Here is a 57,671-nt window from a genome sequence, read left to right as displayed (position 1 = left end):
TTTTACGTAACTTAGGAATGGATTACGACGAGAACGAGGTGAGAGCATGAGCAACAGATTGGAACATTTACGCATTCTCCCGACAGGCCCCCTAAATTATTATCTGCAAAAGCGATACAACGATCTGCCATGGGTGCACAAGTTTGGCTTGGATCACATCAAGGTAAAGGGGGATTTTATACTCATTCATACATGGAAGCCTGGGTATGTGAAGCTAACACGGGAACAGGCAAATCTTCTCAAAGCAGCCATTGAAAAAGGCGAAAATCCTGAGGACAAGCTTCCTCGGCTGCCAGAAGCATGGCTACTGGACGGAGAAGATGAACCTGATGTGGAAGGACTCTTGGCTAAGGTCATCGTGCCCGAGTTATTCGAACTGCTTTCCCCGGAAAATCTTCAAGAAGACGTGACCAGTCCGCAATCTATCCGGTTAAGAGCTATTTTGGAGCGTGTCGCCGAGCATGTACCTGTTTTTCCAGCCATTCAGAATCCCTATGAGCTGCGTCGTTTTCTGGAGGTCGTGAAAGGCCAAAAGCCTAAAACAGTCGTTGAGATCGGGACAGCCAGCGGCGGTGTGTTTTATTGCCTGAGTCAACTGGCCGATCCAGACGCGTTGCTCGTCAGTATTGATTATCCGGGTGGACCGTATGGAGGGGGTCAGGATGACAGTGAGGTACAGCTCTACTCCAGCTTTGGCAGCACGGGACAGCAGTTTTCTTTTATTCGAGACCGTTCATTTCACTGCTCCACCAAACAGGACTTGAAAAAGGTTTTAGGAGACCGGCAGATTGACCTTCTATTTATCGATGGTGATCATTCCTACGGTGGTGTGAGTTCGGATTTTCGTATGTATCAAGAGCTGGTAGCACCGGGCGGCATGATTGCTTTTCATGATATCAGCATGCGGCCTGAAACGTGGGGAAGAGGTTATGATGTTGGCGTTTTCTGGGATGAAGTGAAACAAAGTTATCCCTCCTTTGAGGAATTTGTAGACCCAACGGGCTGTCGAGAGCCGTTTATTCGTCACCCGCAAGAGGGACTGTTCGCATATGGGATTGGCACCATCATTCAATTGTAAGGGGGAGACAACCATGAGCCACCGTCCATTGAACAAAACACGTGTGGAGGATGTCATTGGTTTGACTCCCATGCAGGAAGGAATGCTCTACCACTATTTACGGGACAAGGATACAGGAGCTTACTTTGAGCAATACAGCTATACGCTGCAGGGTCAGCTTGATCTATCTGTCTGCTGTGAGGCGTGGAAATGGACGATTCAACAGCATGAAGTGCTGAGAAGCGTATTCCGCTGGGAAAAGATCCAGAACCCGGTTCAGATTGTCCTGAAAGGACGCGTCCTGTCTTTCACTTTCCATGACCTCACAGAAATGGAAGAGGTGGAGCGAGAGACGGTACTACAGGAGCTGCGCGAGGCAGACCGTGCTGTAGGATTTGACCTGTCCGAGGGCCCCCTACTGCGGATTACGGTGTTTAGGCTGGCACATGATCGTCATATCATGATGGTCAGCAACCACCATATTGTGATGGATGGCTGGAGTAATGGCATTGTGCTGGGTGAGTTTATCCGGGCATATGATGCGCTGCGTGCAGGCCGGGAGCCAGAACGATTAGCCAAGCCGCGTTTTGGAGAGTACGTGAAATGGCTTGGTACGCAGGATAGAAGCGGAAGCAAGGCATTTTGGCAAGCTTACCTGACTGGATATGAGGTTCAGCCCCTGTGTTTACCCGATACAATTTCTAGCTCAGAAATAAGCGATACGGCTTGCGAATCGTATGTTTTGCAATCGGAGCTGGTGAGGGGGCTTGAAGCTGTTGCGAAGGAAGAATCCGTGACAGTAGGTACCCTTTTTACAGCGGCCTGGGGTATTCTGCTGCAAAAGGTCAGCAGACGTCAGGATGTGCTTTTCGGCACGACGGTATCTGGCCGCTCCAGCAGCCTGCCTGGAATTGAACGGGTAGTGGGGCTTTTGATGAACACGGTTCCTGTACGGTTACAGTCAGGCAATGGAGATACGCTGCAACAAGCCTTGCTCGATATTCAGCAAGCCAGCGTAGCGAGACAGCCCTACGAAACAACACCGCTTGTGGATATACAGTCTTACGGCAATTTCAGAAGCACAGAGCGTCTTTTTGATACGTTGCTTGTGATTGAAAATTATCCGCTGGAGATCAATCAACAGAGTGAATTGAACTTGGAATCCTTTTCTGGCCATAGCGTAACGGATTATTCACTTCTGGTGAGCATTCATCAAATGGAGCAAACAGCCATCCAAATCATGTATCAGCCCTCAAAATATGAGCCGTCCGCGATTGAACTGTTATGTGAACGTTATGTTGCTTTGCTCAGGCTGATCGTTACAGAAAGAGATTGTGCCATTCAGAATATTCACTCCTTGACGGAGATGGAAAAGAGACTGGAAGAGGTTTGGGCGATTGAATTTGACTATAGCCCGGATACTTTGAAAAGGAGTGTATGAAGATGAAGAAGCCAAAAGCTTGGGAACAAATGGATTCCTATCAATGGATGACCACGAAAGAAACCGCCCACTATTACCGACTCATCGCCAATCTAATGAAGGAGATTCACGCTAAAATTCCAGATGAACAGTATCATTTGGACAAAGTAGCTACAGAAACGGATATTCGTGAGGAAAACTTTCAGGGAAAAAACTATCAACGCGCAGTCATGTATTTAATGTCTAACGGATGTGAGTGGGCCCTGAAAAACGGAAATGGCTGCACCATGTGCGGTCATTTGGCCAAGCAAACACGTAAAGACGGCCCTCTCTCTGCCCATTATTATTTGGAGCAATTTAGTGAGGAATTTAAGCGGATTGATTTTAGCAAATATCCTTTACTCAATCTATATAATAACGGCTCCATTCTCAACGACAATGAAGTTCCGGCTGAAGCGCTGTGGGAAATCATACGCATGGTTGGAGAAAAGCCTGAGATCAAAATGCTGGTCATCGAAACCAGACCCGAATTTGTAACGAAAGAAAATATGGCGGAAATTAAGCGCCTTTTACCGGATAAGCATGTGGAAGTTGCCATGGGGCTCGAAATGATTGACGACTTTTTGCGGTATGTATGCATAAACAAAGGCTTTTCCTTAAAGCAATTTGATAAGGCCGCCCGCTTGGTGACCCAGGAGCTGAATTTACGCAGCTATGTGTTGCTGAAGCCGCCCTTTATTACGGAACAAGAGGCTATCGAACATGCCGTACAAACGATTGAGCATGCTTTTGAGCTCGGTACGACGACCGTTTCACTGGAAAGCTGTACCGTACAGGATTATACACTGGTGCAATATTTAAGTGACCAGGGCGCCTATAAACCGGCATGGCTCTGGAGCATCGTTGAGGTGGTAAAACGGACGGCGCATTTGGGCAAGATCATCGTCGGTTTGTTCCAATTCTATCCTTCTCCTGTCGGGGTGCCTTACAATTGTCCGCATTGCAGTGATCGAGTAATGGAGGCGTTGAAGGAGTATAATCACACTCTTGATCCGAGCGTTCTGGACCATCTGGATTGCAGCTGCAAGGCTGAATGGAAGAAGGAACTGAATCACGTGCATCCTCCTTTTGAGGAAAGACTGAGCATTTTGAATAGTGAATTAATTAAGTGATTCATTGAGATTATCAACTGGAAGATATGGTAGATTCGTCAGCTCATGAAGGCCTGGAACGGTTGACAGAGAGGGGAGTGTGTATGGACAAAAGTACACATTTGAAAGGCCGGATCATTGAAGAATATTGGATGGAAAAATGGTCTCAAGACCTGCCGAGGGAGTTACTGCCTGCAAGCAGAAGCAAGTCTAACCATCAGCTGGAGGCTCGCAAGGAAACGCTCGAAATGGTTATTCCCAGGGAAACGATTCGTCAATTGGATCAAATGTCGAAGGGCTCGGAATTGGGACGTTTTATTTTGTTCCTGACGGCGCTGTCAGGGCTGGTCTATCGCTATTCGCAGTCAGAGGATATTTGTATCGGCACGACGACGCTTATACAGTCCGAACCCAAGCGGGGAAATGTACTTTTTCTCAAGCCGCGGGTTCAGGGAAGCCGAACCTGGCGTGAGCTTAACGAAGACATGAAGGCCGAGTTTTCTCGAACGCTGAATCATCAGGATGTTTCTGTGCCCCTTCTCTATAACAAATGGACATCTCTTCACGGGAAAGAACTGCAAGAACTGTGGCAACTGGCATGTGTGGATGAGGGATTACAAACGGTGACTGAGGGCCTGGATCGGTTCGATCTGATGATCAGGCTTGTACCAAACGAAGAAGGTCGAATGCTGCAACTGGTTTATCGGCCTGAGGTGTATTCGTTGTCCCTAGTCCAATCCTTTGCTGCAAATTTGCTGTATGTTCTGGCTCAATGGCCTGAGAAATCGGCGGTCTCTCTGGAGGATGATGCGGCAAATATGCTGGCTCCACAGCAACGAGAGCTTCTGGTACATGGATTAAATCAGACGGCTGTAGAGCTGCCGGGTGTGACCTTGCTGCATCAATTGTTCGAAGAACAGGTGATGACAACGCCTGAACAAGCTGCTGTGGTCGAGGCAGGGTATCGCATTAGCTATAGAGAGCTAAATGCGAAGGCAAATCAGTTGGCCCGTACTTTACAACGTCACGGAGTGGGATCGGATGATATCGTGGGCATCATGGCTGAGCCGACGACGGAGGTCATCATTGCCATCTTAGCGGTATTAAAGGCTGGAGCGGCGTATTGTCCGATAGATCCGACGTTTCCAGTAGAGCGGGTACAGCAGCTTTTAACGGATAGTCGGATGGAGTTGTTGATCTCGCCTCCACAGCATGTGGATACCCATGCTTTTCAAGGAACAGTGCTCGATCTATCCAATCCTGCATTATATGCGGGGGAGCCGTCCAATCTACCGTTTGAGGGTAGACCTGATCATACAGCGTATGTCATATACACATCAGGCTCGACGGGAGCGCCTAAAGGGGTGGTGATAGAGCATCGTCATATTGTCAATCAATTGGCTGGACTGAAACGCAGCTATGACTTCCATGAACAGTTGAGACATGTTTTGATGGCTCCGTTCACATTCGATCCCTCTGTGCAGCAGATTTTTTTACCGTTAGCTACAGGCGGGACACTGTATCTGATTCCGAAAGAAGCCAAAACCGATCCAAGCGCCTTTTGGGGACTGGTACGGAAGGAACGGATTAACGTGTTGAATACCGTACCTTCACTGATGGAAGTGCTGTTGGAACAGGTGACAGATATCGAACATCACTTTGCTTTTATCATGGTGGCAGGTGAGGTTTGCAGCGGCGAGCTGGTACAGCAATTACGCGATAAGCTGAACATAGACAAGCTGCTCAACATTTACGGCCCGACGGAAGCGGCTATTAATACAACTCTGTATGAATGTCTGCCTGTAGAGCAGCGAGCAACATTACCCATAGGTAAGCCTCTGCTGAATTATCAGGTATACGTTCTGGATCCACAGCAACGCTTGCTGCCCTTCGGAGCTACTGGAGAGCTGTTCATCGCTGGCGCTGGACTGGCGCGCGGATACTTATACAATCCACGCTTGACGGCAGAACGCTTTGTGCCGAATCCGTTTGGGACCGAAACAGAACGGATGTATAAAACAGGCGATCTGGTGAGATGGCTGTCTGACGGCAATCTGGAGTTTGTCGGCAGGTCCGATGATCAGGTTAAGATCCGGGGGATGCGTGTGGAGCTGGGGGAGATTGAGTCTGTTCTCAGAAGTCATCCGTCCATCAAAGAAGCCGTGGTCATTCCGCATGGATCAGAGGAACGAACCGAGGATCTTGCTGCCTTTTATACCTTGAAAAAATCGGGAGCCAGGCAAGAATCTCCGGTCGGAACGAGCGATGTCCAGTCGTACTTGAAGCAGCATGTACCGGGCTATATGGTCCCGGCTCATATCGTCTGCTTGGAGTCCATGCCCGTCACAGTGAACGGCAAGGTGGATAAAAAAGCGTTGCCTCTGCACCAGATTGTAATTACCGAAACCCGTGCATATGTGGCACCACGTAATGAGCTGGAAGAACAGCTGGCGGAGATCTGGAAGAAGCTGCTGGTCGTACCTGTCGTTAGTGTGGAGGAAAGTTTTTTTGAAGCAGGTGGAAATTCGTTGTCTATCGTGCGACTGCAAAGCAGAATCCACCATCTGCTGAAAGTTCAGCTGACGATTCCGCAGCTCTTTACACATCATACGATCGCCATGCAGGCTAAAATCATTCAGTTCGGCGGTGTAGAGCAACCTACCGAAGCCCTTCGCAAAACGGAAACAAAACGACTACATACCCACAGACCTGAGCTTGGAAGCAAGGGGCGAAACGGTGATGTTGCTGTGATTGGCATGGCTTGCCGTTTCCCTATGGCGGACAATTGCGATGACTTCTGGGACAATCTGTGTCGCGAGGTGGATGCCGTCCGCAACATTCCGGCCCATCGGTTACAGGATATTGCTCAGAGTTCAGATGATGTAGTCGGGCAGTCAAGATCGTTGCCGCAAGGGGCATATCTGGATCGAATTGATGGCTTTGATGCATCGTTTTTTCAAATATCCCCTAATGAAGCACGGATGATGGACCCGCAGCAGCGTCTACTGTTGCAGGTTGTATGGGAAGCGATGGTGAATGCGGGATACTCGGAAAAAGAGGTGTATGGCTCGAAGACAGGAGTGTTCGTAGGGACAGGCACACCGCAATATGTGGACCTTATGCCACAGGTAGAGCCTTCCGCAATTCCGGGGAATTTGCAGGCTGTGATTGCCGGACGGATTGCTTATGCCTTCAATTGGACAGGCCCGGCGGAGGTTGTTGATACAGCCTGTTCCTCTTCACTCATCGCCGTGCATCATGCGGTACAGGAGATAACGTCCGGCGGTTGTGAAATGGCTGTAGCTGGTGGTGTCAATCTGTATCTGTCGATGGTGGATGAAAATCTCTTCAATATGGGAATCGCCTCACCTGATGGAAAGACGAAGGCGTACGACGCATCGGCAGATGGTACAGGCGGTGGCGAAGGGGTTGGCGCTGTTGTACTGAAGTCACTGGAGCAGGCGGTGGCTGATGGTGATTATATTTACGCAGTAATCAAAGGAAGCGCAGCTAACTCGGATGGTCGCTCCAACGGGATCACAGCTCCCAATGCGGCAGCGCAGGCTGAAGTGATTGAAGAGGCCTGGAAGCGTGCGGAGATTGATCCGCAGACGGTTTCTTATATCGAAACGCACGGAACAGGCACCAAGCTAGGTGATCCTATTGAAATGGAGGGCATTACACGGGCTTTTGGACGGTATACAGATCGTAAGCAGTTCTGTGCGGTAGGCTCCGTCAAAAGCAATATCGGGCATCTGGATTCAGCGGCAGGGATTGCCGGGTTTATAAAAGCAGTGCTGGCCATCACCAAGCGTGAGATTCCGGCATCCCTTCATTTTAAAGTGCCTAACCCACATATTGATTTTGCAAATTCTCCGGTTTATTTTGCTCGGTCACTTCAGGAATGGACGCCAGACTGCGGAATTCGTCGTGCGGGGGTAAGCTCCTTTGGCTTGAGCGGAACGAACTGCCATGTTGTGCTGGAGGAATATGCGATCCAAAGAGAAGTTCCTTCTCTGGGCGAGGAATATGTATTCACCTTGTCAGCTCGGACTGAACAAGCGCTCTACGCTTATGCCGACAGGTTTGCAGCTTATCTGGGAAATACCAACGAAGCTTTGGCAGACATTTGTTACTGTACCAATATCAGCCGTGGAAACGACACCTGCCGTTTGGCTACCGTCGTCAACTCGCAGGAAGAATTACGGCGTAAGCTCATGCTGTTCGTGGAGCAGAGCGATCATGATGCAGCTTCGGCATTACCGGATCGCGAACGAATATACGTAAATACGACAGCAAAAACAGGGAACAGCCCTGAGCCGTATAGGGTACAGCCTGCGGAATCGCTGGAGCATATGGCAAAGGCGTATATGCAAGGAAGGGAGCTGGAGTGGGAGGACTATTATCACGGACAAAACCGGGTGCGAGTCCCTCTTCCAGGCTACCCGTTTGAAGAGAAGCGCTACTGGGTTGAACCCAAAGTTCAGCAACCACCGCATGTACGAAACAGTGCGGAATTGACCCCTGACACGCAGGAGGAAGCTCCTGACTTCTGGCAGGCTACCGAGGCGGTTTTCCAATTTGGTGAACGGTTATTGGAAGAGAGCGGCTTTGCGGTAGTACAGGGCTATAAAAAGGCGGTTGATGAATTTGCGGCCCAGCTTATTATCGGATTATTCAGACAATGGGGGACGCTCACGGAACCCGGAAAAGTATATAAAGAGTCAGAAATGTTGCATACGATAGGGATTACTTCCACATATCAGCGTCTATTTCGGTTCATGCTGCGTTTCGTAGAAGAACAGGGCTACATCTGCATTGACGGTGATAATATCACGCTAACCCTTGAAGGGTTAGCTCCCGATCTGTCGGCCTTATGTAACCAATACGTGGAACAATATCCGGCATTTACGGGAACATTCAAGGTGTTGAAGTATTGTCTGGACGCCTATCCGGCTGTGCTGACCGGGAAAAGGTCACCCCTGAGTGTGCTGTTTCCCGATGGTACATCGCAATTCCTGGCGGGCTTTGCCAATCAGGGACGTACGCTGGGCGATCTGTGTGAGACGATGGCGCTGGACGCATTAAAGCAGCATATTTTAGCGCAAGCGGGAAAACGGCTCCGCATTCTGGAAGTCGGGGCTGGCTCGGGAACGGTGGGCAAGGTTCTTTTCCCAGCCATAGCAAATCGTCAAGTCGAGTATTGCTACACCGATTTGGGCCGGGGCATCATTTTGGAAGCGCAAAAGCAGTTTGCAGCCTACCCGTTTGTTCGATATCAGACTTTTAATATTGAAGAAGATCCTTTGGCACAAGGCTTTGCGCCAGAACAGTTTGATATCATTATTGGCCTGAATGTAGTTCATGCCACGAGCCATTTGCGAACGTCCTTGTCCCAGTTGAAAAAGGTGCTTGCTCCCGGTGGAGCCCTGTTTATGATCGAAAAAGTGCAGAACGAGCCTGCGGAAAATCTCGTCTGGGGCATGACGGAGGGATGGTGGCTGTTCGAGGATCAGGACATACGGAAGGATTCTCCGCTGGTTCCGACGGAAACATGGGGGCAGTTGTTGAAGGAGGAGCGATTCACGGAGGTACGAACCTTTCCTATGCATTTGCCAAACCGTGCCGAGGCTGAAACCGCGCTGATTATCGGTCGAATGAGCGAGCAAGAACAAGTGAGCAGGGTTGAAGATTTAATGTACCGTGTTCGGTGGATTAAAAAAGAACTGAAGAAGACAAGAGAAGGCGTGCTAGCTCAAGGAAACTGGTTAATCTTCCAAGACAAGCTGGGGATTGGTGAGGAACTGGTGCAACGCTTGACGCGCTCCGGTCATCATGTGGTGACTGTAGAGGCTGGGCAAAGGTTTGAAAAACGGAACGATCATCAGTACACCATCCAGCCGGGTGTAGAAGCAGATTATATTCAACTCATGAATGAACTGGGACAACGTAATCAGCGCTTGAACGGTATCGTTCATCTCTGGACCTGCACAGCCACCCCGTCAACCCAAGTGAACATTGAAACAGTGGATGCAGGTTTGGAGTCAGGTGTCTATAGTCTTTATTTTCTGACTAAAGCATTACTTCATCAGGGTCTGCATGAAACGCTGGACTTGCGGGTGGTTTCGAACTTTACCCAGCGGATATCGGACGAGCAACAAGTATCACCTGAAAAAGCGGCGATTCACGGTTTGGTCAAAGTTATTTCTCAGGAGCATCCACAATTGCAATGCTTCGGACTGGATGTCGAAACGCTCCACCACACCAACGAGCAAGTGGCGGATCTGATCATGACCGAGCTGCAAGAAAACAAAACGGATTCATTCGTTGTCATCCGTCAGGAGCGTTACATCCAAGGTATGTCTCGTCTCGAATCGGATACGGTAAGCACTCCAGATAATCGGAATCATCCGGGTATTCCACCCCGGCGTTCCATCACCGTTCGTCCGGGTGCCGTATATATCGTGACTGGAGGCGCAGGGGGATTAGGACTGGAGGTTAGCCGGTATTTATCCGAGCAAGCTCCGATCCATCTAGTCATCCTGAACCGAACGGAGCTGCCGGAAAAATCGCAATGGTCACACATCATAAATGATCCGGTGCAAAGGAAGGCTGATACCGTAATTTACCGTAAGCTTTCGGCCTTTGCAGACATGGAAAAACACGGCTCAAAGGTGCATTATTACGCGGGAGATGTGGCTGATTATAGGCAGATGCAACACATTTTTGACGATGTACAAGCTCGTTATGGCCCCGTTAAGGGAGTTGTTCATTGTGCGGCAGCTAGCGGCGACACCAGTCGTCCGCTGGAGATTCAGAATTTGGTTGATTTTCGCAAGGTGCTTCGCCCCAAAATTCACGGAACGCTGGTATTGGATAAGCTTCTGGCGGAGCAAGAGACAGATTTCTTTGTTCTGTACTCCTCGGTAGCCTCGCTATGGGGCGGAGCTGGCGGTGGAGATTATGCGGCTGCCAATGTGTTTATGGATGCCTTCAGCGCACAGCGTAACATGCAGGGGCAAACGACGCTTGCGATCAACTGGTATGCGTGGGAGGGACTCACTGGACCAGGGTGCATGGACTATATGCCTGTATCAGATGCGCTGGCTGCTTTCCGCATGAGCTTGTCTTATCCGCTGGATCAGGTGGCCATCGGCAAGTTTGATACACAGAAGCTCCGTGAATGGGCGCCGATGATGAAAATTCAGCTTGCGCCGGATATGTTGACGAGTCGACGCCGAGCTGTAGCTAAATCCACCAAGGAAGCAGGAGCACTGTCATCTGTAGAGCCTAACCGTTCGGTGACAGATGTGAAGGTCAGTCTGAAAGGGAAAACAACAGAGCCTTACACAGAACTGGAACAGCAGATCGCTCAAATATGGGCAGAGGTGCTGGGATACGAGGAAATTGATGTAGGTCAACATTTTTTTGAAATCGGCGGGGATTCCTTGCTTATTTTGAAAGTGCTGAGTCTTCTGAATGAACGGGTTGATCCCGAAGTGGAGGCCGGGGATTTGTTCTCGTACGGTACAGTTGCGCAGCTGGCGCAGTTTATGGAAAACAGGCATGCTGCCAGCACAAGAGAAGTGACGGACGTAGCACCGCACTTACAGGTCGAAGTTTCCGGCGCGGACGAAGCGGACGAGGATTTACGAAGCCTGATCAAGCGTGTAAAGGAGGACGCTATTTCAGTGGATGAAGCTATGAAAGGATATGAAAGCATATGAGGGATACGTTTGTTGAAGCCATTTTGCAGCTTGTAGCCAAACAGGAATTATCCGAAGAGCATGCGTATTCTCTGATCAAGCAATATCAGGTTCGGCTCAAAACTGCTTCATCGTCCGCAGCCCACGATGGAATAAACCGCAACAGGGATATAGCCATTATCGGCGTAGCCGGACGGTTCCCGCAAGCAGATAACAAGGAACAATATTGGAGTAATCTGGTCAACGGTTTGAATGGGATACGAACGTTTCCAAGCTCACGTTTGGAGCAGATTCGTCCCTTTTTGGATGAACAGAATCAAGGGCCATATATGCCGGCAGGCTATTTGGAGGAAGCTGATACGTTTGACGCGGCATTTTTTAATATTCTTCCGGGTGAAGCCAAATATATGGACCCGCAGCAGCGTATGTTCATGGAAACCGGTTATGAGGCCATTGAGGACGCAGGATATGGTGGTGAACGCATTCGTGGCTCACGAGTGGGGGTATATGTCGGCTATAGTGAAGCGCGATACAAGGAGCTGATCGAAAGCGAGTCGTCCACCGCCTTTGTCGGGAATTTCCCGCCAGTTATCGCAAGCCGTCTCGCTTATGCGCTGAATCTGTCCGGTCCTGCATTGAGTGTAGCCACCGCCTGCTCGTCTTCCCTGGTTGCCTTGCATCTTGCATGTGAGGGATTACGCGCTGGAGATTGCAGCATGGCTTTGGTGGGTGGGGTAGCCATTGGTGCGTTACCCACCAGGATGGAGCCGGGCGGGCTGGGGATTACTTCTCCGCAAGGACAATCACGCAGCTTCGACGCGGATGCCGACGGTACGGGATGGGGCGAAGGTTGTGGTGTTGTTCTGATCAAGCCACTGGAGCAAGCCGAGAGGGATCACGATTATATTTACTCCGTGATTAAAGCAAGTGCCATCAATCAGGATGGTGCCTCCAACGGATTGGCCTCCCCGAATGCCCGAGCTCAGGAAGAAGTGATTGTAGAGGCGTGGAAGCGTGCGGGCATTGACCCTTCCACGATCTCTTACATCGAGGCCCATGGAACGGGGACCAAAATTGGAGATCCGATTGAAATTAAGGGGATTACGAATGCCTTTCGCAGGTATACGCAAAACAGACAATTTTGCGGTATCGGCTCGGTCAAAAGCAATATCGGTCATCTTGATTCCGCTTCAGGCATGGCAGGATTAATCAAAATGATCATGGCTTTACAGCATAAGCAGCTTCCGCCCACCCTGCATTTTGCTTATCCGAATCCGTTGATGAACCTGCATAGCTCTCCGGTCTATATCCATACGAAGCTAACCGAATGGCGAAGTGAGGACGGAATACCACTGAGGGCGGGTATCAGTTCATGGGGGTTAAGCGGTACAAATTGTCATGTGGTGCTGGAGGATTATCAGGGAAGCAGGCCCTCCCTTTCTTCGTCCTCCGATCTACCCTGCGGTGGGGAGCGTGTATTTACCCTTTCGGCATACAGTGAGAATTCACTGCGAAGATTGGCTGCCCGATATATTGATTTTTTGGAGAATGACGATATTCCGCCTTTGGAAAATATCTGTTACGTCCTGAATACGGGCAGAGAGCATCATGCTTATCGGCTGGCGATTCCGGTCACGGATCGACGCAGCCTTTGGACAAAGCTCAAACAGGCTTATGATGCTTTGGTTCGTCAGGATGGAACAGGGCTGGAGCAGCAGGGGATTTTCTGTTCCATGTGCAGCGAGTCCCTGGTAGAAATGGCGCTGGATACAGATGATGCCCCGATGATTGCCCGGCGATATGTTGCCGGGGAGAACAGGCGCTGGGCGGAGGATTATCCGGCAGGTGGGTGTGTCAAAGTACCCTTGCCTGCATACGCTTGGGAGAAGCAACGATATTGGGTGGAGCCGCCGATCCAACGTAGAAGCAGCAAACGCGATGAACAGGTGTCAGCTTATAGCGAAGCACGCGTTTCCTTTGGTGACGGATATGTTCCGACGGAAACAGAAGACAGGCTGGCACGTATCTGGGGCCGAATTTTAGGGATTGACGAACTGTCTGTGGATGCGGATTTCTTCGAACTAGGCGGGGATTCTCTGCTGGCAACAGATCTGATTACTGCCATAAGCCAGGTATTCCATACGCGAATTACATTGGTTGATTTGTTTGGACATCCCTGCATTCGTGAGCTGGCCCAGCTTATTTCAGACGAAAAAAAATCGGATTACCAGTCCATTGAACCTGTGTCTCCACAAGCATTTTATCCCGTATCCAATGCGCAGCGCCGTCAGTTTATTTTGAAGCAGCTGGCAGAAGGCAATTTGAGTTACAACATGCCCGGAGCGGCTACGATCACGGGACGCTTGGATGTGGAACGCTTTAAAGGTGCTTTTGCTGCGATCATTCGTCGCCATGAATCCTTTCGGACGGTGTTTGATGTTGCGGAGGATGAAATTGTGCAAAGTGTTCTTCCGCAGGCTGAGCTTGCTATATCACTGGGAGTGGCTCCAAAGGGAGCAGATGTGCAAAAGCTGATGGAGGAATTTGTCCAGCCGTTTTCCCTGGGAGAGGCTCCTTTACTTCGGGTACGCTTGCTGCGACTAACGGAGGAATGTGATGAAGAGGACAAGCATTTGCTGATGTTTGATATGCATCATATTGTTTCGGATGGCGTTTCCATGGAGATCCTCATTCGGGAATTTACCAGTCTTTATGCCGGACAGGACCTGCCGCCGCTGCGTATCCAATATAAGGACTATGCGGTATGGCAAAATGCTTTTCTGCAAAGTGAGCAGATGCTGCAGCAGGAGCAATTTTGGCTGAGGACGTTAACGGAAGGACTGGAGTCAGGATTGCCTGTTCTGAAAATGCCCAGTGACTATCCCCGACCGCCTGTGATGACTTTTGAAGGGGGGGTGTACTCGTTCACGATTGACAAAGTGGTCGCTGAACGCTTGCGAGCGATGGGACAGGAGCATGGCGCTACGCTGTATATGACGCTTCTTGCTGTATACAATGTGCTGCTTTATCAATACACAGGGCAGGAGGATGTCATTGTAGGCTCTCTCATTGCCGGCAGACGTTATGCGGGTGTAGAGCATACGATAGGACTCTTTACCAACTACTTACCTATTCGTAATACTCCAGCGGGTGAGCGGCGCTTTACGGACTTCTTAAAGGAGGTGGCTCATCGCACCATAGCCGCGTATGATCATCAGGATTATCCATTTGAAAAGATTGTGGAGCATCTGGATCAGAAGCGCGATCTTTCACGCAACCCTATTTTTGACACCATGCTTATTTTACATAATCAGGGGATGCAGAAAACCCAATTTACGATGGGAGATTTAACGCTAAACATGGTGGACTGGGCCAAGCACAGTTCAACCATGGATTTAAAGCTCGACATTTTTCAGGGAATGCAAGGGGAACTGAAATGTACCTTTGAGTATTACTCCCGTTTGTTTCACGAACAGACGATCACTGCGCTGGCAGGACATTTGCTCAGCCTGATCGACCAGATTGTGGACCAGCCTGAGCAAGCTTTAGCGGAGTACCGGATTTTTTCACCTGAGGAAGCGGAGAAGATGAAACAGAAACGGCAGGGAAAGGACTCTACTTTTGCGCTTCCTGCGATTTGCCCGGCACCGGAGGCTGAGCAGCACCCTTTGTCTTTTTATCAAAAGCAGATATGGCGACATCGAGGATCAACTAATAATGTGATCGTTCATGCAACGTGGAAAGGCAAGGTGGATCAAACGTTATTTGCCAGAGTGCTGGAAGAACTGCAAGCCGAACACAGCACGCTCAGAACAACCTTCAGGGAAGAGACAGCTGGGCCGACTCAGCAGGTGCAGGCGTATCTTCCGTTGGATTACAAATTCACAGATGTAATAGAGGGGGATGCAGCTTCTTGGGCGGAACACCGTGTGGCTGTGGAGTATCAAAACCCGTTCGAGTTACGACAAGGTCCGCTGTACCGGATACGCTTGGGTTGTGACAGCAACGAACGATGCCAATTGATCGTCGCTGTTCATCCATTACTAACGGAGTGCCTCGATCTGAAAGGTTGGCTGGAACAACTGTTTATTCGCTATTCCGCTGCTGTTACGGATTCGGCAGTGGATACAGACCACATATTTCAGTCCATCTCGCAGATTGATTTTACTTATTGGCAACAACGGTTGCTGCAGGAAGGATATTTGGAGCCTCAAAAGGCGTATTGGACTGAGGCACTGCAAAAGCCGCTTCCTCCGATCGGATTGCCGTTCAAACGCGGGGAAGAAGCTTTTGTAACACCCGAGTGGACTTCTATTGAAGTGCCTCTCGCCACAGAGGAGACTGAAGCTCTAAAAGCTTTTGCCTCCAGTCATGAAGGTTCTGTTACGGACGTTCTATTCGCCTGTTATTTCCTGCTGCTGCGGCAATTAACGCATGCGGAGGAGCTTTTGATCTATGTCATGCATCCCGAAGGACATCCAGTTCAGGGCAGCGGAGTACCTTTATGTATCCAGCATCCTGTGCCAGTCAGAGTTTCGATGGAGGGGCTTTCGTCGTTTAATCCTTTGCTAGAAAAAGTGAAGGACAAACATCAAGCTGCGCTTCAAGCTGTTTTATATCCGTTTCATTTGCTGCTGGACCCTAATGAGTTGAAGAGCGGGAGGGAGGGTTCATCACGTTATAACGTCGTCTTTTGCACAGAGGATGGAACGAGATCTTTACCCGAGGGAGGGGAAGTGGGATTGCGTGTATACCCCTCAGAGCCAGCAGCACTGCAACTGTCAGTCGTGAAATCAACAACCGGACTGACCTGTTCCCTGAGGTGGAATACCGCTTTGCTGGAATCTTCCTATGTCCACTCTATGCTGGAAAGGTATCACAAAATAATCAAGACCATTGCTAGTAGTGTGTCCAATCTGTCTAAGGTATCCCATTAACGTGCGGTTCATTCAAAGGAGGCAATTACAAATGGAATTAAGATCATCTATTGAATTTTATGACAATCGGTTTTTAATGTTCGTTCTGGATCAAATGGCTTATGAATTTGAGAAAAACGGCTCCAAAGAGGTCATTCGAATGACCTTGGGAAAATCCGAGCTACCTTTGCATGAGGATATCATTCAGTCGATGAAGGATGCGTTGGACACCTTTGAAAAAAGCTCGCTTGTATTTCCGCCGGGCTTGCCGGAATTAAAGGAAGCGCTCGCGGAGGAATACAAGAAAACATATGATCTGGACATTAACCCTAACAATATCCTGATTAATGTAGGCACCAGCGCCTTATTCCGAAATCTGTTTTATTTGCTGGCAAAAGAGGGGGATGAGGTTCTTTTACCGCGTCCGTACTATTCTCTGTATCATTTTTGCGCCCAATTGGTAGGGGCGAATGTTCGCTACTATGATATCAATTTGGAGACGTTGGCACTGGATCTGGATTCCTTTAAGGAAAATTTCACGGATAAAACCAGAATTGTAGTCATTAATTCGCCTGGTAATCCGCTAGGCAACATCTTAACGAAAGACGAGCTGTATGCCATTGATGAAATTATCAACGGTCAGGCAGTGGTCATTAATGATGAGATTTATGCCAATGTTTGCTTTGATGAACGAAGCACTTCGGTACTGGAGCTGAAGGATACCAAATCAGCCTTTATTACAACGAATGCTTTCTCCAAAGGGTACCGGATGTACAGTCGGCGCGTGGGCTACTGTATCGTTCCTGACGAGCTAGTCACACCGCTCACGGTCATACAGCATCACACATTGCTGACAGCCGACCCTGTCGTGCAATTTGGCGCATTGGAAGCATTGGCACATCCCGAAGAGATTGAGCAGCTGGTCAGCCTGTATAAAGCAAGACGGGATTATACGGTGGAGCGATTCAATGAGGTTCCGCTCGTACGTGCTATCCCTGCACAAGGTAGCTTTTACTTCACACTCGATTGTGAAAAGTACATGGACGAGCACGGCATCGAAACGAGTTTGGAGCTGGCTGAACAAATTATGAGAGCCAAACAAGTGGCGACTGTGCCAGGTTCTGATTTTGGATTGCCGAAAATGCTGCGCCTGTCCTACTCTACAACGCGATACAACGAAGGCATAGATCGCTTAGTGGACTTTTTCACAAACAGCTTGGTAGGTCAATCGGCTGTATCTGCTGCAATTCCGGTTCGGGAGTAGACCCTATGGATCTGGATTTTGATGCATTTGAAATTCTATCGGCAGAAGAGGAACGCGTCATTGCGGAGATGAATCAGACTGCAAAGCTTTATGAGGATCATGTTACGATTCCTGATTTGTTTGCCCGTCAGGTCGCAATCACACCACAGCAAACCGCTATTTATGAATACGGCTCCTCCATTACGTATGCCCAATTGGAGGAACAAGCGAACCGAATGGCCCGCCTGCTGCACGCAGCAGGTGTGCGGCCTAACCAGCGGGTAGCAGTGGTAGCGGAACGGGGAATTGAGCTTTTAGTGGCTGTTTTCGGCGTATTAAAAGCAGGTGCAGCTTACGTGCCTATTGACCCGGACTACCCGAAAAAGCGGATTCAATATATGCTGCGCGACAGTGCTTGCGGTGTGCTGATCACCGAGTCTGCCAAGCTGCAAACGATGCTGGGAGATTTGCCGGAAAGCATGACGACGGTTGTTTGTCTTGACGAAACGAAGATGCGAGCAGATCATCTGAAGGTGTATCAGCGGTCGGATTGGGAGCGCCAGGAGCAGGGCTCATGGGCCTGTCCTGCCGGTGAAAATGATCTTGCGTATTTGATTTACACCTCAGGCTCTACGGGAGATCCCAAAGGAGTCATGATGACGCATAAAGCTGTGCTGAATACGCTCTTTTGGTTGCAGGACACCTTTTGTTTGACCGCAGAAGATGTGATTGCGCAGAAGACTTCTGCCAGTTTTACCGATTCGGTATGGGAATTCTTCTGGCCTCTGATATACGGAGCCAAGCTGTCTATATTCAGCTCGGATGCGGTCAAAGATCCTCAACGGCTATATGAACAGCTACGGGATGACAAGATTACCATTACCCAGTTCGTTCCGGCCCAGATGAGTCTCTTTCTGGATGCGGTTCCGACCGAAGAGACGGATCAACCGCTACCGGAACTTAAATGGGTATTCAATGGAGGCGAAGCCTTGCTCGTCAATGGGGTGCGGGACTGGTACAGCACATTCCAGCAAGCCAAGATTGCCAACATTTACGGTATGACCGAGTCGGCTATTTATGCAACCTGTTACCTGATTGACGCATTTCCGGCAGAGGGCGAATTGAGCATTCCGTTGGGAAGGCCCCTTGCGAACACGCATGTTTATATTTTGGACAAGGAGGGGCAATTGTGCCCCTTTGAGGTCAAAGGCGAAATATGCATCGGCGGGATTGGTCTGACGGAGGGGTACTGGAATAAGGCAGAAGCAACTGCCAAGGCTTTTACTCAGCATCCCAAAACAGGAGAAAGGCTATATCGTACAGGTGATTTGGGCCTGTTACGGCCGGATGGCATTCTAGAGTATAGCGGCCGCAAGGATGATCAGGTACAGGTGCGGGGGTATCGCGTAGAACTCAAAGAAGTGGAGCGGGCCGTATCCGTTTTTCCAGGGATCAAGGAAACCGCTGTGATTGCCCAAACTGATGAGTTTGGTGTAACCAATCTCTTATGTTATTTTACTTCGCTGGAAAAAGGGCTCGAAGTGGATGATCTGACAACACACTTGCGTGAAATATTACCTGAGTATATGATTCCGGGATTTTTCATGGAACTGCTGGAGATGCCGTTAACTCCGAACGGGAAGATTGATCGCAAAAATCTGCCACAGCCGGAGGGCCGAGTTCACCGTTCAACCGCATATGTGGCGCCTCGCAATGAAAGAGAGCATATGCTGACGAAAATCTGGGCCGGAATTTTAAATATAAGCCCGGAGGACGTCGGCATCCATGACAGCTTTTTTGAAATCGGCGGCAATTCCATCTCGATTGTTCGGCTTCATCGAAAGATGAAGCACGCACTGGGCAGTGAGGCAACAGTAGCCGAGCTGTTTTCCTATCCTACGATTGCAGCGTATATGAATCACTTTGAAAATCAGTCCAAGGATGACGAACAGCTGGATCAGGATCTTATGAGCCTGCTGGATCAAATTGAAGATGGCTCACTGGATGTAAGCGAGTCTATACGGGCGCTGGACCATCTGAAGGAGGGATAACATATGAAACGGGTTCAGAAGTATTTGCTAGGTCAGGTTGCTGCAAAACATCTCTCCAAGATAGAAGCTCTGCCGATGCTAAAAGAGCTATTCGAAAATGAGTCCAAAACGGTGAAGGTTGATGATATTGCCGTTGTTGGGATGGCCTGTCGTTTTCCGGGCGCAAATGGAACAGATGAGTTTTGGGATAATCTCGTGAACGGCATGGATGCCGTGAGGGACTTCCCGGAAAGCCGCAAGGCTGATGTGGACCGGCCTATTCGGGACTATTTTAAAGGTAAACGATATGCGCCGGAGATCAAGTATCGCAGAGGAGCCTATTTGGACCATATTGATCGTTTTGATGCGGAATATTTTAACATTACTCCCGCAGAAGCCCGGTGTATGGACCCTTTGCAGCGCATTTTCCTTGAAGTTACCTGGGAAGCACTGGAGGATGCCGGCTATGCCGAAAAGGAATTGTACGGCTCACGAACCGGGGTATACGTAGGGGATACGGATGCCGATTACTTGCAACTGATTCAGAACATGGAGCCGTATGCCTTACCCGGCAATACCATTTCAGTCGTAGCCAGTCGGGTGGCCTACTTGCTGAATCTCGCCAGCGGCAGCCATCTGATTGATACCGCCTGCTCGGCATCTTTGGCTGCTGTGCATCATGCGGTCAAAGGACTGATTACTGGCGATTGTGACATGGCTGTAGCCGGCGGGCTGAACCTGACCCTGTTTCCTGTAGATGAAGGGCTGGTCGATATCGGCATTGCTTCTCCCGACTCTGTTGCGCGCACCTTCGATGCCGCAGCGAATGGGACGGTATGGGGCGAGGGATTCGGGGTCATCGTACTGAAGACGCTGGAAAAGGCTAAAAAGGATCGGGACCATATCTACGCTGTCATTAAAGGCAGCTCCATGAATTCGGACGGAAAGTCCAACGGCATTACCGCGCCAAGTGCCTTGGCTCAGACGGAGCTAATGAAGGAAGCTTGGCGTAATGCGGGTATCTCTCCGGAAACGGTAACCTACATTGAGGCTCACGGTACAGGAACTCGTCTAGGTGACCCAATTGAGATTGAAGGCATTACCAACGCCTTCCGCAGCTACACGGACAAGCGGCATTTTTGTGCCTTGGGCGCGGTGAAAACGAACATAGGTCATCTGGACACCGCAGCCGGTATTGCAGGTCTAATCAAAACAGTGCTGTTATTGCAAAAGAAGGAGATTCCGGCAACCCTCCATTTTAACGAGCCGAATCCGCACATTAATTTCATTGAATCGCCTGTGTATGTGAATACAGAGTTGGTTCCATGGGAGACGGAGGCAGGAGTGCCACGGCGGGCAGGAGTAAGTGCTTTTGGTCTAGCAGGAACTAACTGTCATGTCATATTGGAGGAATATGAGCAGGACGAGCAGAGCCAGTCCGCCAGTGGAGAAAACGTACCGTATGTATTTACGTTGTCTTCCAAGAGTAAAGCTTCCTTTGATGCTTTGGTTGACCGTTATCGTACGTTTTTGGATCGCACGGCTCATGCGCTGCCAGATATTTGTTTTACAAGCAATCAGGGACGGGGGCACTATGCTTATCGGCTTGCGATTGTAGCTACAAGTCTTGAAGAGTTAAGGGAAGGGCTGGAGCGATTTGCAAATGCAGATGAAGCTGCACGTCCAGCTTTAGCGGGAGAGGGGATATATTATACCCGCCTAACGACCCGTGAGGAGAAAAGCTTCAAGGTACAGCCTGACACCAGCCTAGATCGGGTTGTGGATGAATATATGCAAGGTAGCGAGATCAATTGGACAGCTCTGCATGATTTGGATCAAAGACATCGTGTTCCTTTACCTGTATATCCATTTGCAGGCAAGCGACATTGGGTGGATTATATCCCGGAGCATGCGATGGAGCGTGTAGCAGATTCCCCAGCCTTGAGATCGGTACCGGAGAAGCAGGTTGACCAGTGGTTCTATGAACTGAATTGGGTAGCCAGTCCGTTGACGGCTTCTGCCTCCCAAGAACGGTCGGTTACCAGCAAGTCATGGCTTATTCTGGCGGATGAAGAAGGCGTAGCTGCTTCACTAAGCGAGTTTATGAAGGATCAAGGACTCACACCTATTATCGTAGAGGCTGCATCTGATTATGCTGCCATAGATCCGAGCCATTATCAGATTCGTCCCGGCTATGCGGAGGATTATAACAGGCTGCTTGCAGCCGTGACCGAGGTTGAGACGCGAGGGGGAGCAGAGCTTTCCGGTATCGTCCACTTGTGGACCTGCACCGAAATTCGCAGTCGCATGCGACAACTCGATGATTTGAATGAAAGTCAGGAGCAAGGGGCTTTAAGTCTTTTTTATTTGATGAAGGCTGTTCAGGCAAGCTCGATTCATCGCCTGTTGGAAATCAAAGTCGTCTCGAACTACGCACAGCTGGTCGTAGCGGAGGATACATATGTGTTCCCGGAAAAAGCGCCTCTGTGGGGATTGATGAAGGTCATCTCGCAGGAATATAGTCAGCATCGTTGTAGCTGTATGGATGTAGAAACGATCGGACGTGACAATTCCGACATTGCTCAGGAAATCATGCTGGAATTGGATCGGGACGAAGCAGATCAAAGTTCAGCATGGCGAAGCGGTCAGCGGTATACGCAGCAGCTGGAACGGATGCAGCTTACAGCTCATCCACATCGGAAGATTACAATCCGTGAGGGTGGCGTCTATCTGATTGCCGGGGGAGCCGGTTCAGTTGGACTGGAAACCTGCCGCTATCTTGCCCGGCAGGCGAAGGTTAAGCTCGTGCTGGTGAACCGTACTGTGCTTCCGGACCGGGAAAGCTGGCAGGAACGAGCTGCGGGGCTGGATACCTCTGAAATTACGAAGAAAATCCGTGGACTGTTGGAGATTGAAAAGCTCGGCTCCGAGGTGAGCTACTATGCGGCAGATATCACGGATCTGGATGCAATGAAGAAGGTCGTGGATGATGTGCATGCACGTTATGGCCCGATTCATGGGGTCATGAATGCCGCGATGCATTTGGAGGAAATTCGTCTGGAGCAGATGGATGCAGCGGGGTTCCAGCGAACCATGGGAGCCAAGGTAATAGGAACATGGGTGTTAAACGAGGTGACTAAGGATCAAACGCTGGACTTCTGGATTCTTTTCTCGTCAGTGGCTTCGCAGCTGGGAGGTGTAGGCTTGGGTAGCTACGCTGCTGCAAATGCATTTCTGGATCAGTATGCCCACTATCAGAGCCGTCGTGGCATGGAGATGATGGCGATCAACTGGTCGCATCTGGAGATGGGGGCTACATCGGACGAGCTGATGGATCAACGGATGTTATCTCAGCCGATTTCGTCGGAGGACTATGGCAAGCTGTTTGATCGGCTTTTGCAATATAAACTGACCCAAACGGTCATTGCCAACATTCGCAGCCAGGAGCTGGCTCAAGTGTTGACGCTGCTCAAGGTTCGCTTTTCCCCAGACTTAACAAAAGAAATTACAGAGCAAGCGCAGGGGCACAACGATCAAGAATCTGAAGCCTACAGTCATCTGCTGGAGTCCTATCAAGAGCTGAAGCAGTTCATTACCTCTAATGAGGCACTGAACGATATGATCCAGCGAAATGTGAAGCTGGGTGCTAAATTTGTCTCCTTCGAGGAAGAGCTGTTTCGTACGCTACAGCCCAAGTCGGAAGCTACGGACACTGGAGTGCACATGAACTCTCACATTCAAGTGACCTTGATCGGCCGTGATGGAGATGCGTATTCGAAAACAGAACGGCAGCTAGGTCAGATTTGGGGCGAGGTACTGGGGCATGAGGAAATTAGCATACACCAGGACTTTTTTGAAAATGGAGATTCGCTGATGCTGATGAGTGTCATTGCTAAAATTAAAGACCAGCTGGCCATAGATGTACCGATTCAGGTCTTTTTTCAGGAGCCAACGGTGGCCGGGCTGGGAAGCTGGATAGATGAATCCAATCGTGTCGATTTCGAGGAATCCGATATCATTCCGGTATTACCACGTCATTTTGCTGAGGCTGAACAATAAAGCGGCTTTGTGTTGGGCTAACAGGTGAGGAGTGAAGGAACATGTTATTCTGCGGACTGAAATTAACGCATGATGGTAGTGTGGCCTTGATTGAGGATAACAAGCTTATTTTCAGCTACGAGGTTGAAAAATTCAATAACAACAAACGCTACAGCGAAATTCCTGATTTGGATTTTGTCGAGGAAGTGCTTAACCTGCATGGCTATACCTCGGCAGATGTGGATCGGTTTGTCATCGACGGCTGGGCCGGATTGAAGGAAAGCAAGGTGGACACGCGTTCCCATGGACAGGAGCTGTCTCTCACGGTTGCACCTTACCGCGAAGTATCGCTATCAGCCGACGCGCTCCAAGCCTATTCGGGCATTGGTCTTGCCATTGGCGGAAGAACCTACGACTATACCAGCTATATGCATTCAACCACACATATCGCCAGCACCTATTGTGCAAGTCCTTATGCGGTGACCAAGGAGCCGTCTTACGCGCTCGTGTACGATGGCGGCATGTATCCGCGTTTTTATTACTTTGATCCAGCGAACGGAAAATTAGAAAATCTGGGTCCTCTCTTCATGTACATTGGCAACATTTATTCACTGTTTTCGCTGCACTTTGAGCCATTTCTGCGCGGAGGGCAAGGACCGCGCGTGGATGATCTTTCGGTAGCGGGCAAGGTTATGGCCTACATTGCCAAGGGACAGGTACGTCCAGAGCTGCTCGAACAGTTTGAGCTGACGTATGCACGGCATTTTTCACCCTCGATGGAGTTTAACTGGACGTTTTCTCAGGAAATCAAGCGATATGTAGATGAGCATCATATTCCGCATGCAGACGCCATGGCGTCTTTCCATCAGTATTTGGAGCAGCTTCTCGTAACCTCGCTGGAGGCGAGTGTGACCAAGCATGGACGGAAAACACGAAACTTTTGCTTTATAGGAGGCTGTTCTCTGAATATCAAATGGAACAGTGCGATTCGGGAAAGCGGATTATTTGACGATGTGTTTGTTTCTCCGTTCACCAACGATACAGGTTCGGCTATTGGTGCTGCCTGTTGTGAAATGATTCATCAGACAGGTCATCCTCATTTGAATTGGTCTGTGTACAGCGGACCCATGGTCATTCAAAATGAGCCAGCAGAAGGCTGGGAATCACGTGCTTGTACGGTAGCACAGCTCGCGGAACTGCTGCATACGACAGATGATCCAGTCGTGGTGCTGCATGATCGGGCGGAACTGGGACCACGTGCATTGGGCAACCGGAGTATACTGGCAGCTGCCGTTCAACCGGATATGAAAGACCGCCTGAATGCCATCAAGCAGCGGGAAGACTATCGTCCGGTCTCACCGATCTGTATGGAGGAGCATGCACCTGCTATTTTTTCACCGGGAACCCGTGATCCGTATATGCTTTTTGATCATATGTTGCGTGATGAATGGGTGGAACGCATTCCTGCGATCCGTCATCTCGATGGAACGGCACGCCTCCAGACGGTGAGTCGGGAGGATAATCCGCTGATCTATGAATTGCTGCATGCGTACGAGAATTTGAGCGGTATTCCAGTGCTGTGCAATACCAGCGCCAATCTGCTCGGCAGCGGCTTTTTCCCGGATGTACGTTCTGCAACCGAATGGAACGGAACCCGGTATGTCTGGTGCAATGAAACGTTATACGAAAAGCAGTAGCATATCCTCGAATAATGTACAGATGGAGGTTTACACATGGGAGAGAAGCAGACCTATGATCTGTCTCATGGGCAGAAACGGTTCTGGGTTCAGTCCCAGCTGGACGCTCAGAGCAGCGCCTTAAATCAGTCGGTAGCCGTTCGAATCAGACAAGCTGTGAATACCGCGTATTTACAGCAGGCCCTCCATACCATCGTTGAAAGACATTTTATCCTTCGTACAGTGTTCACGGTGGTCGAAGGTGTACCGAAGCAAGTGGTGCTGGAGCAATTGACCTTAAACGTGCCTGTTGTGGATGTATCGGATACAGGGGAAGAAACAGCGTGGGCAGAGGTACAAAAAGAAATACAGACTGTGATGAATCAGCCTTTTGATCTGGAGCAGAGTCCATTATGGCGGGCACAGATCTACATGCTGGCGGCAAACGACTATGTTTTTCATATTTGTATGCACCACATCATTGAAGATGGTTGGTCTATGGATCTGTTTTTTCAAGAACTGTTTCATATTTATCAGGCGTTGGAGCAAGGAACAAGCCCCCATTTGCCAGAATTGCCGATCCAGTATATTGATTATGCACATTGGCAAAATCAGCAGGTGCTTACTGGAAAACTAAGCTCGCAGGAGCAATACTGGAAATCCCGATTGGATGGTGAATTGCCAAGTCTTCAATTGCCTTTGGATTTTCCGCGTCCGACCATCCGAAATGCTCCGGCGGCGGTGGAAAAGGTCATTCTGGATGCGGAATTATGCGCGGGCTTGGAGCGGTTGAACCGCACGTACGGAACCACCATGTTCATGTCGATCGTTGCCAGTCTGAATGTGTTATTAGCCCGGCTTACTCAGCAAGAGGACATTATTATGGGTACTCCTGTGGCGGGACGGAATCAAAAGCAGGTTCGAAACCTGATGGGTTTTTTTGTGAATACTCTCGTGCTGCGGAATCGACTTTCCCGAGACGTTTCTTTTTCCCGATTGTTACAACAAGTTAAAGATGAGTGCGCAGGAGCATACGCCCATCAGGACTATCCTTTTGACAAGCTATTGCAGGTATTGAACCGTCCGCGCCGCCTAAATCGTGCCCCACTGTTTGACGTTCTAATTAATTTTGCAGCCGGCTCCAAAAATGAGGAGAACTTCGGGGGAATCCCGATGGAAAGAATCAAGCTGGGAAATGGTGCCGACGCGAACGAGTTTGACTTGACCGTAATTGTGGAATCCGTAAATGACGAATTGGTCATATCGCTTAGCTATGGAACAGATTTGTTTACAGCCTTAACGATGTCCAGGATCGGAGCGTATTTCCGTAACATTATTGCGGGTGCCATTCAGGACCCGGAGCAGTCTGTGTGGAAAATGGATTACATGGGGGTAGAGGAACGCGCGGTCATCCATCGTGTTAATGATACGCAGAAGGTTTATCCGGCTGGAGTCACAATTACGTCTCGTATTCAGGAGCAGACGCTCCGTACCCCTGATGCAGTGGGGGTTCTGGACGGCGACATGGCTGTCACCTATAAGGAGCTGCACCTTCGCTCCAACCAATTGGGACAGCTTTTCAGTCGCTATGGAGTTCGTCCGAACTCGCTGGTTGCCATTATGGGGGATAGGAATGTCCCATTGCTTACCGCTATTTTAGGGATTATGAAGGCTGGTGGTGCCTATGTACCGATTGATCCTGATTATCCGCAATCCCGAATCCAATATATGCTTGACGACAGTTCGTGCCGCGTGCTTGTTACGAATTCACGTTATTTCGGGCGGACGTTAGATCATTTGCCAGACTGTATTAAAACTGTCATTTGTCTGGATGAAACGGTATGGGGAGAGTCGGAGTGGATCGTTAGACTGCGGGAGATGCGAGGGGATGAGTCTTATTTTATTCCTGTTAAAGCACAAGGGATGTCTACGGATGATCTGAGTCTGCAAAATATTCCTAATGAAAAAGACCTGGCGTATATCATGTACACATCTGGCTCCACGGGACAGCCCAAAGGGGTGATGATGACCCATAAGGCTGTGCTGAATACGTTATTTTGGTTGCAGGATACCTTTGCTCTGGGAGCAGACGATGTCATCGCGCAGAAGACGTCTACCAGCTTTACAGACTCGGTGTGGGAATGGTTCTGGCCGCTGATGGAGGGAGCCAAATTAACGATTGTACCTGCGGATATCGTCAAAGACCCTGCACAGCTATACCCATTTATGGAGCGGGAAAAAGTGACGGTTACTCAATTTGTTCCTGCGCTCATGAATGTTTTCCTAAGTGCTGTACGAAATGCGGGGGAATCTCATCCATTGCCTGATCTAAAGTGGATTTTTAACGGGGGCGAAGCGCTTCCGGTGAATATCGTGCAGGAATGGTACACTCTTTTTCGCACAGCGAAAATCGCCAATCTATACGGCATGACCGAATCGGCCATCTATGCGACCCAGCATATCATTCAGCACAAGCCGGATGCAGGAACGTTACGTATTCCTCTGGGGCTGCCGATTGCGAATACTCATGTGTATGTGCTGGATCAGGATGGACAGCTTGCCGGATTCCAAGTGCAAGGCGAGATTTGTATCGGCGGGACAGGACTGGCGAGCGGATATTGGGCCAAGCCGGATTTGACAGCCAGAGCCTTCACTACGCATCCGTTGACTGGAGAAAGGCTTTATCGAACGGGAGACTTAGGCTGTCAGACCCCGGACGGGCAATTTCAGTATCTTGGGCGAAAGGACGATCAGGTTCAGGTGCGGGGATTTCGCGTCGAAATGAAGGAAGTTGAGCAGGCGCTGGTCAGTCTTCCATCTATTCGTGAGGCAGCGGTGATTGCACATGTGGAGGAAACGGGATTAACCGGGCTGATCGGCTATTACACATTGCAGTCGCCAGAAATGACGTCAGAAGGGGTACGCCAACATCTAAAAGAACGGCTTCCCGACTATATGGTTCCCGGTCTGTTGGTCCCGCTCGAAGCCATGCCTTTGACCCCACACGGTAAAATCGACCGTAAACATATGCCAAAACCTGAGGGAAGAAGTCTTGCAGGAACAGAATATGTACCTCCAAGGGACGGTATGGAGCAGGAGCTATCGACTATTTGGGCAGAAATTTTGGATATAGCGCAAGTGGGTGTACAGGACCCCTTTTTTGCATTGGGTGGACATTCACTCAAGATGGCAAAAATGATTTACCGGATTCAGGAGCGCTTGCAGGTGAAAGTGACGTTCAAAGAACTTTTTGATCATCAAACCATTCGTGAGCTGGCAGATTTGCTTCGTCAAAAGACCTCTGTTCATGCAGCTTCTATCGAACCGTTGCCTGAGCAGGAGTATTACCCAGTTTCCGCCGCTCAAAGACGATTATTTGTTTTGCATCAATTGGAAGGAGAAAGCCTGAGCAATCACGTGTTCACTGCATGGCATTTGGAAGGCAGTATCCAACGAGAGCAGCTTGAACGTCTGTTTCGAACATTACTGCTCCGGCATGAAGTATTTCGAACGGGCTTTACCCTGCTGGAGGATGAGGTAGTACAGCAGATTCATTCGGATGTAGCTTGGAAAATGGAATATACCGAAGGGACGGCGGCCGATATGCCGCAGATTCAGCAATCATTTTTGCGTCCTTTTGATTTGCAACAGCCCCCGCTTTTACGGGTAATGCTGGTTCGATTAGCGGAGCAGAGCCATGTTCTACTGCTGGATGTGCATCATATTATTTTTGATGGAATTTCTGCGACAGTGCTTATTGATGAGTTTATCTCCCTAATGGAAGGAAGCGCTTTGGAAAAGCCGCACATTCAGTATAAAGACTTTGCTGCCTGGCAGCATACACAGCTCAGCGGGGAACATCTGAAAGAACAGGAAGCGTTCTGGCTGAAGATGTTCGACGAACAGCACACTGGAAAGGAAATTCCGCTTCTGAATCTGCCGGGAGATTATCCAAGACCAAGACAACGGAGCTTTGCCGGGGGCTCGCTGGAATTTAGTCTGTCGTCAGACTGTGCAACAAGTTTGCGGAAGCTGGCAACGGAGAGTGGTGCCACGTTATTCATGGTTTTGCTTGCAGCATACAATGTATTCTTGTCCCGCTACAGTGGGCAGGAGGACATCGTGGTGGGTACGCCAGTAGCCGGAAGATCGCATGTTCAGCTGGAGCGGATGCTCGGTATGTTCGTAAATACACTTACGTTACGAAATGCTCCCGTACAGGAGAAGACCTTCCGACAGTTTCTGGACGAGGTCAAAGACAATGCGTTGAATGCGTTTGAGCATCAGGATTACCCCTTTGATATGCTCGTTAATCGCTTGCATCTCCAGCGGGATTTGAGTCGTAATCCGCTGTTTGACACGATGTTTCGGCTGCAAAATTTTATGGATGGCAGCAGGGAAGTGCCGGGTTTACAGGTGAAGCCTTATCCGTTGGAAAGCCCTTTTGCTTCATTTGATTTGATGCTGACCGTGGTTGAGATGCCGACTGCTAAAGGTGTAGGTGATAATCGCCGTAATGGGCTGCATTGTACCTTTGAATACAGCACGGAACTGTTCCGCGAGCATACGGTTCGCCAGATGGCGCAGCATTTCATAGAGCTGGTGGTCCAACTGGCTTTGCAGCCGGACCGCCCCCTGTATGCTGCCAGCCTGCTGACTCCTGCGGAGCAATCACGCATCCTTGTCGACCGCAATGCGACTGAGCTTGCGTTTCCGGCTGACAAGCTGATGCACCACCTGTTCGAAGAACAGGCTGCACGGATGCCGGACGCCATAGCGGTAGAATGTGGGAGCCAGTGTTTGACCTATGGCGAGCTGGATGTCCTGTCCAATCGGGTGGCGAGAACATTGCGCAGCAAAGGAGCGGACGTGAATACGGTGGTTGCCTTGCTGCTGGAACGGTCGGTAGATTTGCTGACGGCGATGCTCGGCATTTTAAAGGCAGGTGCTGCCTATTTGCCGATCGACCCCGACTATCCTGCGGCGCGTATTTCCTACATGCTGGAAGAGAGTGAAGCGCAATGGCTTATTAGTCGGGACACACTGCTGGATGGACTGGATTTTAGAGGCGAAGTCATTTCGTTGAATGACGAGAGTATATACCTTCAGGATGGAAAAAGGCTGGAGATCACACAGCCGGGACCCCATGATTTGGCGTATATGATTTTCACCTCAGGCTCGACCGGACATCCAAAAGGCGTGATGATCCGTCAGGAAGCCATCGTTAACCTGATCTACGGGATTACCGAGCGAATTCCGTTTCTTGAAGGTCAAACCTTCTTCTCGGTAACTACTGCTGCATTTGATATTTTTGTATTGGAAACGCTACTGCCTTTGGCGAAGGGGCTACGGGTAGTGTTATCTACGGGAGAAGAGCAGGCGAATGCTGAACTGCTGTTGGAGGCGATTCGCCGAACAGGTCCGCACTTGCTGCAAATGACACCCTCGCGGCTTCAGCTTTTGCTTATGCACCCGGAAGCAAAAGAGAGTATGCGCACGTTGCAGGTCGTAATGGTGGGAGGCGAGGCTTTACCAGAGTCATTGCTTCGTCAGACGCAGGACGTGACCACTGCGCGCATTTTTAACATGTACGGCCCAACCGAAACTACAGTCTGGTCAACTGTGCAGGAGCTTACCCAGCATGAGCGGGTGAGAGTGGGTACGCCGATAGCGAATACACAAGTATATATTCTGGATGGGCAGCTCCAGCCTGTACCGGATCTTGTAGCGGGTGATCTCTGGATTGGAGGCAAGGGACTTGCATCTGGTTATGACAAGCGCCCTGAGCTGACAGCGGAGAAGTTCAAAGCCAATCCGTTCCGGTCCGGTGAGCGAATGTTTAAGACCGGAGATTTGGCGCGGTGGCTGCCTAACGGTGAGATTGAAGTGTTGGGCCGGATGGATGATCAGATCAAGGTCCGTGGCTATCGGGTGGAACTGGGGGAAATTGAACAGGCGCTGCTGGCTCATCCTGCCATTCGGGAAGCTGTGGTGGTACAGGACCGATCAGATGAACAGGAGAACCACTCCCTTTGTGCCTATTGGGTAGGCCAGCAGACTTTATCGGTGAGTGAGCTACGTAATCATTTACTTGCCCGACTGCCAGAATATATGGTTCCCTCGCATTTTATTACCTTGTCGGAGATGCCTTTAACGCCGAACGGAAAAGTAAACCGTCGAATGCTGCCCAAGCCGGATCATAGCCGTCCTCTTCTTGAAGTGGAATATACGGTACCTGCTACAGAGGTGGAAATGCAGGTCAGCCGAATTTGGGAAGAGGTATTGCACAGAAGTGGACTTGGCATCCACGATAATTTCTTTGAGCTGGGGGGCAATTCGGTTCTGCTCATTCAAATGAATGTTCGTCTTCAGCAAATCTATCCAGGGAAAATCAGCGTTGCAGACTGCTTTGCCTATCCGACGATTGCGAGACTTTCCGGTTTTCTGGAGCAGCAGCAAGGAGAACAAGCATGGACGGATGCGGAACAGGAACGATATGAGTGTCAGGAGCAATACTGGCGTCTTTACTTGGCTGAATCGTTATCTTTTATTCCGTGGAATGAGGCGATGCGGACAGGTGGAGGAGCCGAAGGGCAGGCTACGTTCACCTTTACCTTACCTGCGGACCTGCTGACCACGTTACAGAAAGTAGTTTGGAGTCAGGATTTTGCCCTAACAGACTTGTTACTAGCCGTTTATACGTATGTTTTGTCACAAATGACAGGTCAGTCCGAACTGGTATTGCTCATCGGTGAAGGACACCCATTACCACATAAACAGTTCATACACCATGGACAGTCCTCTTTCCCCGCATCACAACTGACAGGGGAGAGCTTGTATCCGCTGCGTGTACGATTGACGGAAAATGATGATTTTAGCGTTCTGTGCCTAGAGGTTGCTGGTCATCGCCAAAAAGCGAAAGAGACCGACCTTTACCCGATCCCAGTTATGTTGCCAAATGGGACAGGAAACGCCAATCCATCTGTTTTTCTCCCTTGTGTGTTTCTGAATCATACGCCGGCGGGACAGGAGGTGACCCGACAATTTGACTGGGTGCTTCATATGGATGTGCGCGCGGAGCAGGTACGGTTCCTGTGCGAATATCAAGCTGGAAAACTGAAGAAGACTTGGGCGGAACAGATGATGAAGGCCTATGTCCACGTACTGCACAAGATTGCAGACCTACTATAAGGAGGATGGAACGATGAAAAAATTAGGATTTTTATTCCCGGGGCAAGGCTCTCAATATGTAGGCATGGGTCAAAGCTTATACGATGAATATTCAGTAGCAAGAGAAACCTTTGAAGAGGCCGAGGATGCGCTGGGGTTTGATCTAAAGACGCTTTGTTTCACAGGTTCCATGGATGAGCTGACTCTGACCGCTAATGCCCAGCCTGCCATTTTGACCGTGAGCATCGCAGCTTTTCGTGTACTGATGCAGGAATTGAAGCTTGCTCCATCTCTGGTAGCGGGTCACAGTCTGGGAGAATTCTCGGCATTGGTCAGTACAGGGGCGCTTGCTTTTTCGGATGCGGTGAAAATAGTACGTCAGCGGGGCATTCTGATGCAGGAAGCTGTTGCTCCCGGTACAGGAGCGATGCTGGCGGTAGTCGGGAGTCATGAGCGTGAGGTGGATGAGGTGTGCCAGAAAGCCTCGACAGCCGGTGTATCGGTCGGCATTGCGAATTATAATTCCTCTGAGCAGCTCGTCATTTCGGGTCATACTCCTGCACTGGAGAAGGCAGAAGAGGAACTGAACCGTAGAGGAATCAAAACGATTCGCCTCAAGGTGGGCTTTCCGTTCCATACGAATTTAATGCGGAGCGCTGCGGGCAAATTTCGGGAGGAGCTGGAGAGATATGATTATGGCCGTTTTCAATGGCCTGTGCTCTCTAATGTTACAGCGACACCCTATGCGGATCGTCGTTATATCCTATCTAACCTGACGTCCCAGATGGCACGACCTGTGCAATGGCACAGAAGCATTCAATACATGCTGAATCAGGGTGTGAATCATTTTATAGAAATCGGCCCCAAAACCGTATTGAGAAATTTAATGGCTGGTATCACCTCTACGGCTCATTCCTTTGCTTTTGAGCATCCCTCCACTCTGGAATTGCTGCGGAATGCTGATATCGAGAGCAAACCAGATGGTTTGGGTCTGGTGACCTCCTGTATTGCGATTGCGGTTTCAACCCAGAACCGGAACTGGAATAACGATGAGTATGAGCAGGGTGTAGTCGTTCCATATAAAGAATTGCAAATCCTGCGCGAACAATTGATCACAACCGGAACAGAACCAACGATGGAACAAATGCAGCAAGCTCTGGACAAGCTAAAGTCCATTTTTGCAACCAAATTAACACCAACGGAACTACGGGCTGAACGGTTTGAGCAGATTTTCAGCAATACGCATACACGCGAATTATTTCCCGCGTTTCAGGTCAGCTAATCGCAGCGAACACGAGGAACGGAAGGGAGTACGATGATGACAAAAACAGGATTCAATCTGGCGGCTCTTCAATTCAATGAACAGGATTTTCAGGACGCGGGTCCGATCGCGGTTAATGAGCTGCGAGATTCGGATATTGCAGTCATCGGGATTAGCTGTAAAATTGCCGAAAGTGAAAATGCGGCTCAGTTTTGGGATCTTCTGCGGGCGGGGCAGGACGCTATACGCCCTTTTCCTGCCCGACGAAAAAGGGAGCTGGAGAGCCTCTTCCAAGCTGGGCTGTTGAATGAACAAACGGCATTAAATGAAGGTGGATTTCTAGAAGAAATTGATAAGTTCGACTATCCCTTTTTTCAACTTTCTCCGGCTGAAGCGCGATTGATGGACCCAAACCAGCGACTGTTTTTGGAGTCTGCCTGGGCGGCAGTTGAAGATGCGGGGTACGGTGGTAAAAAGCTTTCCGGTAGTCGGACAGGAGTCTATGTCGGCTACAGCAGTGATTTTGGTGAGGAGTACAAGCGGTTTATAGCAGAAATGGCTCCTTCATCAGCTTCTTCGGCGATTCCAGGTAATATTCATTCCATGATTGCCAGTCGGATCGCCTATCTGCTGGATTTAAAAGGGCCCAGTCTGTTGGTGGATACCGCATGTTCTTCATCTTTGGTGGCCATTCACCTGGCCTGCCGGGATTTGCGGCACGGCGATTGCGATACGGCGATTGCCGGCGGGGTGAAGGTCACACTCGTACCTATAAAAGAGGGAAAGGGAGGGGGACTGGGTGTAGGCTCCTCGGATGACCGGACGAGAACGTTCGATAGCGTTTCAGATGGCACAGGCGGAGGAGAAGGTGTAGCCGCTGTTCTGCTCAAACCCTTGAAGCGGGCCATTCAGGATCAGGACCATATTTATGCTGTCATTAAAGGCAGTGCTGTGAACAATGACGGGACTTCAGCCGGGATTACGGCTCCCAATTCGCTGGCAGGAGAGGATGTCATTGAACGGGCCTGGAAGGATGCTGGGATTGACCCGGATACCATTACATATATTGAAGCTCATGGGACAGGCACCAAGCTGGGTGATCCAGTGGAGATTGATGGTATACGGAGAGCCTTTCGGCAGTATACCGACCGGAATCAATTTTGTGCCATAGGCTCGGTCAAAACCAATGTAGGTCACCTGGATAACAGTGCGGGAATCACGGGCTTTTTAAAGGCAGTGCTCGCTTTGGAGCATGCAGAAATTCCGGCGAGCCTACATTTTACCTACCCGAACCCGGATATTAGCTTTATTGATTCGCCTGTATATGTGAATGACAAGCTGCAGCCTTGGCCCAAGGAGGATTTTCCGCGACGCTGCGGAGTCAGTTCCTTCGGACTCAGCGGTACGAACTGCCATGTCGTTCTGGAAGAGGCCCCGGTGTGGGCTGAAATGCAGGATGGTGGCCAGTTGGAGCAGGAAACACCGGAAACGGTTCAGCTTTTTACGTTATCTGCTAAAAATGAAACAGTGCTTGCAGCCTATATGAAGCAATATCAGCAATATGTCATGGAACCCAAAACCTATCCGTTACGCGATCTTTGTTATACCGCCAATACCGGACGAGGGCAGTACGGCTTTCGTCTAGCGATTCTGTGCCGGGATTGGGATGATCTAGGAGCAAAGCTGACTCAAATTCAGACCTCAGGCTTCAGCGGACAAGCGAAACAAGAAGAGTTCATACCGGGTGTGTATTTTGGATGTCATAAGGTTGTATCTGCACAGAAGGAAAAAGAAGCAGGGGAGCTTACGCTGGAGGAATCCAGAAGACTGACAGCATCAGCCAAAGAGAAACTGACCCAGTCTTCATTCGAGTTCGATACGCTGGATTCTCTGTGCCGTATGTATGTTGAGGGAGCAGATGTGGAATGGGAGAGCTTGTATGAAGGCAAAGCGTGCCGCAGACGAAGCATTCCCACCTATCCTTTTGAGCCTAAGCGATGCTGGATAGAGGTAGAGGAGAAGGCAGTCGTTTCTCAGGCTTCCCATGTTCGAAAATTCACAGAGATGGAAACAACACATCCGCTTTTGGACTATTGTTTGGCAGAAACCGAGGATCAGGATATTTACCTGACCCGTTTCTCTGTTGGGCGTCATTGGGTACTAAGCGAGCATAAGATTATGGAAAACTGTATTGTACCAGGAACCACTTATCTGGAAATGGTTAGGGCAGGGTTGGAAAAATACAAGCGTCCAGGCAAGGTGCTGGAGCTATATGATATCCAGTTTATTTCTCCGCTCATCGTGGATGCAGAGGAAGAAAGAGAAGTACACACCGTTTTGCAACGGGAGGGTGAGACGTTTTCGTTTAAGGTATTAAGCCGGACGGGACCCTCAGTTCAGCCGTGGGAGCAGAATTGGGTAAGGCATGCACAGGGGCGCGCGGTATTTGTAAAGGCAGCCCATCCTGTTATGAGTCTGGGCGATATTCGGACTGAGTGCAACGATCAGGAAGTAGTAGTCGGTGAGAATCATGCCGAAGCTGCTGCTGCATTTTCATTCGGGCCGCGGTGGGAGACGCTACGGACGATTGCGATTGGAACAGATCAAGTGCTGGCTAAGCTGGAGTTGCCTGCAGCCTATCATATGGATGTAAGCCAATATGTGCTTCATCCCGCTTTATTGGATGTGGCCGTCGGGGTAGCAAGCCAGAGTTTGGGAAATGGCCTGTTCCTGCCATTTTCATATCACAAGCTGCGCATTTACGACTCCCTCCCACGGCTTTGCTACAGCTATCTGCGCAAAAAAAACAAGGTCAGGGAAAGTGGAGAAATTTTAACGGTAGATGTGCTCATTCTGGGTGCCGAAGGTCAGGTACTGGTAGAAATTGAAGATTATGCAGTCAAACGTGTACACGAGGCGGATCTTAAACGAACCCGCTATACAGAACATCATAAATATCATCAGATTGTATGGAAAAAGCAAGAACAAGCACCCTCCGAATATGAAGAAGATACAGTAACCCGGACCGCAAATGATTCAGTGTTATCCACACCGCTGGAAACAGTTTTATTATTCACAGATAACCGTCCGATCGGTGTAACGCTGCGTGGATTGTTAGCGCACGAAGGGTATGATGTGGTTGAAGTGAAGCGGGGAGTCACCTTTACTAAAATGTCAGACCATGCTTACTTCTCTACGGGTTCCGAGGAAGATCATAGACGCTTGTTGACAGAGATGCAATGTCAGAATGCTAAGAAACTGATATACCTCTGGAACGGGCAGTCTATGGTTCAGCTATTTCATCTGGCTAAGGCAATCGCAGAGACCAAGTCAGCTGTTAAGGAACTGACGGTGATCGCTGAGCAGGCTTATAAAGTGAATGAATTGGAAAATGAATTAAAACCAGAACATGCGGGCTTGTTTGGGCTGGCCCGTGTCATCGGTCAGGAATACCCTGATCTGAGCTGCCGTTGCCTCGATATAGATACAAGCACCCAGCCTTCAGAACTCATTCATTCCCTACGGCACGATGATGATACATTTCTGGTCGCTTGGCGTAACGGCGAACGTTATGTAGAGCAGATTGAACCTGTGGATCTGACGGAAAGCGAAGTTGACCCGATTACGATCAGACCGCAGGGAACCTATGTCATAACTGGTGGTACTGGCGGGCTGGGATTGGCAATCGGTAAATGGCTTGCTTCTAAAGGTCAGGTCACACTGGGATTGATAGGTCGCAAGCCTTTGCCACCCAAGGAGCAATGGGAGGCCATTGCAAACGCCGATTCCAACGGGAGCCCAAAAAACATAAGACAGAACTCAAATCCAGACATGAATACAAGGATGCAGAATACGGTTACCGCCTTACTGGAATTGGAGCAGCAGGGAGCGCAGGTAGAATATTATGCTGTCGATGTAGCTGACGAGACCGCTATGAAGCAAGCCTTGAATGAACTTCGCCACAAGTATGGGGCTATTCACGGTATCATCCATGCTGCGGGTGTGGCTGGAGACGGTTTTATGGCTCTCAAGAGCCAGGACCGCTTTACCGAGGTACTGGCTCCGAAGGTAACAGGCACACATGTGCTTGACCGAATCACCACTGCGGATACACTGGACTTTTTTATTCTTTTTTCATCTGTGACTTCACTGATGGGTGGACCAGGCCAAAGCGACTACACGGCAGCCAACGCCTATCTGGATGCCTTTGCCGAGTGGCGGAATCACTCCGGCCGACGTACGCTTGCCATCAACTGGGCTCCTTGGCAGGAAGTTGGGATGGCTTTTGAGCATGAGGTTGATTTCCAAGAGAGCTTATTTCAGGCTCTGTCCACACAAGAGGGACTGGCCGCTCTTGAACAATTATTGCTTCATCCCGTTCCGCGTGTCATTGTGGGTGGCTTGAATTACGCTCAGGTGGCCGCGCTGGATTCCGCTGCCATTCCTTTCGGATTTTCTCATGAAATGCGGGCTATTCTGGACCGTCATCGTCGGCTTCTGCATGACCATGCGGTCACGTCATCTGCTGCCGTGCGCCGTCCTGTGCAGTTGCGTGGTCGGGCAACAGAACAATATAGCTCATCTGAAAAGGTGATCGCAAGCATATGGGCGGAAGTGCTGGGGCTTGATGAGCTGAACATCTATGACAGTTTTTATGAGCTGGGAGGAGACTCCCTGATTGCTAGTAAAATGGTGGGGCAGATGAATCAAAGCTTGTCCAAAAAAGTAGATATGAGCGATATCTTCAACTATATGACGGTCAGCGAATTAGCCCTGTATACGGATGGAGAAGCGAAGCAACCTCTTCTGACGGAAACGGAGCTGCCTGCACCCCAATCAGCTGACAAAAATCTGATCATTCATCCGGTGGAACAACGTGAGGTGTACCCAGCTTCCTCGACGCAGCGTCGATTTTATATGATGCGTCAAATGGCAGGATATAGCACCTTGAACAATCTATGCAGTGCGATGACCATCACTGGTAATCTGGATCATCATCGGTTGGAGAAAGCCATATATGCGGTAATTCGTCGTCATAGCTCGCTGCGCACCGCTTTTGAGTTGCGGGATAACGAACTGGTACAGAGAGTGTACCCGGAGGTAGATTTTTCGCTGGAATATAGCGAAGGGGACGGGCGCGAGCTGGAAGCGTATGTGGATGAATTTATCCGTCCTTTTGACCTGAATTGTGCGCCGCTGTTAAAGGCGAAGCTGATCCGGCTGAAGGACGATTCCCACCTCTTTCTGTGCGATGTTGACCATATTGCAGCCGATGGAGCCTCGATTGGTATTTTATTAAGTGAAATGATACAGGGCTATTCTGGACAGGATCTACCGCAACTGCGTATGCAATATACCGATTTTACATTGTGGCAAAATCAGCGTTTGGACAGTGCCGAAATGAAAAAGCAGGAGGCATACTGGCTGGACGTATTTAAGGGGACGCTGCCTGTACTTGATTTGCCTACAGATGAGCCGCGGGCAGCGCAAATGAGCAATGCCGGGGATGTCTATACATTTGATCTGAATGAGGAATTAACAGCTTTGGCTAAAAAAACAGCGGTACAGCATGGGGTTACGCTCTTTATGCTTCTGTACGCTGTCTATAGCACTTTATTGGCCAAATATGCGAATCAGGAAGAGATCATTATTGGCATTCCAAGCGCAGGTCGCCAGTCGGAAGAGGTCCAGCACATGATTGGACTGTTCATCAATACGCTGGCCCTGCGAACTGCGCCAGCTGAAGATAAGCCTTTTGCAGCATATTTGCAGGAGGTTAAGAAGCACGCGCTTGAAGCCTATAAGCATGAGGATTATCCCTTTGAGATGCTGCTGAATCAGCTTGACGTACCGAGAGACAGGAGCCGGAACCCACTTTTTGATGTTCAGTTTATTTCCCAGAACTTTCGGGGGGAGCCGATGAGCATCAACGGGCTTCGCTTTACTCCGTTGGAAGCTAAGATGGAGGCTGTCCAAGTCGATCTGACAGTCATATGGGTTGAAAATGAAGGCAAGCTGCGTTTTCACTTTGAGTATGCGACCCAACTGTTCAAGGGAGAGACCATACGTCGGCTTGCGAGCTATTACAAGAATCTTTTACAAGAAGTTTGTGCTGATGCTTCGCGGCCGATTGGCCTCATTTCCATGAATCAGGCGGAAGAACAGCAGCGAACCCTGTACGAGTGGAATGAAACCCGGGTGAATTACCCACAGGAAAAGCTGGTTCACCAGTGGTTTGAAGAACAGGCCGAACAGCATCCTGAGCGGATTGCTGCCGTCTACGGAGAGCATTCGCTGACTTACAGCCAATTGAATATCAGAGCTAATCAGCTTGCCCGGCACTTGCTAACTTATCATTTGGTACCGGACCAAGCTGTCGGTATCCTGGTTCCCCGTTCGCTGGATATGCTGACCAGCATGCTTGCCGTACTCAAAGTAGGAGCAGCCTATGTCCCTATGGACCCTGAACATCCGACGGAGCGGGTGGCCTACATGCTGGAGGACAGCGGCGTGTCTCTGCTCCTAACTTCTGCGGGTACCGTCAGCATCGACACGCTTCGCTTTACAGGGTCTGTCATGGATGTAAGTGATCCGGCCTTGTACAGCGTAGATGCTGATAATCTAGCTTTTGCATTTGCAGGCAAGGAGTCTCTGGCATCTCACCATTTGGCTTATATTTTGTACACGTCAGGATCATCCGGTAAGCCCAAAGGAGTCATGGTTGAGCATAGAAATGTAACGAATTACATCACGGCTTTCCAGCATAAATTCCACTTAACGGCTGAGGACGTAGTGCTCCAGCAGGCAGCCATTACCTTTGATGCATCCGTGGAGGAAATATACCCTACATTGGCAGCAGGGGGAACGCTGGCTATGGTTTCACGGGATGAACTGAAGGACATCCAATTGCTGAACCAATTCATTCGCCAGCAGCAAGTGACCGTGGTCAGCGCCTCGCCGTTTATTTTAAATGAGCTAAATCAACTGCCCCCTTTCCCTCATATTCGCACTTATATTAGCGGGGGGGATGTGCTGAAAAGTGAATATGTCACCCAGTTGTTGCGCTCGGCAAAGGTCTACAATACGTACGGACCAACAGAAGCGACCGTCTGTGCTACCTATTATTGTGTGCCGGATATTCCAGCTGTCCATCCATTGCCTGTCGGACGGCCTGTAGCCAATGCTGAGGTATACATCATGAATCGCAGGGGTACGGATGTTATGCCTATCGGGGTACCCGGTGAAATATCCATTTCAGGCTGGGGGGTTGCACGCGGCTATATGAACCGCCCCGAACTGACGCAGCAGCAGTTTGTAGCAAATCCGTGGATACCGGGCGAGCGGATGTACAAAACGGGTGATCTGGGCAGATATCTTGAAGATGGGCAAATTCAATTTTTAGGAAGAGTCGATCAGCAGGTTAAAGTGCGGGGTTACCGCATTGAGCCGGGCGAGGTTGAAAAATCGTTGCTCCAGCACCCGCGTATACAGGATGGAGTGGTGTTGGTTCAGGAAGTCCAGCCTGGTATGCATGAGCTATGCGCCTATATCGTTACAGATCAGGAATTGTCGGTGGCAGAACTGAAGACCCATCTGTCGGTAACCTTGCCTGAATATATGATTCCGTCTTACTTTGTTCGAGTCGATGAGATCCCGTTAACACATCACGGAAAAATCGACCGTCATGCTTTACCGCAGGTTAATGAAAGTATCAAGGTCGGTACGGCCTATGTACATCCAGCTTCACCCCTGGAAGAGCGCTTGGTTGAGCTTTGGTCGGAAATCCTGCACCGGGAGCAGATTGGCACACAGGATGACTTCTTCCTGCTGGGCGGGCAATCCTTGCTGGCAACCAAGCTGGTCTACCTTATTAACAAGGAATGGAATGTAAATCTGACACTGCGTGATTTCTTCCGGGCAGGTACGGTTCAAGGATTAGCAGCATGGATAGAAGAAATTCAATCGGGCCGTGAACGTGGAATATTAGTGGAACAGGACGGATTAATCAAGCCCTTTAATCTCCGGCAAAAGCCATTGTTCCGGATTCAGGTTATTCATCAGCCTGCCAACCGTCATTTGCTGTTCATTGATATGCATCATATTATTACGGACGGTCTTTCCCAGGAGATAATCGTCGAGGAATTTGCTCGTTTATACGGGGGCATGAGCTTACCGGAATTGACGATCCAGTATAAAGACTATGCCGTGTGGCAGCGTGAGTTTTTGAACAGTGTGGAATTCCGTCAGCAGGAGCAGTTTTGGCTGGAGCTTTTTCAAGGGGAAATTACAGAGCTGGAATTGCCTACGGATTTTTCACGCCCCGATGTGAGAAGAGGTGAAGGGCAAGCCATTCATTTTGAGCTGGATCAGGAATGGACGTGGAAGTTAAAACGCTTTGCCCTGCAACAAAATGTCACGGTATTTATGGTTCTATTGGCGGCCTATAACCTATTGCTGGCCAAAGCCAGTGGACAGGAAGATATTATCGTTGGCATTCCGGTATCCGGCAGAACTCATGCGAGCCTGAGTCCTCTTGTCGGCATGTTCGTCAATACGTTGGCCCTTCGCAACACACCGGAGAAGGACATGACTGTACACGAATTTTTAATGCAGGTAAAGGAACGTTCTCTTCAGGCTTTTGAGCATCAGGACTATCCGTTTGAGCAACTGGTTGAGAAGTTGAATTTGGCTGGCAAAACAAGTCGCAATCCGCTGTTCGATACCATGTTTGCATTATTGAACGAGTCTTCCCGTACCATCGTAGAATTACCCGGTCTGAAACTGACTCCATGTGATGAAGCGGAGTATACAGGAGCACAATTCGATTTAACATTTACTGCAGCCATGACCGACGAGCATATCGAATGTATCCTTCAATACGATGTAGATCTCTTTACCGGGGAGACGGTGGAACGCTTGAGCCGGGAATTCCTTCAAATCTTACACACTGTCCTTGTCAATCCACAGCAAAAGATTGGAGAGCTTCGGATAGAAAAGGTGGCAGTTGACCCGAATCAGCGGGACAGAGAGGAAATACTTGAGTCAGCAAGCGTCCACAAGGAAGAGGACTGGGTGAGTGAGCTTGCCATAGCGGCTTCGGAATCGGTGAGCGAGGCGGAATGGAAGACACTTGTCCATGATTTCAATCAGACAGACATGGGTCCGGGGTCCGTAAAGCTGTTACATCAATATTTCGAGGATCAAGCAAGCCGAAACCCTGAGCATATCGCTCTCATTTCCGGTCAACAGGAGATCAGCTACGGGGAATTGAATCGACGGGCGAATCTGGTCGCACATAGCCTACTGGACTCCGGTACCCGGCCAGAGCAAGTAGTAGCTATTGTTATGGAGCGCTCACCGGAAATGATTGTTGCTTTATTGGGCGTGTTAAAAGCAGGGGCGGCATACCTCCCCATTCATCCAGCCGATCCAAAGGAACGGATTCGCTACATCCTGGCAGACGCTGGGGCTGAATGGATTCTGACCCATCAGCAGTGCCATGCCAGCTGGATGGATGAAGAAATCCAGCAGATCATCGACGTTGACTTATTGTGTCAGGATCAGCAAGAACGAGGTAATCCAGAGCTTGTCATCCAGCCTGATCATCTGGCTTATGTCATCTTCACCTCCGGCTCAACCGGGCAGCCCAAAGGGGTGATGGTGGAGCATCACGCCTTTAGTGCGCGAGTGGTATGGCTGGCACAACAGCTTGGTTTAAGGGAGCAGGACACGGTGCTGCAAAAAGCATCCTATACCTTTGATGGTTCCATCGTCGAGCTTTTCAGCTGGTTCATGGGCGGAGGAAGATTGGTGTTATTGGAGGCAGGTGCAGAAACGGATACCCGTCAAATGCTGGATACCATTCACAGGCATCAGGTTACAGTGGCTTTCTTCATTCCTACCGTGCTGCAAATGTTTTTGTCAGAGCTTTCAGTCGAGGATACAATCCAAGCAGCCACTTTGCGTTGGGTCATGTCGGGTGGCGAACAGATAGGCCAGGAGCAGGTGCGAAGTTTTAATCTGAAGTTCCCGGAAGCGAGATTACTTAATCTGTATGGGCCTACGGAAGCCAGTGTGTTTGCAACAGCCTATACGTGTACGTCTGTATCTTCCGAAGGTCCGATTCCGATCGGACGGCCTGTGGGCAACACCCGGGCGTATATTTTAAATCAGGAGCTGGCGTTGGTTAGTTTGGGGCAGGTAGGAGAGCTTTGTCTGGGAGGGTGCCATCTGGCACGCGGGTATGTACATCTGGATGGACTTACGGCAGAGCGTTTTATCCCCAATCCTTTTGTACCAGGTGAACGAATCTATCGGACAGGCGATCTTGCCCGGATGCTGCCTAGCGGCGAGATTGTTTACATGGGACGGTCGGATCAAATGGTGAAAATCGGAGGCTACCGGATTGAGACAGGTGAAATTGAAACAGCCCTCTTGCAAAATAACGACATTCAGCAGGCGGCTGTACTTGATTTGACAGATGAGCAGGGCAACAAGTATTTGTGTGCTTATCTGGTTGTGCAAACCGACTGTACAGTTCGAGAACTGCGGGCATTTTTGCTGGAACGATTGCCGGAATATATGATTCCTTTACGTTTTATGAAGGTGGAAACGATGCCTCTTGGTTCAAGCGGAAAGCTGGACCGTAAGGCGTTAAATACCTTGGGGGTAGAGTTGCCTTCCGGCAAAGAGCATACACAGCCCCGCAACGAAATGGAACAGCAACTGCTCCTGTTGTGGGCGGACATTTTCAAAACAGGCGCAGTAGGTATAGATGATCATTTCTTTGAGTTTGGCGGAGATTCGTTGCTCGCTTACCAGTTCATTTTGCGTGTGCGTCAAATGTTGGCCATCGAGATTACTTTAAAGGAACTTTTTGCAGCTCCGACTATTCGACAACTTTCAGATCACATAAGCTCCAGAAGAGTTGAGTGTCATCACGAGGATGAAGCGACAGTCCGTTCCTTGATCCCTGCTGCGACTCCAAGCGCCCATTATCCGGCCTCGTCTGCTCAAATGCGTCTTTTTATGATGCACGAGCTGAATCCAGAGGATCTAAGCTATAATCTACCGGGCGCCATGATGCTGGAAGGAGAACTGGACCTGGCCAGACTTGAGGGAGCCTTCCAAGCGCTTATTCAGCGTCACGAAGCTTTTAGGACCACATTTGATGTGATCAACGGCGAGATTGTTCAGCTTATTCATGAATCTGTTCCGTTTGCCATTGAGTTTTTCAGAACAGAGGAAACCGAGATTAGCAACATACTTCGGGGCGATGGAAAGCTTATGAGAGAAGTCATCCCAGTTCAGCAGCATGCACTGTCATCAGTAAAAGTAGAGAAAAAAGAACGCCGACGGAGGGAGATTTAGCATCATGCATTATGAAGGATATGAAACATCTTCGGCGCAAAAACGGCTATATCTGATTCATGATCTTCTCGGACCTAACATCATCTATAATATGCCCAGCATTCGAATCATCAAAGGAGCGCTGGAGCCAGAGCGGCTGTACAGAGCATGGTGTAGGCTGACAGAACGTCATGAGGGCTTGCGAACGTCCTTTATTCAAAAGGACGGCGAGGTTTTACAACTCGTCCATGAATCCATCGATGTATCGATTCCCTATAGAGAACGTTCGGATCAGAGTACGGATAAGCTTGTTAACGAGTTTATCCGTCCGTTCAATCTGAACGAGGCCCCTCTATGGCGGGCTGAGCTTGTACCTTTGGTTGATGGGGAGATTCTGTTCCTGTTTGATATCCACCATATCATCGCGGATGCGGTAACCATCAACATTATATTTGAAGAGCTGATGGCTCTATATCAGGGACAGGAGCTTGCTCCATTAGAGTTTCAGTATGTCGATTATACGATCTGGCAAAACGATCAATTAAGCGATATTCATATTCAGAAACAGGGTGAATTTTGGCTGAACCAATTTACAGAGGATGTTCCTCTGCTGTCGTTGCCTACGGATGAAAAAGGCTTAAGGTCTGATTACAGCGGTGGGATCGTATCGTACTCGATTGAAGCTAACACGGTTCACTCCTTGCGTGCATTATGCTTGCAGCACAATGTTACGTTGTATATGGTTCTACTCGCCGCGTACAGCATCCTTCTGTCCAAATATGCCGGACAGGAGGATCTGGTCATCGGAACACCTGTCGCCGGAAGGACTCATTCCGAGTTTGAAGGGATTGTGGGCATGTTCGTGAACACGCTCGCCTTGCGTCAGAAACCGCAGAGAACCAAGCGGTTCTCTGATTTTCTGGAAGAAGTGGCAGACCGAACTTTTGCTGCGTTTGAGCATCAGGACTACCCCTTTGATATGCTGGTGGAGCAGGTCAATCCTGAACGAATCAGTGGTCGTAATCCCTTATTTGATGCTTGCTTTGTATTGGAAAATGTACCGCAGCCTGTCGTGCAGGCAACAGAGGTCACGTTTTCTCCTTATACTTTTGAACATAAAATCGCTAAATTTGATATCACCTTGTATGCATACGAAATGCAGGAGGGTATCGGACTGGAACTGGAATATCGCAAAGCGTTGTTTACGGAGGAAAGCGCCCGCCGTATGCTACGGCATTTTGCCAGAATTGTCGAAATCATTGGCGAACAACCCGATATTCGGATCGAAGACATTGATATGGTTACAGAAGAAGAGCGCACCGTTTTACTTCATACTTTTAATCAGACCCACAGCAAAAATGCATACGAAAAAAATTCGCATGGGGTAACCATCCATCGACTGTTCGAACAGCAAGTGATACGGACGCCTGACCATCCAGCCGTGAGGTGGAAAGAAAAGCAACTAACGTATGATGAATTAAATGAACGTGCCAATCAATTGGCGCGGGTTTTACGGCAAAAGGGAGTTCAGGCAGAAGATGTCGTCGGTATTTTAGCTACGCCTGCGTTGGAGATGATTGTTGGTATTTTAGCTATTTTGAAGGCCGGGGCCGCTTATTTACCGATTGATCCGCTCTACCCAGATGAACGGATTCAATATCTATTACAGGATAGTCAGGCGAAAATATGCCTTCTACCGACTGCCAGCACCAGACGCTTTCCTGGGGTGGACATGTTACTGCTCACAGACCATAGTCTCTATACGGGAGAACCCCGTAATCTGGAGGACAGCAATCAGGCGCACAATGTGATGTACATTATTTATACTTCAGGGTCTACAGGACAACCAAAGGGTGTAATGATTGAGCATCAATCCTTTGCTCGCCTAGTGTTAGAGCCAGGGCCGTTGGCTATTACGCAAGAGGATCGAATATTGCAGACGTGTTCCCTGGCCTTTGATGTGTCGGTTTTTGAACTGTGGGGAACACTGCTGAGCGGGGCAACCTTGTATCTCATTGAAAAAGAAGAGCTTTTATCTGCCGACATACTCGGCAAGAGGATGGCACAGTATGGAATCACGATGGCATGGTTCACGGCTCCTTTGCTAAATCAGCTGATTGATGAGAAACCTTCCATCTTTACTGGACTTCGATTGATCATGACCGGGGGAGACGCCTTGTCTCCGCAGCATATGAAGCTCCTTCGCGCCGCCCAGCCGGATTTAACGATTGTCAATGCCTACGGTCCTTCGGAAAATACAATTTTTACGTCGTTCCATACGATTCAGGAGGACTATGACCATAACGTGCCGATTGGCAAGCCTGTCGCCAACACACAGCTTTATATCCTGAGTGCGTCCAATCAACTTCAGCCCATTGGAGTGCCGGGTGAGCTGTGCATTGGAGGTGAAGGATTGGCGCGTGGCTATTTGGCTCGGGAGGAATTAACGGCAGCCAAATTTGTTTCTCATCCCTGGCTCCCAGAAGAGCGTATGTACCGTTCTGGAGATTGTGCCCGATGGCTGGCTGACGGAACGCTTGAATTTTTGGGTCGCATGGATCACCAGGTCAAAATTCGGGGCTTCCGTATTGAAACCGGCGAGATAGAGGCTCGGCTTGCACATATAGAGGGGATTCAGGAAGCAGTCGTGCTTGTTCGTCAGCACAGCGACGGGATCAAATACCTCTGTGCTTACTTTGTTTCCGACGTTGAAATGTCACAGGCAGAAGTCCGGCTGGAGCTGGCTACATATTTGCCGGATTATATGATTCCTGCCTGTCTGATCCGACTTCCGCGTTTGCCACTGAATGTGAATGGCAAAGTTGATCGGAACGCGTTGCCAGAGCCTGATCTTGAAGCACTGCGGGAGAATGAATATGTCCCTCCTTGCAATGAACTGGAACAGGAGCTGGTTCGCATCTGGTCGATGGTTCTGCCCACGAACCTGCCGACGGAACGCATTGGTGTAACGGACAATTTTTTCACCCTGGGAGGAAGCTCGCTCAAGGCTACCAAGCTGGTTTCACTAGTTTTGCGTGAGTTAGGGATAGACCTGCCGCTCACCAAATTATTTACTTTTCCTACTATCCGCCTACTGGCAAGTGCATTGCAGGGAAAGGAAAGAAGTGTGTTTCCAGCCAGAGCAGACACGCTTGTTCTCTTAAAGCCCGGCACAGCGCAGGATAAGCACCTTTTTTTCATCCATGATGGAAGCTTGGATGTCAGTTGCTACATGGAATTGGTCAACGGACTTACAGCTACTTGGAATTATTGGGGCATAAAAATGGATGCTTCGATTCTTGCTGAAAATAAAACAGCCGGGATGAAGGAAGCGGCACACCGATATGTGAATCAATTGAAAAGTATTCAGAAAACAGGCCCGTATTATGTTGCGGGGTGGAGTATGGGGGGAACGCTTGCTTTCGAAATGACGCGACAATTGGAAGAACAAGAAGAACGTGTCGAACTTTTGGCCATTCTGGACACACTGCCACCTTTGAAGTATGGCAAGGAAGATCACTGGGACCACCATATTCAGGAACTGGAGAGGATGGAAGAAACGTTGGATTTTTCGCAGTGGAAGCGAGCATTTCCAGCCAGTGTACTCCCCTTGCTACCAGAATTTAATGAGTTGGGACGAAGTGAATTACTAGAACGCTTTAAAAGTGTGAATCATTGGGTGAAAATGCAGCATGTCTACCAGCCCGATCGAGCTGTAAAGGCCCCTGTATGTTTGTTTATTTCAGAACATACCTGGGAATTAGGATATAAAGGATGGGAATTGTATTGTAAGGGGGAAATGTTCACGCATAAAGTGCCTGGCGATCATTTCTCTATCGTAAAAGGAGCCCAAGCCGTGTCTGTAGGTTTGGTGCTGAATACATTTTTGAGGTAAGATTATGCTCCTGCTTGGAGGTTGAAGACCCCAAGCAGGAGTATTTATTTGATATGATCGTGTAAGTTGGTTTGTAATATTAATTGACATGATGTATAAAAACATATCGTAATGTATGAAAAACCCCCTTGTATGCTTCCAGATTTTATAGTAAAGTATCCAATAATCAACTTTGTTTGAGCATAATATTCACTGTTTGTGAGTATATATCACACTTTCACCACGACCTCACATACTCCTCTTTCTATTTATTACATCACATCTATTCATTACCCTACAGCATCTCTTACACCACTAGATTATGAAAACTTCTGTCCTACTACACCTATTTGATGAACTCGGAACTTGGGACCACAGCTTGAGGACAAGCTTGTCATGTCAATCCAAAGGAATTGGCATTCATCCGGTATCAACGAATTAACAATATATAAGGTGTGAAAGGGGTTTGCTGCATGAGCAAAAAGTATGCAAAACACAAAATCTGGACCGTTCTGCTGGTGCTTGCGCTAGGAGCTGTTTTGGCGCTTTCCGGTTGTGGGGGATCAGGTGAAGGAGCAAAGCCAGAGGCAGGGAAAACACCAAGCGGAGCAGGAGAGGGCGTGCAGGACACACTCATTTATGGACGCGGCGGAGATTCCGTGGCGCTAGATCCTGCCATTGTGACTGAAAGCGAGTCGCTAAAAATCGGAATGCAAGTGTTCGACACACTGCTGGAATATAAGCAAAACACAACGGAGATCCAACCGGGGCTTGCAGAGAGCTGGGAAGTATCACCAGATGGACTGGTCTATACGTTCAAGCTGCGTCAGGGTGTAAAATTCCATGACGGAAGTGATTTTAACGCAGAAGCGGTTGTGTTTAACTTTGACCGCTGGGCTGATCCGAAAAGTCCATACAAATTTGAAGGTGACTCGTTTGACTATTATGATTCTATGTTCGGTCCTGAAGGAAGTAGGGTGATTAAGGAGGTTAAAGCGGTAGATGCGAACAGCGTCCAGTTTACACTAAACAAGCCGCAGGCGCCGTTTTTACAAAATATCGCTATGCCATCCTTTAGTATTTCAAGTCCCAAGGCTATTCAGGAGAAAAAGGCTGATTTCAAGAGTAATCCGGTCGGCACGGGTCCTTTTGTATTTAAGGAATGGAAACGGAACGATACCATCACGCTGGAGAAGAATCCAAACTATTGGAAAGAGGGGCAGCCGAAGCTGGCTAAGATCATTGTTCGTTCCATACCCGACAATACCGCGAGATTTAATGCTCTGCAAAACGGGGAAATTGACCTGATGGAGGATTTGAACCCGGATGATGCAAAGCAGTTAGACGGTAATAGCGAGTTGGTGAAAATTGAACGTCCCTCCTTTAATGTGGCGTACATTGGCTTTAATTTAAAGAAAAAAACCTTCAATAATCCCAAGGTGCGGCAGGCACTGAATCACGCAGTGAACAAGCAGGCCATTATTGATGCATTGTTTGCAGGGCAGGCTAAGCCTGCGGTCAATCCGATGCCACCTACGTTATGGGGGTACAACGATAGTATTCAGGACTACGCCTATGATCTGGATAAGGCTAAATCTTTGCTAGCGGAAGCGGGCTTTCCTAACGGGCTTCCCGAGCCGTTAACCTTCTATGCAATGCCCGTATCTCGTCCTTATATGCCTGACGGCAAAAAGGTGGCAGAGGCCATTCAAGCCGATTTTGAAAAAATAGGCGTCAAAGTAAACATCCAATCCCCGGAATGGGCTACGTATCTGGATGATGTTAAGGCGGGGGAAAAGGATGATCTGTATATGCTGGGATGGAACGGGGACAATGGTGACCCGGATAATTTTCTTTATACATTGCTGGACAAGGATACGATTCCAGGCAATAACCGCAGTTTTTATGTGAATGAGGAACTTCATAAAATATTGGTGAAGGCTCAGGTTGAGGTCGACCAGAACAAGCGTGGGGAACTCTATAAACAAGCACAAGTGATTATTAAACAGGATGCGCCGTGGATTCCATTGGTTCATAGCACACCGCTGATGGCAGGTAAAGCGAACCTCAAGGGTTTTGTACCTTCTCCGGCAGGTATTGAAGCGTACGGAAATATTTATTTTGAATAGCCCAAACGCAAGCAGGCGGTGAATAGGATATGAACTCATATATTGTAAAAAGACTGGCTATATTGATTCCTGTATTACTGGGCATGACGCTCATCGTTTTTTCCATTATTCATGCCATTCCGGGAGATCCGGCGGAAACCATACTGGGAGATAAGGCTACGGAACAGTCCAAGCAGGCGCTACGTGAGCAATTGGGGCTGGATAAGCCGTGGTTACAGCAATATGGGACCTATTTAGGTGAGCTGGCACAAGGGGACTTGGGCGATTCCATTCGTACCAGGCAGCCGATTGCCCGGGAAATGCTTCCTTATCTGGCGGCTACGCTGGAGTTGACAGTAGCAAGCATGTTTTTTGCTGTAGTAGTCGGAATGAACGCCGGCATCGTGAGTGCCTGGAAGCGAAATTCCTGGTTTGACTATGTCAGTATGGTCATTGCCCTGGTCGGAGTATCGATGCCGATTTTTTGGCTGGGCTTGATGGAGCAATGGATCTTTGCAAATAAACTGCATTGGCTTCCTTCCATCGGACGCATGAATTCTCGTGATCCGGTGGAAGCTGTGACACATTTAGCCGTGATTGATGCGTTCATAGGTGGACGTATGGATCAGGTGTGGACCGTCATCAAGCATTTGATCCTGCCCAGTATCGCACTTGGAACGATTCCAATGGCGGTCATTGCGCGCATTACCCGTTCCAGCATGCTGGAGGTTATGGATGCGGACTATATCCGTACAGCTCGGGCGAAGGGGCTGGCATCTTTTCAAGTCGTATACAAACATGCGCTTAAAAATGCTGCGATCCCCGTACTTACTGTCATCGGTCTTCAGACTGGCTCACTACTGGGAGGCGCGGTACTGACAGAAACCATTTTTGCCTGGCCTGGCATCGGACGGTACATTTTTGAAGCGATCAGCTCGCGCGACTATCCGGTTATTCAAAGCGGAATTCTGATCATTGCGTTCCTGTTCGTCATCATTAATCTGATTGTCGATTTGCTGTACGCGGTGCTCGACCGGCGTATCCGTTATCAGTAATCAAGTCGCCAATTGTTCAAGGGGGAGCTTGTCCGATGTCACAATTTTCAATGGAACCCAACAACATACCGACGACACGCAGCACATTGGCGCATTTGCCTGTTGTGACTGGCCCTTGGAGAGACGCATGGAGGGCTTTCCGTCACAATAAAATGGCGTTCGTCGGCCTGAGCATTATTATCTTCTTTGTCATCATTGCTTTGATCGCGCCGTGGATTGCTCCTTTTGACTATAAAGAGCAAAATTTGGTGAGCCGTTTGCAGCCTCCTTCTGCGGAGCATTGGTTCGGTACGGATGATCTCGGTCGAGATTTACTGACTCGCACGCTGTATGGAGCCAGAATCTCGTTGTGGGTCGGTTTCTTGTCTGTTATTGGTTCAATGATTGTAGGAACAGCCTTAGGTTTAATTGCAGGATTTTACGGAAAATGGGCAGATATGGTCATCTCGCGGCTATTCGACATTTTACTGGCATTTCCGGGGATTTTGCTGGCCATTGCCATTGTGGCCATTCTAGGACCTTCATTGGAAAATGCGTTGTATGCCATTGCCATTGTCAATGTGCCAACATATGGACGGTTGGTTCGATCTAAGGTGCTGAGTGTCAAAACGGAGGAGTATATCACTTCTGCCAGAGCGCTTGGGGCCAATAATACACGAATCATCCTCCGTTATATTTTGCCTAACAGCCTGACACCGATCATCGTACAGGGAACGTTGGGGATCGGAACGGCCATTATTGAAGCGGCAGCGCTTGGATTTCTGGGCTTGGGTGCACAACCTCCTGAGCCAGAGTGGGGTAAAATGTTGTCCGATTCGCGGCAATATATCCAGAACGCGCCGTGGACAGTTATTTTTCCGGGGGTATCTATCATGCTGACCGTATTGGGCTTTAACCTAATGGGGGACGGCCTGCGGGATGTGCTTGACCCGAGGGCGAAGCGTTAGAGCAAAAGTGGTGAGGTATATAAAGTTGAGTAAAGGGGTGTTCTCTGGCCTGAATCAAATGGCTGGGGAACACCTTTTTTATATGACATTAAGAGCTTTCCGTAGGATACTCGCTTCGAAAGCACAATCCGACTGCGCAGTGACGCTAAAAGTAACTTTTACAGTTGAAAGTCATGTGAGCTTTCCTGAGGCGCAAAAAAAATGTATAATCACTCCAATTGAGTACGTAGGGAGTGGGCTTTATGACATGGCAGGACAAGAGAGAGCATCGGCAATTTGCGGAACAGACACGAAGCGACGCTTCACGGGCCGCATATGAACGGGACTACTCCCGTTTAATCCATTCACCGACTTTCCGTCGGTTGCAGGGTAAATCACAGGTATTTGGCGCAGGCACGGGCGATTATTACCGCACACGACTGACGCATTCTTTGGAGGTAGCGCAAATTGCGCGTGAAGCATCCCGAAGCTTGCTGCGCCGCCATCCCGAAGTAGAGCTGGAACAGGCAGATAACGCAGGACTGATCATTGACCCTGAGGTGGTAGAATGTGCTTCCATTGCACATGACTTTGGCCATCCACCGTTCGGACACAAGGGGGAAGAGGTGCTGGACGGGATTTTGGATCAACTGATTGAAACAAAGGTAGAAAAGATATCCTCTGCCGGAGGCTTCACACCGGAGTCTAAGCGTGGACAGGAGGCCTATGCGCGTGAGCGACGAATTTATGAGCATTTTGAAGGGAACGCGCACAATTTCCGGCTGATTATGTTTTTGGAGAAGCGTGAGAACGTGGATGGTTTGAATTTGTCGGACGCTGTGTTACTCGGGATCAACAAATACCCGTACCCGGGGATTCTGAACAAAAAAGGGTTGTACCTGCATGAGTGGGAATACATACGTTCCATCCGCGAGGATTGGGGTATCCCTGATGGTAAAAAAACGTTGGAAGCCCAGCTTATGGACCTGTGCGACGATATCGCTTATTCTGCGCATGATCTGGAGGACGGGATTAAGGCTGGGAAAATCGAGGTACATGAGCACTTCTTATATGATCCGTATTTAATTCGTCTGATTACGGAGAAAATCACCACGTTGGAGGATAGCTTCTGGCAAGGCTGGCAACTGGCTCAGATTGAGCAGAAGGTAGCGGCTGTGCTGAGCGAATTTTTGAAGGTGTGGAACGGCAAGATGCCGATGTGTGAACACGATTATTCCCGTACCCGCCGTGAAGTGAAGGCATACTGGGTCAGCCTGTTTGTCAGCAGCTTGGGTGTAATTGAGGATGGAAATTGGAAAAAGGTGACCTTCGTACGGGATGGAAGCGAAGATTTGGATATGCTGCGCACTGTGAGTGTGTTGAAAAGCTTTGCTTGGGTTACGATGATCCGCGATCTGCGCGTACAGCGACTGCAAAAACGGAGTGAGTGGATGCTCAGACGGCTGTGGTTAGCTTTTCTAGACCCGGAAACGTCCAAATCTATTATTCCAAGCGACTGGCTCCAGCGCTATGAGCGCGACCAAGCCAAGGCGAAACCGATCTGGACATGGGAGCATATGGTCATAGACTATATTGCAGGCATGACCGATGCTTTTGCTGAAAAAATCTATAATGAGTTATACGGCCTGAAGGTGGGTTCGATTTATGATCTGGATTGACCTTTAAATTACCCCTATATAGTAGAAGGAACTGGTTTGTAATGGATAGCAGGAGGGAGGAATGTGTCTATGCAATCTCAGTCTTTATCTATAAAAAGGTTGAATCTCGGTGTGCTCGATATGGTGCCGTTGCTGCCCAGTAACCGTCCGGAGCAGGCGGTTCAACGAGCTGGTGAACTAGCAAGACAGGCAGAAGCATGGGGATATACACGCTACTGGACCTCGGAGCACCATGATATGGAGGGGCTGGCTTCCTCCAGCCCGGAAGTGCTGCTGTCTCATATCGGGGCGGTGACGAAGACAATCAAACTGGGTGCGGGTGCTATTTTGCTCCCGCATTATAGTCCAGTCAAGGTCGCGGAATGGTTTCATTTGCTGGCTGCTCTATATCCTGGCAGAGTCGAATTGGGCCTGGGGAGAGCACCTGGTGGTGGACCTCATGCTTCAATGGCACTGAGCGGTAATTTTCTTCAACATGTGACGGAGCTGCCACAGACGATGGAAGCTCTATTGGCTTTGCTGGAAGGTACTTACGAATATGAACAGGTGCCTGTGTTTGCCCGGCCGATGCCTGAACAGCCGCCAGCAGTGTGGATGCTGGGTACAAACCGAAAGAGTGCCGAATATGCCGCCCAGTATTCAACAGGCTATGTATTCGGTCAGTTTATGAGTGAACAGCAAACGGAAGAAATGCTAAGCATTTACCGCTTCAGCTTTCAGCCATCCAACCGGATGGACAAGCCACGTACCATGGTTGCTGTAGGAGCAGTATGTGCCTTGACGAATGAACTGGCGCAGCAATGGGCTGGTCAGATTTCATTGGGCGACCCGGCAATGCGAGCCAGCTGGCTGGTGGGAACGCCGTCGGATATTGCCGAACGGTTACGCGGCTTGCAGATTAAATATGATAATGATGAGTTTCTGTTGGTCACACCGATTCCCGATTATGATCAGCGGCTTCACTCCTACCGTCTAATAGCGGAGGCTGTAAATTCTAACCTTGATTCCAAATGAAAAGAGATATGACATGAATAAACAGAAAACGAATATCGAAGAAATGAAACCAAGCTACATATATACCTATGCGTGTCATGAAACAGAGCGTGAGTTGTGTTTTTTGGAATTAAAATGCTTGTTCGGTCAGCCGCCCGTGCAGGACTTCATCCTATTGTCCCATCGGCGTCTGGAGCCGGGGACGAGCCCGTTTATTCATCTTAGGCTGGATGTAATGACAGATGCGGGAACGCTGGAAGAGCTATGCGAAGCAGCTTCTATGTTACAACTTGAGGAAGGAAAGACTTTCAAGGTGTTGTGCCTTAAAGAAGGTGACCATGAGGCCGACTATGACGAGCGGCGCGGGATCGAACGCCGAATGGGTGCACGCATTCATGGGCAGGCGCAAATGAAGACACCGGATATCACCCTTGGTGTTATTCGGATAGGAGAACGGTGGCTACTGGGCACGTGTCAGTATAGCGACAGATCGTGGCAGGAGCGTCGTCAGAAGCCGCAAAACTATTCTACTGGACTACCCGTTATGGTTGCCAGAGCACTTGTGAATTTGGCAGCAACTGATCTAACAGCAGCAAAGGGAGAGCCAGGCTCATTGAAGCTGCTAGACCCGTGTTGTGGTATGGGCAATGTAATGATTGAGGCATTGAGTATGGGAAAGGATATTCGCGGTTGTGATATCAACCCGTTGGCGGTGCGTGGGGCACGAGTGAATTTGCGTCATTTTGGATATGAAGAAGATCTAGTGAAGCTGGGGGATATGAATATGCTCGAAGGCACATACGATGCGGCCATATTGGATATGCCCTATAACCTGTGCTCCGTGCTCCCGGCTGATGAACAAAAGAAGATGCTGCGCAGTCTGAGACGCTTGGCCGCGCGGGCAGTGGTCGTGAGCACGGAGCCGATGGAAACATTGTTATCCGACTCAGGTTGGACCCTTACGGAGCAATGCCGCATACATAAGACAGGTATGAGTCGGGAAATCTGGATCTGTAAGTAGTGTGTTAATACTGAGTTTTGTAGTTAACCAAATTCAGCGGCAGTTCCTGATCAGCGGCATAGGCATTCAAATTAGTAAGAAAAATATCTACCGCCCGTTCGGCATATCGGTCCGTATCGCCTGCAATATGCGGTGTGATCAAGACATGGTCCAGACTCCATAGCGGATGTGAAGCAGGTAGCGGTTCTTCCTCGAATACATCCAGTCCGGCAAAGGCAATATGCTTTTGCTCCAAAGAGCGTACAAGCGCATCCGTATGAACGGTGCCACCGCGGCCTACATTAATGAAGAAGGCTCCCTTACGCATAGCTGCAAATGCTTTTTCGTCAAAGAAGTGATGGGTTTCCTTGGTGAATGGTAATATATTTACCACGATATCCGCTGCTCCCAATGCTTCGTGTAGTTGTTCGTTAGTATACATGTGCTCTACATGGGGAGCTTCCTTGCCAGAACGACGGACTCCGATCACCCGCATGCCAAAGGCTTCTGCAATCCGCGCTGTTTCACGGCCGATTTCGCCAACGCCTGTAATCAACAGCGTTTTGCCACGTAATTCCGTCAGTTGGCCTTTCGGTGGCTGCCATGTTTTCTGACGTTGCAAGAGAGCTGCTTGCTGTAAATAACGTGTATGCGATAGCAGCATTCCAAAAATCTGCTCTGTAATTGGAATTGCATGCACACCACTTGTATTCGTTAGTAAAATGTTACGCTTCTCCAATTCGGTAAGCGGTAGCTTGTCAATTCCAGCCGACCAGGTTTGTATCCACTTCAGTTTGCTGTCTGGGTGTAACGCCTCTTCGGCAATATGCTTTGACCAGCCTAGAATAACCTCGGCCTCCCGGATTTGTTTAGACTCCAATTCTTGAGCTTTGCCAATAATCAACTCGTAGCCCGGAGCTGTTGCACGAACTTGTTTTTTTTGCTCTTCCGTAAGTTGATGTAAGCTTAAAATGTTTCCCATAGTTCATAGCCTCCTCGATTTTTGATTCCTTGGAGTT

General features: G+C 49.3%; 21 protein-coding genes (1 of these 21 cut by a window edge). 20 read left to right on the top strand and 1 reads right to left on the bottom strand.

Features of this window, described 5'->3' with window-relative positions:
* From uvrA to MHB54_RS06905, 20 genes are all read left to right on the top strand, one after another.
* On the top strand, window positions 1-50 hold the final stretch of the coding sequence (gene uvrA, locus MHB54_RS07000; RefSeq protein ID WP_023987391.1) for an excinuclease ABC subunit UvrA. Its footprint begins 2,866 nt before the window's first position; 50 of the gene's 2,916 nt are visible here — the last part of the coding sequence; its start codon lies beyond the left edge, outside the window; the stop codon is at window positions 48-50.
* On the top strand, window positions 47-1,078 hold the full coding sequence (locus MHB54_RS06995) for a class I SAM-dependent methyltransferase (RefSeq protein WP_160789180.1): 1,032 nt from the start codon (window positions 47-49) through the stop codon (window positions 1,076-1,078). The genes uvrA and MHB54_RS06995 overlap by 4 nt, the downstream gene beginning before the upstream one ends.
* 13 nt (window positions 1,079-1,091) lie before the next feature.
* Window positions 1,092-2,498 (top strand): condensation domain-containing protein, encoded by a 1,407-nt coding sequence (locus MHB54_RS06990; protein WP_264454072.1) that lies wholly within the window; start codon window positions 1,092-1,094, stop codon window positions 2,496-2,498.
* A 2-nt stretch (window positions 2,499-2,500) separates the two neighbouring features.
* Window positions 2,501-3,649: an archaeosine biosynthesis radical SAM protein RaSEA gene (locus tag MHB54_RS06985; protein ID WP_028543130.1), complete on the top strand. Its 1,149-nt coding sequence runs from the start codon at window positions 2,501-2,503 to the stop codon at window positions 3,647-3,649.
* An 83-nt stretch (window positions 3,650-3,732) separates the two neighbouring features.
* Window positions 3,733-11,355 carry an amino acid adenylation domain-containing protein gene (locus tag MHB54_RS06980; RefSeq protein ID WP_264454071.1) on the top strand — a complete coding sequence of 2,541 codons (7,623 nt, stop codon included), beginning with the start codon at window positions 3,733-3,735 and terminating at the stop codon, window positions 11,353-11,355.
* Window positions 11,352-16,271: a condensation domain-containing protein gene (locus MHB54_RS06975; RefSeq protein ID WP_264454070.1), complete on the top strand. Its 4,920-nt coding sequence runs from the start codon at window positions 11,352-11,354 to the stop codon at window positions 16,269-16,271. Before MHB54_RS06980 ends, MHB54_RS06975 begins: the two co-directional genes overlap by 4 nt.
* A gap of 31 nt (window positions 16,272-16,302) precedes the next feature.
* The gene (locus MHB54_RS06970; protein WP_028543127.1) at window positions 16,303-17,514 is read left to right on the top strand and encodes a pyridoxal phosphate-dependent aminotransferase; all 1,212 of its coding nucleotides are present in this window, start codon (window positions 16,303-16,305) and stop codon (window positions 17,512-17,514) included.
* A gap of 5 nt (window positions 17,515-17,519) precedes the next feature.
* Window positions 17,520-19,544: a non-ribosomal peptide synthetase gene (locus MHB54_RS06965; protein ID WP_028543126.1), complete on the top strand. Its 2,025-nt coding sequence runs from the start codon at window positions 17,520-17,522 to the stop codon at window positions 19,542-19,544.
* A 3-nt stretch (window positions 19,545-19,547) separates the two neighbouring features.
* On the top strand, window positions 19,548-23,582 hold the full coding sequence (locus tag MHB54_RS06960) for an SDR family NAD(P)-dependent oxidoreductase (protein WP_340981486.1): 4,035 nt from the start codon (window positions 19,548-19,550) through the stop codon (window positions 23,580-23,582).
* A gap of 41 nt (window positions 23,583-23,623) precedes the next feature.
* Window positions 23,624-25,258 (top strand): carbamoyltransferase N-terminal domain-containing protein, encoded by a 1,635-nt coding sequence (locus MHB54_RS06955; RefSeq protein WP_023987400.1) that lies wholly within the window; start codon window positions 23,624-23,626, stop codon window positions 25,256-25,258.
* Window positions 25,259-25,294: 36 nt separating this feature from the next.
* Entirely contained in the window at window positions 25,295-32,428 is a 7,134-nt protein-coding gene (locus tag MHB54_RS06950) for an amino acid adenylation domain-containing protein (protein ID WP_340981485.1), read from the top strand.
* Between the two features lie 13 nt (window positions 32,429-32,441).
* Complete coding sequence (gene fabD / locus MHB54_RS06945) at window positions 32,442-33,689, top strand: ACP S-malonyltransferase (RefSeq protein WP_340981484.1); 1,248 nt, start codon at window positions 32,442-32,444, stop codon at window positions 33,687-33,689.
* A gap of 33 nt (window positions 33,690-33,722) precedes the next feature.
* Window positions 33,723-45,038: an amino acid adenylation domain-containing protein gene (locus MHB54_RS06940; RefSeq protein ID WP_340981483.1), complete on the top strand. Its 11,316-nt coding sequence runs from the start codon at window positions 33,723-33,725 to the stop codon at window positions 45,036-45,038.
* Window positions 45,039-45,042: 4 nt separating this feature from the next.
* Window positions 45,043-48,912, top strand: a complete 3,870-nt coding sequence (locus MHB54_RS06935) for a non-ribosomal peptide synthetase (protein ID WP_264454065.1) — start codon at window positions 45,043-45,045, stop codon at window positions 48,910-48,912.
* A gap of 452 nt (window positions 48,913-49,364) precedes the next feature.
* Complete coding sequence (locus tag MHB54_RS06930) at window positions 49,365-51,020, top strand: ABC transporter substrate-binding protein (RefSeq protein ID WP_023987405.1); 1,656 nt, start codon at window positions 49,365-49,367, stop codon at window positions 51,018-51,020.
* Between the two features lie 29 nt (window positions 51,021-51,049).
* The gene (locus MHB54_RS06925) at window positions 51,050-52,054 is read left to right on the top strand and encodes an ABC transporter permease (RefSeq protein ID WP_053324844.1); all 1,005 of its coding nucleotides are present in this window, start codon (window positions 51,050-51,052) and stop codon (window positions 52,052-52,054) included.
* A gap of 35 nt (window positions 52,055-52,089) precedes the next feature.
* A complete protein-coding gene (nikC, locus tag MHB54_RS06920) occupies window positions 52,090-53,001 on the top strand; it encodes a nickel transporter permease (protein WP_023987407.1) in 912 nt (303 codons plus the stop codon).
* Between the two features lie 242 nt (window positions 53,002-53,243).
* Complete coding sequence (locus MHB54_RS06915; protein ID WP_028543119.1) at window positions 53,244-54,659, top strand: deoxyguanosinetriphosphate triphosphohydrolase family protein; 1,416 nt, start codon at window positions 53,244-53,246, stop codon at window positions 54,657-54,659.
* Window positions 54,660-54,728: 69 nt separating this feature from the next.
* A complete protein-coding gene (locus tag MHB54_RS06910; RefSeq protein ID WP_076157876.1) occupies window positions 54,729-55,673 on the top strand; it encodes an MsnO8 family LLM class oxidoreductase in 945 nt (314 codons plus the stop codon).
* Between the two features lie 13 nt (window positions 55,674-55,686).
* Window positions 55,687-56,673 carry a TRM11 family SAM-dependent methyltransferase gene (locus MHB54_RS06905; protein WP_209941242.1) on the top strand — a complete coding sequence of 329 codons (987 nt, stop codon included), beginning with the start codon at window positions 55,687-55,689 and terminating at the stop codon, window positions 56,671-56,673.
* A 4-nt stretch (window positions 56,674-56,677) separates the two neighbouring features.
* Here MHB54_RS06905 and MHB54_RS06900 read toward each other — a convergent pair whose 3' ends face one another.
* Complete coding sequence (locus MHB54_RS06900; protein ID WP_053324847.1) at window positions 56,678-57,634, bottom strand: D-2-hydroxyacid dehydrogenase; 957 nt, start codon at window positions 57,632-57,634, stop codon at window positions 56,678-56,680.
* Between the last annotated feature and the right edge of the window lie 37 nt (window positions 57,635-57,671).

It is taken from the genome of Paenibacillus sp. FSL M7-0802, from assembly GCF_038004945.1.
Classification (GTDB): Bacteria; Bacillota; Bacilli; order Paenibacillales; family Paenibacillaceae; genus Paenibacillus; species Paenibacillus polymyxa_B.
The sequence above is the reverse complement of the archived record's forward strand: the minus strand, read 5'-3'. Positions and strand labels throughout refer to the sequence as shown.

What these genes read in the sequence shown, in the direction of transcription:
- MHB54_RS06995 (WP_160789180.1), top strand. Translation starts at nt 47, where the DNA reads ATGAGCAACAGATTGGAACATTTACGCATTCTCCCGACAGGCCCCCTA.
- MHB54_RS06990 (WP_264454072.1), top strand. Translation starts at nt 1,092, where the DNA reads ATGAGCCACCGTCCATTGAACAAAACACGTGTGGAGGATGTCATTGGT.
- MHB54_RS06985 (WP_028543130.1), top strand. Translation starts at nt 2,501, where the DNA reads ATGAAGAAGCCAAAAGCTTGGGAACAAATGGATTCCTATCAATGGATG.
- MHB54_RS06980 (WP_264454071.1), top strand. Translation starts at nt 3,733, where the DNA reads ATGGACAAAAGTACACATTTGAAAGGCCGGATCATTGAAGAATATTGG.
- MHB54_RS06975 (WP_264454070.1), top strand. Translation starts at nt 11,352, where the DNA reads ATGAGGGATACGTTTGTTGAAGCCATTTTGCAGCTTGTAGCCAAACAG.
- MHB54_RS06970 (WP_028543127.1), top strand. Translation starts at nt 16,303, where the DNA reads ATGGAATTAAGATCATCTATTGAATTTTATGACAATCGGTTTTTAATG.
- MHB54_RS06965 (WP_028543126.1), top strand. Translation starts at nt 17,520, where the DNA reads ATGGATCTGGATTTTGATGCATTTGAAATTCTATCGGCAGAAGAGGAA.
- MHB54_RS06960 (WP_340981486.1), top strand. Translation starts at nt 19,548, where the DNA reads ATGAAACGGGTTCAGAAGTATTTGCTAGGTCAGGTTGCTGCAAAACAT.
- MHB54_RS06955 (WP_023987400.1), top strand. Translation starts at nt 23,624, where the DNA reads ATGTTATTCTGCGGACTGAAATTAACGCATGATGGTAGTGTGGCCTTG.
- MHB54_RS06950 (WP_340981485.1), top strand. Translation starts at nt 25,295, where the DNA reads ATGGGAGAGAAGCAGACCTATGATCTGTCTCATGGGCAGAAACGGTTC.
- fabD (WP_340981484.1), top strand. Translation starts at nt 32,442, where the DNA reads ATGAAAAAATTAGGATTTTTATTCCCGGGGCAAGGCTCTCAATATGTA.
- MHB54_RS06940 (WP_340981483.1), top strand. Translation starts at nt 33,723, where the DNA reads ATGATGACAAAAACAGGATTCAATCTGGCGGCTCTTCAATTCAATGAA.
- MHB54_RS06935 (WP_264454065.1), top strand. Translation starts at nt 45,043, where the DNA reads ATGCATTATGAAGGATATGAAACATCTTCGGCGCAAAAACGGCTATAT.
- MHB54_RS06930 (WP_023987405.1), top strand. Translation starts at nt 49,365, where the DNA reads ATGAGCAAAAAGTATGCAAAACACAAAATCTGGACCGTTCTGCTGGTG.
- MHB54_RS06925 (WP_053324844.1), top strand. Translation starts at nt 51,050, where the DNA reads ATGAACTCATATATTGTAAAAAGACTGGCTATATTGATTCCTGTATTA.
- nikC (WP_023987407.1), top strand. Translation starts at nt 52,090, where the DNA reads ATGTCACAATTTTCAATGGAACCCAACAACATACCGACGACACGCAGC.
- MHB54_RS06915 (WP_028543119.1), top strand. Translation starts at nt 53,244, where the DNA reads ATGACATGGCAGGACAAGAGAGAGCATCGGCAATTTGCGGAACAGACA.
- MHB54_RS06910 (WP_076157876.1), top strand. Translation starts at nt 54,729, where the DNA reads ATGCAATCTCAGTCTTTATCTATAAAAAGGTTGAATCTCGGTGTGCTC.
- MHB54_RS06905 (WP_209941242.1), top strand. Translation starts at nt 55,687, where the DNA reads ATGAATAAACAGAAAACGAATATCGAAGAAATGAAACCAAGCTACATA.
- MHB54_RS06900 (WP_053324847.1), bottom strand. Translation starts at nt 57,634, where the DNA reads ATGGGAAACATTTTAAGCTTACATCAACTTACGGAAGAGCAAAAAAAA.